Source organism: Alloprevotella sp. Lung230, from assembly GCF_014385435.1.
Taxonomy (GTDB): domain Bacteria; phylum Bacteroidota; class Bacteroidia; order Bacteroidales; family Bacteroidaceae; genus Alloprevotella.
Window position 1 is genome coordinate 115,344 of record NZ_JACSUD010000005.1, and the last position, 42,207, is coordinate 157,550.

At 52.6% G+C, this 42,207-nt stretch carries 35 protein-coding genes (1 of these 35 cut by a window edge); 28 read left to right on the forward strand and 7 right to left on the reverse strand.

From position 1 onward, the window contains the following. The 10 genes from H8527_RS04675 to H8527_RS04720 form a co-directional block, all read left to right on the forward strand. Positions 1-183, forward strand: the end of a protein-coding gene (locus H8527_RS04675; protein WP_187546039.1) for a sugar transferase. It extends 417 nt beyond the left edge of the window; the window shows 183 of its 600 coding nt (coding positions 418-600); its start codon lies beyond the left edge, outside the window; the stop codon is at positions 181-183. Positions 184-295: 112 nt separating this feature from the next. After that, a complete protein-coding gene (locus H8527_RS04680) occupies positions 296-2,761 on the forward strand; it encodes an SLBB domain-containing protein (RefSeq protein ID WP_187546041.1) in 2,466 nt (821 codons plus the stop codon). A 161-nt stretch (positions 2,762-2,922) separates the two neighbouring features. Then, positions 2,923-3,939 carry a hypothetical protein gene (locus tag H8527_RS04685; protein ID WP_187546043.1) on the forward strand — a complete coding sequence of 339 codons (1,017 nt, stop codon included), beginning with the start codon at positions 2,923-2,925 and terminating at the stop codon, positions 3,937-3,939. A gap of 272 nt (positions 3,940-4,211) precedes the next feature. After that, positions 4,212-4,922, forward strand: coding sequence for a glycosyltransferase (locus H8527_RS04690; RefSeq protein ID WP_187546045.1), 711 nt, complete (start codon positions 4,212-4,214; stop codon positions 4,920-4,922). Continuing rightward, positions 4,919-5,755 (forward strand): glycosyltransferase, encoded by an 837-nt coding sequence (locus H8527_RS04695; RefSeq protein WP_187546046.1) that lies wholly within the window; start codon positions 4,919-4,921, stop codon positions 5,753-5,755. The genes H8527_RS04690 and H8527_RS04695 overlap by 4 nt, the downstream gene beginning before the upstream one ends. Before the next feature lie 11 nt (positions 5,756-5,766). Next, entirely contained in the window at positions 5,767-7,050 is a 1,284-nt protein-coding gene (locus H8527_RS04700) for a hypothetical protein (RefSeq protein WP_187546048.1), read from the forward strand. A 15-nt stretch (positions 7,051-7,065) separates the two neighbouring features. Beyond that, the gene (locus H8527_RS04705) at positions 7,066-8,151 is read left to right on the forward strand and encodes a glycosyltransferase family 1 protein (RefSeq protein WP_187546050.1); all 1,086 of its coding nucleotides are present in this window, start codon (positions 7,066-7,068) and stop codon (positions 8,149-8,151) included. Further along, a complete protein-coding gene (locus H8527_RS04710; protein ID WP_187546051.1) occupies positions 8,148-8,942 on the forward strand; it encodes a glycosyltransferase family 2 protein in 795 nt (264 codons plus the stop codon). The genes H8527_RS04705 and H8527_RS04710 overlap by 4 nt, the downstream gene beginning before the upstream one ends. Positions 8,943-8,960: 18 nt before the next feature. Further along, entirely contained in the window at positions 8,961-10,070 is a 1,110-nt protein-coding gene (locus tag H8527_RS04715) for an MraY family glycosyltransferase (protein WP_187546053.1), read from the forward strand. Positions 10,071-10,264: 194 nt separating this feature from the next. Then, positions 10,265-11,272: a class II fructose-bisphosphate aldolase gene (locus H8527_RS04720; RefSeq protein WP_187546055.1), complete on the forward strand. Its 1,008-nt coding sequence runs from the start codon at positions 10,265-10,267 to the stop codon at positions 11,270-11,272. 89 nt (positions 11,273-11,361) lie between these two features. Here H8527_RS04720 and H8527_RS04725 read toward each other — a convergent pair whose 3' ends face one another. From H8527_RS04725 to dapA, 4 genes are all read right to left on the reverse strand, one after another. Beyond that, positions 11,362-12,231, reverse strand: coding sequence for a glycosyltransferase family 2 protein (locus H8527_RS04725; RefSeq protein ID WP_187546057.1), 870 nt, complete (start codon positions 12,229-12,231; stop codon positions 11,362-11,364). A gap of 69 nt (positions 12,232-12,300) precedes the next feature. Next, on the reverse strand, positions 12,301-16,149 hold the full coding sequence (gene dnaE / locus H8527_RS04730) for a DNA polymerase III subunit alpha (RefSeq protein WP_187546060.1): 3,849 nt from the start codon (positions 16,147-16,149) through the stop codon (positions 12,301-12,303). 371 nt (positions 16,150-16,520) lie between these two features. Continuing rightward, positions 16,521-18,674, reverse strand: coding sequence for a putative porin (locus H8527_RS04735; RefSeq protein WP_187546062.1), 2,154 nt, complete (start codon positions 18,672-18,674; stop codon positions 16,521-16,523). Between the two features lie 3 nt (positions 18,675-18,677). Beyond that, on the reverse strand, positions 18,678-19,565 hold the full coding sequence (gene dapA, locus H8527_RS04740) for a 4-hydroxy-tetrahydrodipicolinate synthase (RefSeq protein WP_187546064.1): 888 nt from the start codon (positions 19,563-19,565) through the stop codon (positions 18,678-18,680). A 229-nt stretch (positions 19,566-19,794) separates the two neighbouring features. On the opposite strand from dapA, the gene H8527_RS04745 reads away from it, so the two are divergent. The 9 genes from H8527_RS04745 to H8527_RS04785 all read left to right on the forward strand — a co-directional run bounded on the left by H8527_RS04745 (position 19,795) and on the right by H8527_RS04785 (position 30,808). Then, on the forward strand, positions 19,795-20,796 hold the full coding sequence (locus H8527_RS04745) for a MoxR family ATPase (RefSeq protein WP_187546066.1): 1,002 nt from the start codon (positions 19,795-19,797) through the stop codon (positions 20,794-20,796). Between the two features lie 11 nt (positions 20,797-20,807). Further along, positions 20,808-21,692, forward strand: a complete 885-nt coding sequence (locus tag H8527_RS04750) for a DUF58 domain-containing protein (protein WP_187546067.1) — start codon at positions 20,808-20,810, stop codon at positions 21,690-21,692. A 27-nt stretch (positions 21,693-21,719) separates the two neighbouring features. Beyond that, entirely contained in the window at positions 21,720-22,808 is a 1,089-nt protein-coding gene (locus H8527_RS04755) for a hypothetical protein (RefSeq protein ID WP_187546069.1), read from the forward strand. A gap of 15 nt (positions 22,809-22,823) precedes the next feature. Then, complete coding sequence (locus H8527_RS04760; RefSeq protein ID WP_187546071.1) at positions 22,824-23,828, forward strand: VWA domain-containing protein; 1,005 nt, start codon at positions 22,824-22,826, stop codon at positions 23,826-23,828. Positions 23,829-23,842: 14 nt separating this feature from the next. Continuing rightward, on the forward strand, positions 23,843-24,865 hold the full coding sequence (locus tag H8527_RS04765; RefSeq protein ID WP_187546073.1) for a VWA domain-containing protein: 1,023 nt from the start codon (positions 23,843-23,845) through the stop codon (positions 24,863-24,865). A 13-nt stretch (positions 24,866-24,878) separates the two neighbouring features. After that, entirely contained in the window at positions 24,879-25,550 is a 672-nt protein-coding gene (locus H8527_RS04770) for a tetratricopeptide repeat protein (protein ID WP_187546075.1), read from the forward strand. Between the two features lie 295 nt (positions 25,551-25,845). Further along, a complete protein-coding gene (locus tag H8527_RS04775; RefSeq protein WP_187546076.1) occupies positions 25,846-27,681 on the forward strand; it encodes a BatD family protein in 1,836 nt (611 codons plus the stop codon). Positions 27,682-27,685: 4 nt separating this feature from the next. Then, the gene (locus tag H8527_RS04780) at positions 27,686-28,444 is read left to right on the forward strand and encodes a tetratricopeptide repeat protein (protein ID WP_187546078.1); all 759 of its coding nucleotides are present in this window, start codon (positions 27,686-27,688) and stop codon (positions 28,442-28,444) included. Between the two features lie 117 nt (positions 28,445-28,561). Beyond that, entirely contained in the window at positions 28,562-30,808 is a 2,247-nt protein-coding gene (locus H8527_RS04785; protein ID WP_187546080.1) for an inorganic phosphate transporter, read from the forward strand. 377 nt (positions 30,809-31,185) lie between these two features. On the opposite strand, the gene H8527_RS04790 is transcribed toward H8527_RS04785, so the two are convergent. After that, positions 31,186-32,316: an FMN-binding protein gene (locus H8527_RS04790; RefSeq protein ID WP_187546082.1), complete on the reverse strand. Its 1,131-nt coding sequence runs from the start codon at positions 32,314-32,316 to the stop codon at positions 31,186-31,188. Between the two features lie 279 nt (positions 32,317-32,595). Between H8527_RS04790 and H8527_RS04795 the strand changes: the two genes are divergently transcribed. The 9 genes from H8527_RS04795 (at position 32,596) to thrS (ending at position 40,866) form a co-directional block, all read left to right on the forward strand. Beyond that, on the forward strand, positions 32,596-32,946 hold the full coding sequence (locus H8527_RS04795) for a CidA/LrgA family protein (protein ID WP_187546084.1): 351 nt from the start codon (positions 32,596-32,598) through the stop codon (positions 32,944-32,946). Beyond that, positions 32,927-33,625, forward strand: a complete 699-nt coding sequence (locus H8527_RS04800; RefSeq protein ID WP_187546086.1) for an LrgB family protein — start codon at positions 32,927-32,929, stop codon at positions 33,623-33,625. The genes H8527_RS04795 and H8527_RS04800 overlap by 20 nt, the downstream gene beginning before the upstream one ends. 143 nt (positions 33,626-33,768) lie before the next feature. Next, a complete protein-coding gene (gene infC / locus H8527_RS04805; RefSeq protein ID WP_187546087.1) occupies positions 33,769-34,443 on the forward strand; it encodes a translation initiation factor IF-3 in 675 nt (224 codons plus the stop codon). A 190-nt stretch (positions 34,444-34,633) separates the two neighbouring features. After that, positions 34,634-34,831, forward strand: coding sequence for a 50S ribosomal protein L35 (gene rpmI, locus H8527_RS04810; RefSeq protein WP_187546089.1), 198 nt, complete (start codon positions 34,634-34,636; stop codon positions 34,829-34,831). Positions 34,832-34,926: 95 nt separating this feature from the next. After that, positions 34,927-35,271 carry a 50S ribosomal protein L20 gene (gene rplT / locus H8527_RS04815; protein WP_187546090.1) on the forward strand — a complete coding sequence of 115 codons (345 nt, stop codon included), beginning with the start codon at positions 34,927-34,929 and terminating at the stop codon, positions 35,269-35,271. Positions 35,272-35,363: 92 nt separating this feature from the next. Then, positions 35,364-36,059 carry a tRNA1(Val) (adenine(37)-N6)-methyltransferase gene (locus tag H8527_RS04820; protein WP_187546092.1) on the forward strand — a complete coding sequence of 232 codons (696 nt, stop codon included), beginning with the start codon at positions 35,364-35,366 and terminating at the stop codon, positions 36,057-36,059. 96 nt (positions 36,060-36,155) lie between these two features. Further along, positions 36,156-37,796 (forward strand): diphosphate--fructose-6-phosphate 1-phosphotransferase, encoded by a 1,641-nt coding sequence (locus tag H8527_RS04825; RefSeq protein ID WP_187546093.1) that lies wholly within the window; start codon positions 36,156-36,158, stop codon positions 37,794-37,796. A 180-nt stretch (positions 37,797-37,976) separates the two neighbouring features. Continuing rightward, complete coding sequence (locus H8527_RS04830; RefSeq protein ID WP_255498518.1) at positions 37,977-38,780, forward strand: glycoside hydrolase family 25 protein; 804 nt, start codon at positions 37,977-37,979, stop codon at positions 38,778-38,780. Positions 38,781-38,916: 136 nt separating this feature from the next. After that, positions 38,917-40,866: a threonine--tRNA ligase gene (thrS, locus tag H8527_RS04835; protein WP_187546097.1), complete on the forward strand. Its 1,950-nt coding sequence runs from the start codon at positions 38,917-38,919 to the stop codon at positions 40,864-40,866. 495 nt (positions 40,867-41,361) lie between these two features. On the opposite strand, the gene H8527_RS04840 is transcribed toward thrS, so the two are convergent. Both H8527_RS04840 and H8527_RS04845 read right to left on the reverse strand, forming a co-directional pair. Next, a complete protein-coding gene (locus H8527_RS04840; RefSeq protein WP_187546099.1) occupies positions 41,362-42,027 on the reverse strand; it encodes a B3/4 domain-containing protein in 666 nt (221 codons plus the stop codon). After that, the coding region (locus H8527_RS04845; RefSeq protein WP_187546100.1) for a hypothetical protein at positions 42,015-42,207 on the reverse strand (193 nt) is incomplete at its 5' end. The genes H8527_RS04845 and H8527_RS04840, both read right to left, overlap by 13 nt.

A 42,207-nucleotide genomic window follows, 5' to 3' on the forward strand; every position in this document is an offset into this window, starting at 1 on the left:
CGATATGCTCAACTCTACCAAATGCGTCCGGGGATTACCTCCGAAGCAGCGATCTATAATGGTTATACGGACACAATAGAGAAGATGCTGATAAGGTTGGAGATGGACTTGAAGTACCTAGAGCATCCGACCTTGCTGAAAGACCTTAAGATTTTATTATTAACGCTGAAATCTCTCTTCTAACTTAAAGTTGAACCATAGCTTTTCATTCTTTTCCATCATGAAATTGCAAAGATCCTTTTTTCTTTTCTATATCTTTTTCGCGATGTCCTGTTGGGCCATGGCACAAAGTGCTATGACCGATGAACAAATCATGACGTTTATCGCTAAAGAAAAGGCCAACAACACTTCGCGTTCGCTGATTGTTACCAAACTCATAGAAAAAGGGGTTGATATTCAGCGTATTCGTGCTATTCGCAGCAAATATGAAAAGCAAAAGAATAGTGAGGTGATGGGGGCTAAAAATATTTCTGGTATTGACGACCAGACAGAAGGCCGTTTACGTCATAATAATGTGGACTCCAAGAAGACACAAAGAAAGAATAAGAACTTCAACCAACGTGATGACAATGAAGTTGAAGATAAGGAGAGCACCGAATATCAGAAGTTGCGCAACAAGCGAAAGCAAATTCGCACCATTGATAAGGAGTTGGATTTTATTATGCCCGACTCGCTTGCACAAGAAGATGATGAGGAAGAGGAAATTAAAGTAAAAATTCCAAAGGAAAAAGGCAAAAAAGTGTTTGGGCGTGACATCTTTAGTGACACCCACCTAACCTTTGAGCCGGAACTCAACATTGCCACTCCTATCGACTATCGTTTAGGAGCAGGAGATGCTGTGTTTGTAGACGTTTGGGGGGCTTCTCAGAAACAATATACAGCAACCGTTTCTCCAGAAGGTGATATCAACATCGAAGGTTTCGGCCCGATTTATGTGAGCGGAATGACAGTCGCTCAAGCCAACACTGCCGTTCGCAGCAAATTAGGGCAGCGCTTTGGAGGTTCTAACATTAAACTTACGATTGGACAGACCAAGTCTATCACAGTCAATGTGATGGGAGAAGTGGCCGCACCCGGCACAATCACCCTGCCTGCTTTTTCGACCGTCTTTCATGCCCTCTACACCGTTGGCGGAACTAACGAGATCGGAACTTTGCGTGCGATAAAAGTCTATCGTAACAATCGGCTCATCTCTACAATCGACCTTTATGACTACATACTCAATGGCAACTTGCGCGGGAATGTCCGCTTAGCCTCTAATGATGTCATCATCGTAGAACCCTACAAATGCTTGGTAAATATTTCCGGTAAGGTGAAACGCCCAATGTTCTACGAGATGAGGAGCGACGAAAGTGTGTCCACTTTGATTAAGTTTGCCGGTGGATTCACAGGAGATGCTTATGAAGAGAATGTGCGGCTCATCCGTAAGAAAGGTGGTGAAATGAGCATCTACACCCTCAACGAGTTTGAGCGTGGCACTTTCCAGTTGGCTGATGCAGACTCTGTGACGGTCGACTCTGTGCTTGACCGTTACAAGAACATGGTGGAACTGCGTGGAGCAGTGATGCGCCCCGGCAAATACCAAATGGATGGAAACATTTCCACACTTCGCCAATTGATAGCTGCTGCAGGTGGGCTTTCGGAAGAAGCTATTACGACACGCGGATTGATTCATCGCCGTAAGGCCGATCGTACGTTGAAAGCAGAAAGTTTCAACACGGGAGCCATCCTTGGCCACACGGAGGCCGACATCACTTTGCGTAATGAAGACATCGTCTTTATTCCCTCTCGTAAGGATCTGAACGACATGCTCAGTCTTACCATTGAAGGAGAGGTGCAATATCCGGGCACTTATGAGTATGCAGATAGTCTCACTATTGAAGACTTTATCCTTAAGGCGGGTGGACTGACGGACAAATCGAGCACAGCCAAAGTCGATGTGTCGCGCCGACTGAGAGATCGCAGTGCCTTGAAAAGTGGAGAGCAAATTGCTGAGATTTATAGTTTCTCAATTAAAGATGGGTTTGTTATAGATGGTAAGCCAGGATTTGTCCTGCTGCCTTTTGATGAGGTCTTCGTGCGTATCTCTCCAGGATATGTGGAACAACAACATGCCACAATTGAAGGTGAAGTTAACTTCTCAGGCAAATATGCTTTGACCAAGAAAAATGCTCGACTCTCTGATTTGGTCAAGCAGGCAGGTGGTTGCACCCCGGAAGCCTATCTGTCCGGTGCCCGCCTCCTACGTCAACTGCTCCCGCACGAAATTCAGAAATACCAGCAGATACACAAGATTGTAACGCTTGATGACTCTACCGAACTGCGAAAAATTCTTGTGGATTCAGAAAAGACCATTGCCATCAATCTGGACAAAGCCTTAGCCAATCCCGGAAACGACAAATGGGACATTATCCTCCGCAATGGTGACCAGTTGTTCATTCCCAGACTCAACAACACCGTCAGCATCAGTGGTGAGGTCATGTATCCTAACACCGTTGCCTACAAACCCAATGCTGCACTTTCTTACTATGTCAACCAGAGCGGGGGCTATCGCGAAAGAGCACGAAAGAGCAAAGCCTTTGTGATTAACCCCAACGGAACCGTAACACGCGTTCGTTCGGCTCGTGACATCAAACCCGGATGTAACATCGTCATCCCGACCCGTCCGAAACGAAACTGGACAGCCATGGGGCAAATCATTTCCTTGAGTATGAGTCTTGTTACGCTGGCTGCCGTTTTGGCCAATACTTTCAAGAAGTAAATCCTAAACTACTTAGGGGCGCTCAATCATCTACCTCTTATATAGAAAATTCTACCTCAGAGCTAATTTAATTTATCTCTGAGGTAGAAAAAATTACCTCTGAGATAAATTTACCCCCTACTTCGACCTTATTTTCGTTCACCTTGCGCATTCTCTTCTTTATGGAACAGGAAATCAATGTCTATACCTCTCTCCACACTCTCATTTCTCAACGATGGAAGCGTATGTTGCTTTTTGCCACAGGACTAACTCTTGTGGTCGCAGGAATTCTATTTAGCTTGCCACGCTACTATTCTGCCACTATCCAAGTCATTCCTGAGTCATCGGAAGGAGGGGTCAGTTTGCCAAAGAATATTGCAGAACTCTCCTCTTTGGCCGGATTCTCGATGAATGCTAATAATGGAAAAGATGCCATCAATCCTGATATTTATCCTGACATCTTCAATTCAAACAATTTCATTATTGACGTTCTCAAACTTCAAGTGATTCGACAGACAAAGGATACGATGAGCTATTATAATTATCTCACCTTTCACCAGGAACAGCCTTGGTGGGATAGAGCGCTTGAAGTAATCAAAGGAAATAAGACACCCCCAAGTCGCACGATTGACTTTACAGCTACTCATTTTAATCTTCATCAAGAGCAACTCATCAAGGAGACAAAAAGCAACATACGTTGCGATATTGATAAGAAGACTGGAATGATCAGTCTCACCACTATGGCGCAAGATCCTTATGTGTCATCCTCATTGGCCAATGCTATTATGAAAAGGCTGCAGGCTTACATTATAGATTATCGTACGAGCAAAGCACGCATTGATTTACGTTATGCCGAACGCTTGCAGAAAGAGGCACGGGAGAGGTATGCAAAGGTGCAGAAAGCCTATGTTGCTTACTCCGATAGTCACACTGATCTCGTGCTCAATGAATATAAAACCAAAGAGGCCGATCTTGAAAATGAGATGCAGCAGGCTTTTAATGCGCTTACTCAGTTGGGAGTGCAAGTAGAAACGGCAAAGGCCAAATTGCAAGAACGTACGCCTGCTTTTACTGTGATTCAGGAAGCACCTGTTCCGGTACGTCCGGCAGGGCCTAAGCGGATGATTCCCATCTTCCTCACCTTCATCCTTGGGATTGTGTCCAGTGGATGCTATTATGCATTTAGAGGTATTCGATAGGCTTGGGCTTCCATTCTCTGATTGAATAAAAGAAGACGAAGTTTACGTTAGGTTAAGTAGGTGCTCAGTATCAATCGTAGTGATTTAACTCGTAAGAAGTTCTTTACTTTGATACCCTCTTTGTATCCATTTCCCGCCATCCCGTCTTTGTTCATCAGTTGTGTAGGCCGTTACACTCCTCCTTCGCAAAGGCGAACTGATGAAAAAAAGAAACAAATATAGTTTCAATCAATTCTGATCACCTATTTACCTGATTTCAAAAGAACTCAACCATGAAAGATACTCCTCTGCTTACCATCATCACGGTTGTGCGCAATGCCGTCAATGAGATAGAGGCGACGTTTCAGAGTATAGCGGCTCTCAAGAAACCTTGGGTAGAGTATGTGGTGCTGGATGGAGGGAGCACGGATGGCACACAAAATATAATCCGTAAGTATCAGCACATCATTGACTATTGGCACAGTCAAGCAGACGCCGGAATTTATGACGCGATGAATCAGGCGGCAGCACTGGCACGTGGAAACTATGTGCTCAACATCAATGCCGGAGATGAATTGCTTCACCTTCCCTATGAGGCGCTTTGCCAAGCTCGTGATTGTGGTACTGATTTACTTGCAGGGAGGGTGGTTACTGACACACGAGAGTGTCTATCCCCCAAATGGAAGGCAGCTTTGAAAGTCTACAATACACTCCCTCATCAAGGAGCATTTTATCGCCGATTGCTTCTGCTTACTTATCCCTATGACTTGTCATTTCGTGTGTTTGCAGATTACGATCTTAATCAAAGACTCTACAAAGTACAAATTAAAGTTGCCATCACCTCTGATGTTATTGCTTTTCATAGTATGCAAGGAATCTCCAACTCATCTTCAAATGCTGCTGAACTCTTCCACGTCATTGAGAAGAATTTCGGAACTTGGTATCGTTGGCGTGCATGGCTTCATTTCAAATGGATGGGAATTAAACACAAACTCTCATTATGAATCTTCTTATTCTTGTTGTCCTTTATCATGTTTCTCCCGAAGAGTCGGAAACGCTTTCCTCTTTGCAAAAGTCGATAGAGACACTAGGTAAAGGTCATCATCGCCTTCTGTTAAGGGACAATAGTGAGCATCCTTACTCGATAGATACTTTGGAACGGCTTAAAATGAGTCTTTCTCCCCTGAATGTGCATTATTGGCAGGATGGAGAAAACAAATCCTTATCTGCAATCTACAATATCGTTATTCGACAATATCTATCTGAACAACAACATCTGGTTCTTCTGGATCATGATAGCCACTTTGAGGAAGGATTTTGGAAGGCTTTGTTTGAAAGTCATCAAGCCCATCCTCATTGCTCCTTGTTCCTTCCGATTATTAAGCAAGGAAGCGATATTATCAGTCCGAGCTGGGTACATGGTTTTAAGGGAAGTTACTGGAAAAAAAAGCAATACGGTCTTGTCACGACACGCCATAGCACTGCTATCAATAGCGGTATGGTGATTTCAGGAAGCTACTTGAGAGGAGGTTTTGAAGGGTATGATGAAAACCTCCGTTTCTACAATACTGACAATTACTTTATGTGGAAGTATGGGCAGCAGCACACCCATTTTTGTGTCATCCGCTATACGCTTCAACACACCCTCAACTTCTATGACCCGGCAGAAACTTTTGATAAGAAAGCACGACGTTATCGAGAGATGCGCACTTCGGCAATCTACTTGGCAAGGCTCAAATCTTTTTGGTTAGCTTTGCTGATGTATCTTTACTATGATGTATTTTCAATCAAATGCGCAATACTTAACCGCGAAATACGTTTTATATTTCTCAGATAGCTTCTACTGACATGAACGTTGATACTTTTCTCCTCGTCCTTGCATTACACTGGGAATGGTATATATTGGCATTGTTTTTGTCGATAGCAGCGCTTGTGCCGGTCTATAAGGGCTTTACACTGACATGGTACGACCCACTACGATATAGTGTCGTTTTTGCTATGTTTGCCAATGCTGTTCCTTTGTTTCTTTACTTCACGCAGAATATGACGACAGAGCATTTTTGCTATTTCATATTGTCTGAAGGATTGTTTTGGTTAGGCATAGTGAGTTTGGGGAAGAAGCGTGCCACCTTCTCGCGGCACACGATTAAGTACTCTGACCGAATAGGTTTTTATGTATTTATCGTCATTGCCGCTCTCTATTTCCTGTTTACTCTGGTTACCTACGCCACCATTGGAATACCGATTTTGATGGATAGTAGTCGGTTGTCTGTTTATGCCGGCACGGGAGGTTTGGGAATTTTAGCGCGCTTCAATACAGGGTTTAGCATCTATACGATGTTTTATTCGTTCTATCTCTTGCATAAGCGTAAGTATCGTCCCTTGGCCTACATCGTGTTGGCTTGTTGTATTTTCTTCTTGATAGCAACAGCCTCTAAATTCGCTTTTCTAAATATCTTGTTTGCCTATTGGGGATTTAAGTTCTTCTATCTACAAGAACTGCCGCGTTCTGGGAAAACCTTAATCTACCTTCTCGTGGGCATCATAGCAGCGGTTGTTGTACTGTTAGTGCAAACTGCGGGACTGGGTGGAAATCTTCAGACGGCAGTTATAGGTCTTGCTGTGCGTTTTGCGGCTTTTGGAGATTGCTATTTCTATGCTTATCCTGACAATGTGCTGAGTGTCGTGGAAGTACAAAATTCTTGGGTGCAAATCTTTGCTGGCTTACTCAAGCCTTTGCGATTGATCGCTGATGAAGATGTCGCCTCAATTGGCAACCAGTTGGCTTGGTACGTGACTCCTTCGTCTGTAGGAGAAAATTTGGGGCCTAATGCACGTATTCCCATTTTGAGTTATATTGCCTTTGGATGGTGGGGATTATTGTTTTCTTACCTCTGCGGCTTGTTTTTGGCTTTCATGCTCTTTCGTTTGCCTCTTCTATTGCCTAAGGGCATCATCTCTGCAGCTTTCTTTACCTACCTTTACATCACCCTCAACTCAAGTATTACAGATTTTAGTTTGGGGATAAGTTACTGGTTTGACTTTGTTCTCAATTTTGGCTTTATTCTTGGCTTGATGTTCCTCTTCAGTCGTCAACTTACGCTCAATCACACATCGGCACAACCTTTATAATCTTTATCTCTCTCTATGAAAATAATCCTTGACAACCTCGTTTTTGCTTGGCAGAAGATGGGAGGTATCTCCATATTTTGGGAGAATATAATTCAGATGGTATTGCAACGTTTCGACCCTGAACAGGTGCGGATTTACGAATGGCCACGTGCTCGCACGAACTATGTACGTCGCAATTTGGTGATACCCCCTTCCGTGTTGTGCGTGCTCAATGAGTGTTTCTGGAAAGTGAAGCGTTATCTCAATTTGGATATTGAGACTCCATCTTCAGCTCCTTTTCTCTTTCACTCCTCCTACTATCGTGTTTGCACGCATCCTCGTGCCATCAACATTATTACCATCCACGATTTCACGTATGAGAAATATGTGACCGGTCTTAAGAGATGGGTACACCAGTATACAAAGCGCCGAGCACTTCTTAAGGCCGATGCTCTGGTTTGTGTGTCTGAAAGCACACGAAAAGATTTGTTGCATTATATGCCTGAGATCAATTCAGAAAAAGTCAGTGTAATTCATAATGGCGTTGCCGACACCTATCGTATTCTCAGCGAGGAGGAGATGGGCAGTATGGAACCACTTCCTCCACACTTCCTGCTTTTTGTGGGCAATCGTGCACCCTACAAGCAGTTTTCTTTTGCGGTACAAGTGGCAGAGCGTTTGAAACTTCCTTTGTTGGTGGTGGGAGCGCCTCTCTCAGCAGCAGAACTGTCTTCTGTAACTTCTGTCGAAGTCATACAACGCAAGTTTCCGAGTGATGCCGAGTTATGTTATTATTACAATCGTGCAACAGCCTTGCTGTATCCTTCTGAATATGAAGGATTCGGCATTCCTGTGATAGAAGCGCAACGTTGTGGCTGTCCTGTATTGGCGCAGGCCGTCTCCTCAATTCCTGAGGTGATAGGCACCAACTATCCCTTACTGCTTCGTACACTTCAACTTGACACAGCTTGCCAGCTTATTCAGCGCCTCATCGATGATACAACTTTTAGAGAGGATGTCTCTCGGCAAGGACTTGATAATAGTCTGCGTTTCTCTTGGAGTAAAATGCAAGAGGAGTATTTTCAGTTTTACACAAAAATGTGGGAGAAGCATTGCCTATGACCCTTTCCATCATCACCGCGACTTACAATAGTGCCGACACGCTTACGGATACGCTCGAAAGTGTTTTGGCACAAACTTTCACGGACTATGAACTGATTATAGTTGATGGACAGTCTACCGATGGGACATTAGAGATTATAGAACGTTATGCTCCTCGATTTGAGGGACGACTTCGTGTGGTGAGCGAGCCGGATCAAGGGATTTACGACGCGATGAACAAGGGCATTCGCATGTGCCGTGGAGAAGTGGTGGGACTTCTCAATAGTGACGACTTCTACACCAGTCCCCATGTGCTGGCCACCCTTGCGAAAACCATAGAGGATAGCCGAGTCGATGCTGTTTATGGCGATGTGCACTATGTCGCGCCCAATGATGTCAGCAAGATGGTGCGCTATTATAGTTCACGTCCTTTTCGTCCTTGGATGATGCGCTTAGGATTTATGCCGGCCCACCCCTCCTTCTATTGTCGGCGCGAAGTTTATCAACAATATGGACTCTTCGACATACAATATAAAGTGGCTGCTGATTTCGAACAATTGCTTCGTCTCATCTTCATCCATCGAATCACTACGGCCTACGTGCCGCTGGATTGTGTCACGATGCGTGTCGGGGGAGCTTCCTCCTCCGGCTTACAAAGCCATCGTCGCATTCTGTCCGATCATCTGCGGGCTTTTCGTCAGCACCACGTCTACACCAATGTCTTTCTACTCAGCCTACGCTATCTTTATAAAATGACAGAATGCCTGACTACGCGAAGCAAATCTGTCTTTCGCACGCGCCAACGGCTATAGTCCTCTTCTCTATTTCCTATGAACACCACCGACATTCTCTACCTATTGCTTACCTTTTCTGCAAGCCTGATGATCACCTTTGTGGCTATGCCTTGGCTGCTGCGTCTCTGCAGAGTACGTGGCCTTTATGATATGCCCAACGAGCGCAAGGTGCATCAAAACAAGATACCCCGACTGGGCGGCTTGTTGTTTGCTCCTGCCATGGTCGTTGGGATGGCGGTGAGTTACCTGCTGATGACGATTCTTGAACCCACAACCGAACTGCCAGTGTTCCGTCTTTCCACGATGATACTGATAGCCGGACTCTTTCTCATTTACCTCATTGGTATTCTCGATGACTTGTTGGGGCTGAAAGCTTCTTTCAAGTTTCTGGTGCAGTTTGCCGCTACGCTTTTCATGCCGCTGTGTGGGCTCTACATCGACAACTTCTATGGCTTCTGCGGTTTGTACGAGATCCCCCTTTGGGCGAGCTATCCCCTCACCGTATTTGTCTGTCTGCTCATTGTCAACTCCATCAACCTCATTGATGGCATTGACGGCTTATCTTCGGCGCTGTCTATGATTATGTTGGGCGTATTTGCTTTTGTCTTTGCGCAACTGGAAGTCCTGTCCTACACTCTTCTGGCGGTCGGACTGATAGGGGCAGTACTGGCGTTCTTCTATTTTAATATGTTCGGCAGTGTTGAGCGTGGGACCAAAACCTTTATGGGCGATACCGGCAGCTTGGTCTTGGGCTATGCCATTGCCTATTTGGCCATCAAATATGCGATGAACAATCCGGCCGTTTTGCCCTATCGTCCGCACGCACTGCTTTTCTCCTTCACCTTGGTGCTCGTGCCTTGCTTCGACTTGGTGCGTGTGGCTGTCGGACGCTTGTGGATAGGGAGCGGCATCTTCAGTCCCGACAAAAGCCACCTTCACCACCTCTGTCTGGCCGCAGGCTTCAGTATGCGCCATTCTTTGCTCCTCATCGTAGGACTGCAAGTTGCGCTCAACGTGCTGAATTGGTTCTTCTATACCCACCTCCAACTTTCAGCCCTGTCCATTGTCATCAGCGACATTCTCTGCTTCGCTTTCTTCATCTTTTGGTTAAAATGGAAGGCAAAGTTGTCATCTGCATCTTCATAATCTGTTCTCAACCACAAAAGGTTTAACATTTTGTCCAATTTACCTGCAAAATAATACGTTTCAAATTTTGAAACCCCATAAGATAGTCGTAATTTTGTAGGGCAAAAGGCGAAGAATTTGGCTTTCCGCCACGACCCATTCGCTGTTTGCACATCGACTCCCGAAACAATCTCATCCTTAAACAAAACAAAGTTATGGTTAATTACAAAGACCTCGGCCTTGTGAACACTCGCGAGATGTTCAAGCGTGCCGTAGACGGTGGCTATGCCATCCCCGCTTTCAACTTCAACAATATGGAGCAGCTCCAAGCCATCATCAAGGCCGCCGCTGCTCAGAAGAGTCCCGTCATCCTGCAAGTTTCCAAGGGTGCACGCGACTACGCTAACCAAACTCTCCTCCGCTACATGGCCGAAGGTGCTGTGCAGTATGCCAAGGAGCTCGGTTGTGCACATCCCGAAATCGTGCTTCACCTCGACCACGGCGACAGCTTCGAAACCTGCAAGAGCTGCATCGATATGGGCTTCAGTTCTGTGATGATTGATGCTTCTCACCTTCCCTTCGAAGAAAACATCGCCCTCACCAAGCAAGTGGTAGACTACGCTCACCAATTCGATGTGACCGTAGAAGCCGAACTCGGTGTGCTGGCTGGTGTGGAAGACGAAGTTTCTCACGAAGTTTCCCACTACACCAACCCCGACGAAGTGATTGAGTTTGCCGAAAAGACCGGCTGCGACTCTCTCGCCATCTCTATCGGTACCAGCCATGGTGCTTACAAGTTCACTCCCGAACAGTGCACCCGTGACCCGAAGACCGGCCGTCTCGTTCCTCCTCCCCTCGCTTTCGATGTGCTCGACGAAATCATGAAGCGCCTCCCCGGTTTCCCCATCGTGCTCCACGGTTCTTCGTCCGTACCTCAGGAAGAAGTAGACACCATCAACAAGTATGGTGGTAAGCTTCCCAACGCTGTGGGTATCCCCGAAGAGCAACTCCGCAAGGCTGCCGCCTCTGCCGTTTGCAAAATCAACATCGACTCCGACTCTCGCTTGGCCATGACTGCTGCCGTTCGCAAAGTCTTTGCTGAAAAGCCCGCTGAGTTCGACCCCCGCAAGTACCTCGGTCCCGCTCGCGACAACATGCAGAAGCAATACGAGCACAAGATTGTTGAAGTGCTCGGTTCCAACAACAAGTTGGCTCAACCCTAATTGAAGCCTTCTTTCATTTTGATTTGAAAAAGCCGCGTCAAAACAAATTGTTTTGGCGCGGTCTTTTTGTTTGATACAGAAGAAAATCGTTACGGCAGTTTGCGAAAATCGATGGGCTGAAAATCTAAGGGGATGTCATCGGCCACCCCCTCGTTGAGCGGTGTGGAGAAAATGTAGTGAATACCGTCGAGCATGTCGCGCCAAAACTTCCAGCGCGTGCCCCAAGGCAGAGAGAGAGCAAAGCGGGTGATGCGCAGCAACGCGCCAATGAGGCCGTGCATCATGTAGAGCACAGCTCCTTTGGAGCGCCGCACCCGCACATCGTCCGAAAAGTGAGCTCCTGTGGTTGGCCCGGAAGGAATGGAGCAGACGACCTGCGGCTCGTAGCAGATACGTGCGCCCAACCGATGGGCTTGATGGAGAAACACTTCCTCCTCCCCGCAAGAGAGATAGCCCGCACCGAGGCCGAAGCGAGGGTCGAAGGCGGGCAAAGGCGCATCGGTGCGCAGCGCCATTTCGCAACTGGAGAAGTAGCAGCCGGAGGGGCGATGGGCGTAGTCGAAAGGCGCTGAAGCGTAAGTCTTGATGGGCGTTCCGACACGGTCGACGGCTTGAAAACAAGCGATGTCCACCTCGGGGTGAGTGGAGAAATAATGTACGACCGCCTTCAACTGCCGTGGCGTGTAGCGTGCATCGTCATCGACGATGAGGGCCAACTCCGTGGTGCAGTGGCGCAAGGCGTTATTGCGATTGTAAGAAAGGCCGATGCCCGAAATCGGGAGCACGGTGATGTCCGTACGCTCTTTTAATATAGTGGGGACCATCTCCAAGAACTGCGCTGCGGTGAACTGAAACGACACGACATAGCACACGTCCGCCTGTTGTGGGAGCAAGAGGTCGGGTACGCCTTGTATGCGGTCGTTGATGGTGCAGATGAGGAGTGAAAGTTTGGCCGACATAAGTAGGAGAGGCGATAGGCCACCTGCCCAAGACGTGCTTGAGCAGGTAGAGATAAGAAACGGAGAGGGTTAGTTGACTTTGTAGTTGAGGGCGTCGTTGTTGTCTAAGAAGTGCATCAGTTCGCGGGTGATGTTGATGCGCGAGGTGTCGCTCGTCAAGGTAGCCGTTGCCTTCGTCTCGGGGTCGTGGATGTGGAAGTGGAGCGGCGTTTCACCTTCCGTGCTTTGCACCATTTCAATGATTTCCGTCACCAACATCTCGTCCAGCAGTTTCAAGTCGGCCGTGATGGTGAGGCTCTGTATGCGTGTGTCGACGAGATCGGAGAGCCATTCCACCTTGCTGATCTGTAGTTTCAATTCCTCCGGCCGCCACTTATTGGGGACAACGCGGGCGGTGACGAAGATGGAATTGCCGACCGCAAAGTAGCCCTTAAACTGTGCCCAATCATCGCCGAAGAGTGTGATTTCTCCCGCGCCTTTGAAGTCCTCGATGCTCACTTTACCATAGGCGTTGCCCTTCTGCGAAATGCGCTCGTTGGCCGCAGTGACCATACCGCCGAACGTCACGTCCTGATTGGCATAAGGTTCCAGGTCGTTGACATTGAGCATCGACAGCGTGCAAAGGTTGTTGAGGATGATGGCGTAGTTGTCGAGCGGATGCCCACTCAGGTAGATGCCTATCAAGTCACGCTCCTTGTTGAGGCGCTCGAGGTTGCTCCACGTTTCAAAGATGTGGGGAGGCTTAGGCTTGGAAATCTCTACCGTCTCCATGCCGCCGAAGAGGCTGTTGGTGTTCTCCTCGTGGTCCTGCTGGAAGTGTACACCGTAGGTCATGAGCACATCGAGGAACATCGTCCCACTGCTGTCGACCGCAAAGTACTGCTCGCGGCAGAGCTCCGTAAAACTGTCGAACGCACCGGCAATGATCAGCGCTTCGATGTTCTTGCGGTTGCAGGCGTTGAGGTTGACGCGCTCAAAGAAGTTGTAGACATCGGTGAAGCGTCCTCCTCTCTCGCGCTCGTCGATGATGGCTTGAACGGCGTTTTCGCCCACGCCTTTTATGGCGGCGAGTCCGAAACGGATGTCGCTCACACAGTTGACGGAAAACTTGAAGTAGCTCTCGTTGACATCGGGGCCGTAGCAATCTATCTTCATGTCCCGACACTCGTCGAGAAATTTGGTCAGATCGCCGATGTTGCCCAGCGAACAACTGAGCAGGCCGGCCATATATTGCGCCGGGAAGTTGGCCTTCAAGTAGGCCGTCTGATAGGCCACCCACGAGTAGCACGTGGCGTGACTCTTGTTGAAGGCATATTCGGCAAAGGCAGTCCAGTCGTTCCAAATCTTTTCCAGCACCTTCGGATCGTGGCCGTTGGCCTGCCCGCCGGACACAAACTTGGGATACATGTGGTCGAGCTTGTCGCGGAGCTTTTTACCCATGGCCTTGCGGAGGTTGTCGCTCTCGCCGCGGGTGAAGTTGGCAATCTCGCGCGAGAGAAGCATGACCTGCTCCTGATAGACGGTGATGCCGTAGGTCTCCTTCAAGTACTTCTCCATGCAGTCCAGGTCGTAGGTGATGGGCTCGCGGCCGTGTTTGCGATCGATGAACTGCGGGATGTAGGCCATCGGGCCCGGACGGAACAGGGCGTTCATGGCAATAAGGTCTTCGAAGACTGTGGGTTGGAGCGCCCGCAGGTGTTTCTGCATGCCTAAGGACTCAAACTGAAACGTACCGATGGTGCGCCCGTTGCTGTAGAGGTCGAAAGTGGCCGAGTCTTCGAGGTCGCAATAGTCCACGTTCACTTCGATGCCGAGCGAGGTGCGGATGTTCTCCACCGCCTCACGCAGGATGGTGAGGGTCTTCAGGCCGAGGAAGTCCATCTTGATGAGACCCGTCTCTTCAATCACCTTGCCTTCGTACTGGGTGCAACGGAGCTTTTCGCCCGTCTCCTTGTCGTCGGCCGTGGAGATAGGCACCCAGTCGGAGATGTCGTCGCGGCAGATGATGAAGCCGCAGGCGTGCACACCGGTGTTGCGGACATTGCCTTCGAGCATCTTGGCATAGCGCAGGGTGTCGCGCAGCACGGGATTGGGCGATGCCTCTGCCTCGCGCAGTTCGGGGATGGAGGCAATGGCGTTGGTGAGATTCATCTTCAGCGGCTTGCCGTTGAGTCCTTCGGGGAGCTTGTCGGGGATGAGTTTGCACAGGCGGTGGCTCTCGGCCAGCGGCAGTTGCTGCACCCGCGCCACGTCCTTGATGGCCGACTTGGTGGCCATCGTGCCGTAGGTGATGATGTGGGCCACCTTCTCCACGCCATACTTGTCCGTGACCCATTGCAGCACACGGCCGCGGCCATCGTCGTCGAAGTCTACGTCGATATCGGGCAGAGAGATGCGGTCGGGATTGAGGAAGCGCTCAAACAGGAGATTGTACTTGATGGGGTCGATGTCGGTGATGCGCAGACAGTAGGCCACCACGCTGCCGGCGGCCGAACCGCGTCCCGGACCGACGGACACGTTGAGTTGCTCGCGCGCTGTCTTGATGTAGTCCTGCACGATGAGGAAGTAGCCCGGGAAGCCCATCGTCTTCATGATGTGCAACTCAAAGTTGATGCGTTCGCGCGTCTCGTCGGAGAGCGGGTCGCCGTAGCGCCACTTGGCGCCTTCGTAGGAAATCTTGGCCAGATAGTCGGCTTCGAGCTTGATGCGATAGAGTTTGTCGTAGCCGCCGAGTTTTTTGATTTTGGCTTCGCCCTCTTCGCGGGAGAGCACCACGTTGCCGTTTTCGTCCTGTGTGAACTCGTCGTAGAGCATCTCTTCGGTGAAGCGGGCGCGATAGTCTTCTTCCGTGCCGAATTCCGCCGGGATGTCGAAGTTGGGCATGATGGGGGCGTGGTCGATGCTGTAAGTTTCGACCTTGTCCAAAATCTCCTGCGTGGTGCTGAGAGCTTCGGGCAGGTCGGCAAAGACTTCGTTCATCTCGGCCTGCGACTTGAACCACTCCTGCTTGGTGTAGAGGAGGCGGTTTTGGTCGCTGTAATAGTGGTTGGTGGCGAGGCAGATGAGGCGGTCGTGCGACTCGGCGTTTTCCTCGTTGAGGAAGTGGGAGTCGTTGGTGCAGATGTACTTCACCCCGCACTTTCCGGCCAGGTCGATGAGCACCTTGTTGACCTCCTGTTGCAGTTTGAAGGTCTCGCGGTTGGCGCGCTGGGCCGGGTCTTTCACCTCGTGACGTTGGAGTTCGAGATAGTAGTCTTCGCCAAACACGCGCTTGAACCACAGCACCGCTTCCTCGGCGGCTGCGAGGTCATCGTGCATAATCTTTTGCGGGATTTCGCCGCCCAGACAGGCCGAGCAGACGATGAGCCCTTCGTGAAACAGCTCCAAATCCTCCTTGTCGGTGCGCGGCCGATAGTAGTAGCCGTCCACCCAGGAGCGGCTCACGAGCTTGATGAGGTTGTGATAGCCCACCTCGTTTTTGGCCAACACAATCAAGTGCCAGCCACTCGCGTCCTCTTTGGTGTCTTTGAGTTCCTTCTTGCGTCGCGCACAGTACATCTCACAGCCTATCACGGGCTTGAAGTCGGCCGCGATGCGCTTTTGGGCAATCGTGGCTTCGCATTCGGCCACCAGTTCGTCGACACTCTTTCCGCCGTCCTTGTCGGGGTCGGGCGTGTAGGTGCCGTCGCGGAGAGCGTCGATTTTCTTTTGGGCTTGGGCAATGGCTTTTTTTGCCCCTCCTTTCACCTTGTTGGAGTAGTTGAAGAGGTCTTTGATGCCCATCATGTTGCCATGGTCGGTGAGGGCCACGCCGCGCATGCCGTCGGCAATGGCTTTGTCGATGATGCGGGTGACATCGGCTTGCCCGTCTAAGAGAGAGTAGTGGGAGTGAACGTGGAGGTGGACGTAGGGTATCATTGTGGGAAGATGTTTTTGAGGGGCTGAGGAAGGAGCAGTGGTGAAGGCAAAAAGACAAACTTTCGCTATGTGCCGGAAAAACTTATTTTCTCGGGAGACAAACTTCGCCGGAAGGCGCGCAATCTATAAACCAAACCTTGGTTTATATAATTCAAACCTTGGTTTATGTAATTCAAACTTTGGTTTATATAAACCAAACCTTGGTTTATAGTTTGTCTCTGAGGAAGTGCACTTTTTCTCCTTCTTCTCTCCTTCTCTCCGGGGAGGGAGAGAAGGTGGAGCGGAAGGAAGCACGGCCCGTGAAGAAGGCGCTGCAAAAGAAAAAGGCTGATGGGGAGAAGTGAGTGGGACAGCCGGCTACGGCTTTCCGACTAATTGAAGAAAGTCCAACTGATGCCGACGCGCAGTTCGGAAGGGTTGGTGGGGTAGTGGGGGGCGAGAAAGTAGCGACCGTTGCCCTGATTGAGATGAGTGTAGGCCACGTAGAAGCGCACGCCTTTGAGGGTGAAATTGACGTAGGCGTTGACCCAGGGATAGTTGCCCAGCTGGGTGCGATAGGTGGCGTCTTGGAGAGCAAACATACCCACCATCGGGCTGTAAGTGGGGGCGTAGTAGCGCGTGAAGTAGCGCACATCGGCACCCAGTTCGGTGGCCAAGACGCGGGCCACTTTGAACTTCAAGTAGAGGTTGGACCACGCCGTCAGGAGCGGGAGTGGGAGCGCCCGGTCGTTGGAACTCTTCTGGAGCGTCAGCTCGTTTTCCCAATTCAAAATGCCGAGGCGGAAGTTCTTGCCGAGGGTGGCGCTGATGAGTTGGATGTTGGTGGAGGTCTGCTGCACGTCCACGCCATACTTCATCGTGGCCTGAGTGGCGGGAGTGGCGCCGGCGGTCTGCGTCTCTTGCAGGAAGATGTGGTTTTGCACGGTTTCCAGTCCCACACCGAGGCGTGTGGATCCGTAGGAGAGTCGGCCTTCTGCACGGAAGCGGAACACCTTGTCCAAGTTCTTGTCCCACCAGGCGTTGCGGCTGTGGAAGTGCTCATAGTAGAACGCCGGATTTTCGTTTCGGACAAATCCGCGGGCTTCGAAACTCAGAGTGTCGCTACCCAGGCGGAAGTGGAGGCCGACGTTGCCCTCAAGATTAAATTCGCCCCAGTCGGTGCCCGTGGTGCGCATTTCGCCCAGCACGTTGTAGCGGAGGGTTTTGGCTTTTTCGCGCATGAGTTGTGCGCCGAGAGTGATGTAGTTGAAGGTCGTCGTTTCCTCCTTCTGCGCAGCGTTGGGAAGCGTGAAGCGCGCCAGTTCGTGCTTGGCAAAGAGGCGCATACCGGTCTTCACCCAGCGGCGGAAGCCCTCCTGCATTTCGAGGGCGATGGTGTTTTGCAAGGAGAGGCTGCGCGTCTTGTCGTTGGCCTTGTCGGCGGTGTAGAAGAAGTTTTGGAAGAACGCGTCTTGCTTCGTTTGGGAGGAAAAGATCCGATCGTTGTGCGCCAGGCGGAAGGTGTGGATGAGCGAGGCCACGGGCACAAAACGGCGTGTGAGGGTGGTGTCGGCCATGAAGGGCGCGGGAGCAGCGAGGGATTTTGCGAGTGTGTCGCCAGCAGTCGGCCGTACGGTCAATCCCGTGGGGCGCTGGGTTTGGTGCACCACCCGCCCCAAGGAGTCGACATATTCGTAGAAGCCCACTGAATAGCGGTGGGAGAGAAACCACTGCCACACGTTGAGCGTGTTGCGCACACCTTCCAAGCGGACGGGGATGTCGCTCGACTGGTAGCGGGTGGGGTAGGCTTCGGGATTGACAATGTAGCTGTCGTCTTCCAGTCCACCGTTTTCCACCGTTTTGAGGTGGTTACTGTTGAAGAAAGCGTGCATCTGATATTGGTCGCCGCGATAGCTGCCGTAGAGCGTGCCGCCGAAAGCCGAGTTGGGCTGGTTCTTGTAGTTGCCGCGCCCGTAGGCATAGTCGATGACGAAGCCCACTCCGGCACGTTTGTTGAGGTTGGTGGCAAAGTCGGCCGTGAAGCGGTCGTCGCCCGTTTGCTTGCCGCCGGCAGAGTGGTAGGTCAGATGGGCAATGGGCGATTTGGTGTTGGTGAACACCATTCGGTCTGTGGGGCGGAGATAGTAAGAGTAAGGCTGGGTAAAGATGAACTGCGAGCCCATCATATAATCTTGTGCCCCCGAATAGATGCGCGAGATGCGCGGCGAGCCTTGCGTGCCGAGGAAGTTGTAAGTGCCGTGGACGCCTTCGGTGAAGTTGCTGTTCTGAAAGAGGTGGGAGAGGGTGTCGGGTTCGGCCGGTCGGACACTGCCGAAGCGCTCGTCGATGGTCCAGACGGTCAGCCCCTTGGGGATGGAGTTGGGGTCGATGCTGTCTTTGTCGGTTTTGAAAGCATTGCGCTGCGTGCCACGACTACTGCCGAGCGCGTCGCGTCCCAACAGCCGCGGTGTCTGAGCAGGGGCACTAACAATAAAAAGCATCGCACAGGCGATGCTCATAAGAAGAGGAAGATGGCGCATGTTCATGGGTTATTGGGAAAAGTCGGAAAGAGCTTTGACTATCTTTTGTTCGGTGGCCGCACTGACGGGCACGAGCGGCAGGCGCAGGATGTTGGCCAAGTCTTCGCGGTGAGCCAGCATGCACTTCACACCGGCAGGATTGCCCTCGGCAAAAGCCAAGCGGAAGATGTCATAGAATTGGCGGTGTGTGTAGAGGGCGTCTTCAAGATTTTCTTGCTGCATACTCTTGATTAAAGTCGACATCTCGGTGGGAAAAGCGTTGGCCACCACCGAAATCACGCCTTGCGCGCCCAGACCCATCAGTTCGAAGGTGATGGAGTCATCGCCGCTGAGCACATCGAACCCTAAGGGAGCACCGGCCAGAATTTCTTCTATCTGGGCGATGCGTCCGCTGGCTTCTTTGATGGCCACGATGTTTTCAAAGTCGTCGGCCAAGCGCAGAGTGGTGGCTGCTTCGAGGTTCACCCCCGTGCGTCCCGGCACGTTGTAGAGCATCACGGGCACGGGCGAGGATTTGGCCACCGCGGCATAGTGGCGGTAGAGTCCTTCCTGCGTAGGCTTATTATAATAAGGCGTCACGATGAGCACCCCGTCAATGCCTTCGAAGTCGTTGTTTTCCAAGAAGGCGCACACCGCTCCCGTGTTGTTGCCGCCGCATCCCAATAGGAGCGGCACACGGCCCGCCACGGTCTCGATGAAGAGTTCGGTGATGCGCTCTTTTTCGCTATCGGTCAGCGTAGGCGTTTCGGCCGTCGTGCCGAGGGCGCAAAGGAAGTCCACGCCTCCATCAATAAGGCGGTTGATGTGCTCGCGCAGGCCGTAGAGGTCCACTTCCCCCTCTGGAGTGAAAGGGGTAATGACAGCCACTCCCGTACCGCGAAAAATATTGGTTCTCATGTCGTTCTTGAATTTGTGCTACAAAATTACGGCAGTTTTTTCTAAGCACAAAATTTTCGTTCCACTATTTGCAGAAATGTACTTTGTGGTCTGTTCTGCTGTTCGCAGTAGTTTGGCCGAGAGGGTGTTTGCGTGCTGTATTCAAGCCTTTTTAATAGAAATTTGAGGCACGTTTGCCCGAAAAACGCTACCTTTGCAAGCAAAATCAACGAAAAGAACCCTCTCCGCTATGACACAAAATGTCGACATTCGTGCCCTCACTGCACGCATTGAGGCCCAATCGGGCTTCGTGACTTTGCTCACCGACGGCATGGCACGCACCATCGTCGGACAACAACACCTCACCGAAGCGCTCCTCATCGGGCTGCTTTCCGATGGGCACATCCTGCTGGAAGGTGTGCCGGGATTGGCCAAGACACTGGCCATCCGCACCCTCGCTTCGCTCATTGATGCTTCCTTCGGCCGCATCCAGTTCACCCCCGACCTTCTGCCGGCCGACGTGGTGGGGACGATGGTCTACAGCCGCAAAGACGATGCGTTCAGTGTGCGCCGCGGCCCCATCTTTGCCAACTTTGTGCTGGCCGACGAAATCAACCGTGCTCCGGCCAAGGTGCAGAGTGCGTTGCTCCAAGCTATGCAGGAGCGCGAGGTGACTATCGGAGACGAAACGATGGCGCTGCCCAACCCTTTCCTCGTCTTGGCCACGCAAAACCCCATTGAGCAGGAAGGCACCTACACCCTGCCCGAAGCTCAGACCGACCGCTTCATGCTGAAAGTGGTGGTCGAGTATCCCACGATCGACGAAGAAAAGCGCATCGTCCGTGCCTCGATGGGCGGCAACATTTCCGACCGTCCCGTGCAGCCGGTGGTCGATGTCGCCACCATTGTCCAGGCTCGTGAATTGGTGAAGGAGGTCTACGTGGATGAACGTATCGAACAATATGTGGCGGACCTCGTTTTTGCCACGCGCTACCCCGAACGCTACAAGCTCGACCACCTGCGTCCCTACATCGCCTTTGGAGGTTCGCCCCGTGCCACCATCAGTTTGGCGCTGGCCGCACGTAGTTTGGCCTTTATTCGCCGCCGCGGCTATGTAGTGCCCGATGATGTGCGGAGCGTGGCCTACGATGTCCTGCGCCACCGCATCGGCCTCACCTACGAAGCCGAAGCTGCCGAGATGACAGCTGAAAAACTGATTGGCGAAATCCTTTCTAAAATCGAAGTTCCCTAAGGCCATCCACCATGGACGAGCAAATCCGACAACTCATGCAGCGCGTGCGGCGCATAGAAATCAAAACGCACGCCCTCTCCAACAACGTTTTTGCAGGCGAGTACCACTCCGCCTTCAAAGGGCGCGGCATGTCCTTTTCGGAGGTGCGTGAGTATCAGGAGGGCGACGATGTACGCGACATCGATTGGAACGTGTCGGCTCGTTTCGACCGCACCTATGTGAAGGTGTTTGAGGAAGAACGCGAACTGACGGCTATGCTGCTCATCGATGTGTCCGGCTCGCTCGACTTCGGGACGCAGGGGCAGACACAGCGCCAACTCCTCACCGAAATTGCTGCCACCTTGGCTTTCTCCGCCATTCGCAACAACGACAAAATCGGGGTGCTCTTCTTCTCCGACCGTGTGGAGAAGTTCATCCCACCGGCCAAAGGAAAGGCACACATCCTGCGCATCATCCGAGAACTCCTCACCTTGCGCCCCATGGGGAAGCGCACCAACATCGGTGTGGGCTTGGAATACTTCATGCGCGTCGTTCGCAAACGCTGCGTGGCCTTTTTGCTTTCCGACTTCCTTGATGCCCACGACTACCACCGCCAACTGGCCATGGCCCGCCGTCGTCATGACGTGGTGGCGGTGCAGGTGTACGACCAGCGCATGGCTGAGTTGCCCAACGTGGGACTGATGAAGCTCGAAGATGCCGAGACCGGACATCTGCAATATGTCGACACCGCGTCGCGCCGAGTGCGGCAGGCGCATGCCGATTGGTGGCAACAGCACTGCACCCGGCTGGACGACCGCTTTAATCGCACTCGGGTGGACCACACGCGCATCGCCACCGGCAGCGACTATGTGAAAGGACTGAAAGGGCTCTTCGCCCGCCGCACCGCTGCCCGATAACTCCCTCTCTTATTTTTCCTTATTCTTATGCCTCAGCGCTCCCTTCTTTCTTTTCTCTTCCTGTTTCTTGTGCTGTACCTCTCGCCGGAGGTGCGGGCGCAGTCTGTTGTGGTCGAAACCCAGTTGGACAGCACCGCTATCCTTGTGGGAGAGCAGGTTCGATTGCGAGCCCGGGTCTCGTGCGATGCTCATGCCAAAGTTGCATTTCCGCAGTTTGCTGAAGGACAACTCACGCCGGGAGTGGAAGTGCTCAGCGTCTCGCCCATCGACACCACGTGGCTCAACGACAAGAAGCGCTGCGAACTAACGTGCTCCTACCTACTCACCTCCTTCGACAGCGCGCTCTACCAACTAAACCTCACGGTTGAGGTGAACGGCAAGCCCTATCAAAGTCGAAACACTCTCGGACTGAAAGTGAGCAATGTGGCGGTCGATGAGCAACATCCCGACCAATTGCGTCCGGCCCATCCGCCCACGGAAGCCATCTTCGTTTGGCGCCCGGCCTTGTTACTGTGGTGCGCCCTGCTCTGGATGCTGATGGCAGCCGCCGCGCTGTTGGCGTTGCGCCTCTCGCGCAAGCAACCCATCACGCGACGCATCAAGGTGAAGCCGCCCACACCGCCTCACGTCGTGGCCATCGAAGCTATCCGCTCCTTGCGGCAGGAGCAAGAGAGTGGGGGAGAGGAGGAAACTCAGAAGCTGCACATCATGCGCCTGACCGATGTTCTGCGCACCTACATCAACGACCGCTTCGGTTTCAACGCGCGTGAAATGACCACGGCCGAAATCCTCGACGCCCTTCGTTCGCACGGCGATGCGCAAGCCCTCGATGAATTGCGCGAAGTGCTTTCCACGGCCGACTTGATAAAATTTGCCCGCCATCGTGCCACGCTTATAGAGAGCGACCGCATGCTTCTGCAAGCCACCGACTATGTGCAAACCACCCGGCACATCGACCCGGAAGCCGAGAAACCCAAAGAACAAATCGTTGTCTTGGGCGATGTGGCACAACAGCGTGTGCGTCGTTTCTTCAAAGTGACAGCCATCGTTTGCCTGGTCAGTGGCGAAGCTCTCTTCTTCTACATCGCCTATCTGCTTTGGCTCAATTTCTTTTAGACCTTGCTCTCTCCCATGACTTTTGCTCATCCTGCTTATTTCCTCCTTTTATTGCTCATCGTTCCGCTCGTTGTGGCCTACGTCCTTTGGCGTGGTCGTCACGAACCGGCGTTGCGCGTGGCCTCGACCGAGTCGTTGCGCCGTCTTCCGCTCACACCGCGCACCGCTTTGGTGCACCTGCCCTTCGTGTTGCGGCTGTTGGTGCTGGTGTTGGTGGTCGTGATTTTGGCACGTCCGCAGACCACCACGCCGCAAAGCCAGCGTGAGGTGGAAGGCATCGACATCATGATTGCGATGGACATCTCGGTGAGTATGCTCACGCAGGACCTCGAACCGAACCGCATTGAGGCCGCCAAGCAAGTGGCCTACGAATTCATCTCCGGTCGTGAGAACGACAATATCGGCCTCACCCTCTTCGGCGGTGAAGCCTTCACGCAATGTCCCATGACCACCGACCACGCTGCCCTGCTCTCCATGTTCCGCAATGTCAGTTGCGACCTGCAAAGTTCGGGCGTGATTGCCGAGGGCACGGCCATCGGTATGGGCTTGACCAACGCTGTGAGCCGCCTCGCCACGAGCAAAGCCCCCTCCAAAGTGGTCATCCTCATCACCGACGGCGCCAACAACACCGGCGACGTCTCGCCCCTCACCGCTGCCGAGATTGCCAAACAAAAAGGCGTGCGGGTCTATACCATCGCTGTGGGACGTCAAGGCATCGTGCGCCAACCCGTGGGCATCCTCCCCAACGGCGAATACTACTACGCCAACGTCAAGAGCGACATGGACCCCAATACCCTCCGCACCATCGCACGCACCACCGGCGGCCTCTACTATTCGGCAGAATCGAAAAGCAAGCTCCGTGAAATCTACAACGACATCGACCAACTCGAGCGCACCAAACTCAAAGTGCATCACTACAAGCGCCACTACGAAGCCTACCTGCCTTTCGCCTGGGCGGCCGTGGTGCTTCTGCTGCTTGAAATCCTCCTTCGTCTCACCTGGCTGCGCCGCATCCCCTGACCCTGTTTCAAGTCATGTTCCAATTTGCCTCCCCTCAATATCTTTACGGCCTCCTGCTGCTCCCGTTCTTGGTGCTCCTCTTTTTGCGTTCGCAATGGACAGCCCGCCGCCGAGAGTCGCGTTTCGGCCGCCGGCAAGTGCTCAAATCGCTTGTGCCCGGGCGCTCCACCATCCGCCCTGTGGTGAAGTTCGTGTTGCTCTGTCTGTCGGTTGTGTTGGGCATTTTGCTGCTGGCACGCCCACAATACGGCACAAGCACCGGCAGCGAAAAGCGCAAAGGTATCGAAGCCATCATCGCTTTCGACGTCTCTCAGTCGATGTTGGCGCGCGATGTGCAACCCTCCCGCATCGAGCGCAGCAAACTCCTCGTCTCCACCCTCATCGACCGTATGGAGAACGACAAGGTCGGCCTCGTGGTCTTTGCCGGTGAAGCCTTTCCGCAACTGCCCATCACCAACGATTTTGTCAGCGCCCAACTCTTCCTCGACAACATCAGCACCGATGCCGTCTCTCTGCAAGGCACCAACCTCGCGGCCGCCATCACGCTGGCCGACAAGAGTTTCACACAGGACAAAAAGGTGGGCAAAGCCATCATCGTCATCACCGACGGCGAAGATCACGAACCCGGGGCCAAGGAAGCTGCAATGGCGGCGGCCAAAGCCGGGCGGCACATCTACGTCTTGGGCGTCGGCAGTCGTGCAGGGGCAGAAATCCCCACCGCCAATGGTCTGCTTCGTGACCGATCGGGAGCTGTGGTCAAGACCGCTCTCAACGAGGCCGCCTGCCGCGAATTGGCCGCAGCGGGCAATGGTGCTTACATCCACATCGATGGCAGCAACGTGGCGCAGGACCAACTCCAAGCCCAGCTCCGCAAACTCCAACAGACGGACTCGGGCATGGTCTCCGATGGCAGTCTCAACGAGCAATTCCAAGCCGTTGCCCTCCTCCTTTTTCTCGTGTTGCTGATCGAGCTTCTCCTTTTTGAAAAGCAAAATGCCTTCTTCTCCCGCTTCCGCCTCTTTCAGCGGCAGGCGTAATTCCCTCGCTCTTATGAAACGCTTCCTCGCAATTTTTCTCTTCCTGGGCTGCATCGTGGCGGCCACGGCACAATCGCGTGAATGGACATTGATGCACCAAGGCAACAAAGCCTTTCGTGCCGGCGACTACAAAACGGCCGAAGACAACTATCGGCGTGCCCTTGCCGCCAATCCGCACAGCACGCGTGCTGCCTTCAATCTCGGCGATGCCTATCTCGCACAGAAGAATGGCAAAGATGCTTTGCAGCAGTTTGTCGCGGCCGCTAAGGGCGAGCAAAACAAACTGGTGAAGGCTATGGCCTACCACAACGTGGGCTATATCCATCACCTCAACAAAGACTACGACAAGGCTATCGACGCCTACAAGGAAGCCTTGCGTAACAATCCAGCCGACGAAGACACCCGCTACAATCTGGTGCTGGCGCAAAAGCAAAAGAAGGGCCAAAACCAGAACAAAAATCAAAACCAACAGGACAAAAAGCAGCAGGAGAAGCCACAGAACAAACCGCAACAACAGCAGTCGCAAAATCAGCCGCCGCAAAGTCAGCAACAACAGCAACAGCAGATGAGCCGCGACAATGCTGAGCAGCTCCTCAACCTCTCACGGCAGGCCGAACAGCAGACGCGCCGCAAACTCCAAGACGCCCAACCGCGGCGAGCACATCGACTGGACAAGAACTGGTAAAGTCCTGCGGTGGTGATGAAGCCGTTCTTTTCTATCTTTTGAAGGGAGGCTCTCCTGACCGTTTGGGACGCATTTCTTCCCGACGTATCAAACGTCCCTTCCCGATGGGACGAATGTCTCTTCCCGAAGAAACGAATGTCCCCTCCCGAAGGGACGAACGTCTCTTCCCGAAGGGACGATTTCTACTCGGGAGAGAAATGCGACGCCGATATTTAGAATTATGACTCAACGTCTACCTGCCACATCAGTGCATGACAATCTTTTTCTCCCTCCTCGAACCAGACCATAATTATATATGACGCTACGCTTTCCCTCCCTCTCCTTTTTTCTCCCCCTCCTCTTCCTGCTTGTGTCCCTGAGTGGACGGGCGCAAGTGCGATTTGTGGCGCAAGCCCCACAAATTGTAGGCGGCAACGAACAAGTACGCCTGCAATTTGTACTGAACAATGCCGATGGCAGCGACTTCACGCCGCCTGCCATCACCGACTTTGAGGTGCTGGCCGGGCCTTCTACCTCAACCTTCTCCAGCACGCAAATCATCAACGGGCGCACCACCTCCTCGTCGTCCGTGACCTATACCTTCATCCTCGCCCCTAAGCGAAAGGGGACGTTCCGCATCGGGGCGGCCTCCGTCAAAGCCAATGGCCGCGTGCTGCGCTCTCAGCCCCTCACCATCAAGGTGGGGAGTGCACCCGGCGCTACCGCACAGCAAGGGCAACCCCATAATGCTGCCGCCGACCCCGCGGCGCAGATGCAGCGCGCCGGCAGCCGCATCGGTGAACGTGACCTCTTCTTCACCGCCACAATCTCGAAACGGAAGGTCTATGAGCAAGAGCCCATCATGCTCACCTACGACTTCCACGCCCGCGTCGGGGTGGGACTGGCCAACGTGATGCTTCGCCAAAAGCCCGACCTCAAAGGATTTTGGACGCAGGAGATTGCCCTGCCGCGCAACTTGTCGCCCCGGCTGGCCACCCTCGGCGGCAAGACCTACCGAGTGGGCACCAACTTGCAATACCTCGTCTTTCCCCAGCAGACGGGGCGTCTCACCATTCCGGCCGTCACCTTCGACTGCGACATCCGCCAGCAGAACTATGCCATAGACGAGGTCGACGCCTTCTTCAACGGGATGGGCAGCCTGAACGTCAAGGTGCAGCGCGCCACCACGCCGCTGACCGTCGAAGTGCTGCCGCTGCCCCGGCCGCGACCGTCCGACTTCTCAGGAGGAGTCGGGCGGATGGCGCTCAAAGAACACCTCGTTTCACCCACGCCCAAGACCAACGACATTGCGACCGTCCGCCTCGTGGTGAGCGGAATGGGCAACCTGAAACTCATCAAAGCTCCGCAACTCACGCTACCGAAAGGTTTCGATACCTACCCGGCGAAGACCACCGACCACACCCGAATCACAGCCGAGGGCATCACGGGCGAAATGTGGTTTGACTATAACTTTGTGCCGCGCAACATCGGCACTTATACACTCCCGGCCGCCACGCTGACTTATTTCGACACCACGACCGAGCGCTACGTCACGCTTCGCACGCAGCCCCTCACCCTCCATGTGGCCAAAGGCAATCGGTCGGCCGAGGCAGCCGACAGCGAGTTGGCCTTGCGCAATGCCGACATCCGCGACCTCCACACGCAGGCCGATGTGCCTTTTGCCGAGGGTGGATGGAGCTGGATAGGTTCTTGGCGCTATATGCTTGTGCTGAGTCTCTTTGTGCTCCTCGGCCTGGTCCTTGAGAGAGTGTTGCTTCGCTGGGTGGCTCGCCGCAACGACACTGAAGGCCGTCGCCGCCACAAAGCCTCAACGCGGGCCCACCGCCGCCTGCAAGCGGCCGAACGTGAGCAAAGACGTGACGGGGCTGCCTTCTACGATGCTTTGTCGACAGCACTGATGGGTTATTTCGCCGACAAGTTTTCTCTGGATGTTTCCGCACTGACCCGGCAGCAGATTGCTGAAGAGCTTCGCCGCCGTGGTGTGGATGCCGCTGAGGTCGAAGCCATTCACCATTTGCTCGAAGACATCGACTATGGTCGCTTTGCTCCCCACACCGAAACTGCCGAGCACGAACATCTCTTCCGGCGTGCCAACGACCTCATTCATCGTCTTGACCTTCAACTCCGATAATCCCATGCGCACCTTTCTTCTCCTCCTTTCTTTCCTGCTGTGGATTCCTCTTGGCGCGGCTGTTCGCACTAAGACGGCAGGCGATAGTGCCTATCTTCGCAAAGACTATCCCGAGGCTGTGCGTCTCTACTCCGCCTTGGTGAAAGCGCAACCTTCGGCCGATCTCTATTACAACCTGGGTAACGCCCACTTTCGCTTGCAGGAATATCCGAAAGCCGTGTTGGCCTATGAGCGCTGTCTGCACCTCGACCCCTCGCACGAGGATGCCCGCTTCAACCTGACGGTGGTGCGCACACGGCTCACCGACCACTTTGCTCCTCCGCAGCAGATGTTTTTCGTGAGCTGGTGGCAGGAGTGGAGAGCCTCACGCAGTTTGGAGAGTTGGACTCGCTGGTCCTACCTCTGCCTGCTGTTGGCCATGCTGGCAGGCATGCTTTATCGTCTGGCGCATCGCGTGCTGATTCGCAAAGCCGCTTTCTTCTTGAGCGCAGCCGGTATCTTCGGTTTTCTGCTGACCACCCTCTTGGCCTGGCAGCAAAAGGCGGCTTTCCGCGACAATGCCCGTGCAGTGGTGATGGCGGCCGAACTGCCCACTTATACCAGTGCAACGGCCAACAGCAAGCGCGGACCCACCCTCCACGAGGGCACGACAGTCGAAATCCAAGAGTGTGCTGTCGGAGGTTGGCAGCAGGTTTTGCTACCCAACGGTGAACAATTTTGGGTCAGACCTTATAAAATGGAACGTGTCGTCCCACGGCCTTGAAAAAAAGAGTAAAAATAGTTGGCGTATTCCTCTTGTAATTTCTCGATAAAGAGTATCTTTGCACACAAATTATGGTATTACAATCTTCCACGCAATACTTCACCCAACACTTTTTTTATGGACTTCTTTTATTTAGGAATTCTTGGTTTCCTGCTTATCTTGGCCATCTTCGACCTCAGTGTCGGCGTGGCCAATGATGCGGTCAATTTCCTCTCGCCCGCAGTGGGAGCAAAGGCCGCGCGGTTCAAGGTCATCCTTCTCGTTGCGGCGGTCGGCATCTTCATCGGTGCTTCCACGTCAAGCGGCATGATGGACATCGCGCGCCACGGCATTCTGCAACCGGAGTTCTACTCCTTTGCCGATGTGATGTGCATCTTCCTATCCGTGAGCGCCACCGATGTCATCCTGCTGGACATCTTCAACACCTTGGGCATGCCCACATCGACCACCGTGTCAATGGTGTTTGGACTGCTGGGCGGCTCTTCGGCCTTGGCGCTGATGAACATCTTCCAAACAGGACAAAGCTACTCCGACCTCATCAACACCGACAAGGCCCTCACCGTCATCATCGGTATCTTTCTTTCGGTGGCCATCGCCTTTGTCGTTGGTTTGGTGGTGATGTGGATTACGCGCCTCATCTTCACTTTCCAATACAAGAAGCACCTGCGCTGGACCATCGCCCTCTACGGTGGTGCTTCCATCTCCATCATCTTCTACTTCCTCGTCACCAAGGGGTTGGGCAATTCACCGATGGTGCAAGGTAGCGGCTTCGGGCATTTTGTCAACGAGCACCCGATGCAAATCCTCATTTACTCGTTCATCGGGTTCACCATCCTCGTTGAACTTTTGCATCTGCTGCACATCAACATCTTCAAAATCATTGTGCTCTTCGGCACCTTCTCCCTCGCCATGGCCTTTGCCGGCAACGACTTGGTCAACTTCATCGGTGTACCCTTGGCCGGCTTGGAGAGTTTCCTCGACTTCACGGCCAACGGTGGTGGCGCCACAGCTGCAACCTACAAGATGACCGCCCTCGACGGCCCATCGACCCTACCCGGCGTGAGCTGGTTTCTCATCGGTGCGGGCATGATTATGACCATCGCTATTTGGACATCGAAAAAGGCACAGCAGGTGGTGCAAAACACCATCAACCTCGCCAGCCAAAGCGAGACGGAAGAAGTGTTCTCCTCCTCGAAGGTGGCCCGCCGCACCGTGCGCGGTGTGCTCAACTTCAACAAGAGCATCACGAAGCATATTCCTCTCTCGGTGAAGCGCTGGCTGAACTTCCGCTTTGACACCGAGAAGTCCGATGCCGAACCCGGCGTGGCTTTCGACCAAGTTCGCGCCAGCGTCAACCTTGTCCTCTCGGGCTTCCTCATCACGGTGGGCACGGCTTGGCAGCTCCCTCTCTCCACGACCTACGTGGCCTTTATGGTGGCCATGGGTTCTTCGCTCGCCGACCGTGCTTGGGGACGTGAGACCGCTGTCTATCGCATCACGGGTGTCATCACCGTCATTGGTGGCTGGTTCATCACCGCCGGAGCTGCTTTCATCATGGCCTTCATCATCGCCTCGCTCAATCATCTCGGAGGTTTTGTGGCCATGCTCGGCATCATCGCCCTCATCGCTTTTACGCTCATCAACAACAACCGCCGCTTCAAGAAGAAGCAGGCACAGAGCGAAAATGTCGACACCCTCTTCCGCGAAATGGTGGCCTGCCGTGACAAAAAGGAAGTGTGGAACATGCTTTGCCTGCACATCTCCCAAACCCAGGTGCGCATTCTCAATGCTGCACGTACCGCACTCACCGGGATTGCCGAAGGCTTGATGACCGACAACATCCGCATCCTCCGAACCACCGCTTCCGAACTCTCCGACGAGAAGGACTACTGGAAGCGCTATCGCCGTAAGGAAATCCTCGGTATGCGGAAGATTGACGCCCTCTTGGCGGTGGAGAAGAACACGTGGTTCCACCTCGGCGCCAACAGTATGACGCAAATTCTCTATGGCCTCAAGCGTATGTTCGAACCCGTTGTGGAGCACGTCGACAACAACTTCAATCCGCTCCCTGCCGTATTTGTGCGCGAGTTCCGCCCCATCATTCAGCAAGCCGACGCTTTCCTCCTCTCAATCCAGACGGCCATCGAAAGTGGAAACTATGCCAACAGCGACGAAATCCTCGTGCAGGGCAACGCTCTCAAGAGCGAAATCTCCAAGCTTCGTCACAACCTGCAAGACCGCATCCAGAAGGAAGACAGCAACCTCAAAGTGGCGCTCCTCTACTTGAGCACCTTGCAGGAAACGCAGGAAATCATCTCTCACGCACGCCACCTCCTGCGTGCTGACAAGCGTTTTATGGACTAATCCCGCGCATCTTTTACTTCTCATCAGAAAAGAGGTCGTGCCAAAAAAACTTGAGTTTTGGCACGGCCTCTTGCTTTTCATCCCCTTGCGGTCGCCTGTTGTAATGCTGTGGATGGCTTTGTGTTGCAGCATGTTATGTTTGTTTGGGGAGCGCCAGACTATGGCCGACCCGGCGGATGTGGCTGTGCTCTTGCTGGCCAATGCCATCAACGAAAAGCTCTTAAGCCTTCTTTGAAAAGCCCTAAGCCCAAGATTGATGTGCAACACTCTGTCCCGAATAAAGCAGCTCCCGAAAGGCACCGGAGAGTGGTGGCCTTTCAGAGGGGAGTAAAAGATGGAGAGCGGGGGCACGCCGGACGATGGTGATCGGTGTCGGCTTATCCCTTTTGTGCGATTTTGAAGAGTGTGCCCGTGGGGCAGACGAAGCGGCAGTAGGGGCGCGGGATGGCGAGGCTGAGCAACACGAAGACAAAGGCAATCCCGATGACGATGGGAGAGGCCGACTCGAAGATGAAGGCTGAGAAGGCTTCGTATTCCACCCAGGTGAACCATAGGCTGGTCCACATGCAAAGCATCAGCGCTACCCACAGCAGTTGGCGGAAGAGGTTGAGCGCCTTTATAGCGCGGCGGGGGATGACTTTTTTCCGCTGGGTGAGTATCCCCATCAGGTCTTGGGCCGCGCCAAAGGGGCAGACGTTGGAGCAATAGTAGGACTTTTTGCCGAAGAGTGGATAGACAAAGGCTGTGACGAGCATGATGGTCGGCACGAGCAGTACGATGGGATTGATGCCGTTAGCGGTGTAGTTGAGCAAGGCGGCGTAGTTGAGGAATGTGCCCGTCCACAACCCCAGCACGCACACGTTGAGCAGTTGTTGAATCCGACGATAGATGCGGTTACGCACCCACAAGGGGAGGGTCGCGGCCAGCAAAACAACGAGAAGCGAAGCCCAAAACTTGGGCGACAAGTCCACTTGCGTCCACCAACTGTGGGTGTTCTGATAGTCGCGCAGGAAGTGCACACCGGTGCGCACATTATCGATAAGGGCGCGTGAGGAGTAGGTGGCACCGCTCACGACATCGACTTTCAGAGTGTCGGCTTCGGAGAGCGAGCGGTTTTCCCAAAGTTTCAGCAGCGGTTTGACTTCGGCAAAGAAATCGGGCGTTTCGCTGTTGTCGAGTGCCGTGATGCTGCGCACGGTGTCGTCCTTGATGGTGATGGCGAGCGGAACGGGGCCGCCGTAGCCGATGATGTCCTTACCCAGTTCGGACGTATTCACTACCAGGCTGCCATCGGACAGAGTGGTGAGCGTGTCGGCTTGGGCTGTGGAGGGCACAGGGTGCAGCTCCTTGCCCCACACTTTTCCATCGCGCTGCAGGACCACCACTATCAGCATCAAAGCAGCGGTTAAGAGGGAGAAGCCGACATTGAGGAAGTGCCGCCAAGGCTTTTGGGGTTGGGGACGGTGAGTGAAGTACCGGTGCAACTTTGTTCTTTGTCTGTAAAACATGCTATTCTCTTTTTTGTTAAGGGGGCAAAGAAAGAGGCAGACCCTGTTCTTTATCAACCGCGAGATGAAAGTGAGATTTGCCCATCGGCATTGAGCAAAAATACGAAGGTTTTTTTAGTGGACAAAGCAAAAGGAGGTTGTTGTTGTTTTTATTTGCTCTTTTTTAAGCCGACTTCCGATTGTTCCTTACTTTTTCTGTAATTTTGCTCACGATTTTAGAAACTCCGCCCTTGGCAGTGCAAGGGCGGGGCGTAAAACACCAATACACACAACTATAAAATGGTAAAACAATGTACCTTCCTTTTTGGCTGTATGGCCTTGGGGGAATTGATTGTCTGGTTCACCGGATTGAGTCTGCCGGGCAGTATTGTGGGCATGTTGTTGCTCACGGCCTTCTTGCAGATGGGTTGGATTAAACTGGAGTGGGTGAAAGGCATTTCCGATTTCTTGTTGAGCAACCTCGGTTTCTTCTTTGTGCCGCCCGGTGTGGCGCTTATGCTCTATTTCGACGTTATTGCCAAAGAGTTTTGGCCGATTGTCATTGCCACCTTGGTGAGCACGATAGCCGTGCTTTTGATCACGGGGTGGACACATCAAATTGTCAGAAAGTATGTCCGTTTTAGAAAATAATTTCATCCTCATCGCCTTGACGTTTGCCACCTTTATGGCGGCAAAGTGGGTGCAACGTCGCACGGGCTGGGTCTTGTTCAACCCTATCCTCATCACGATTGCCGTCCTCATCCTCTTTTTGAAGATGACGGGCATATCTTACGACACTTATGCTCATGCAGGAGCGCAAATTGACTTCTGGCTCAAACCCGCGATTGTGGCGTTGGGTGTTCCGCTCTATTTGCAACTGAAAGTCATTCGCAAGCAACTCATTCCCATTCTTCTCTCGCAGATGGTGGGTTGTGTGGTCGGTATTGTCGTGGTCGTTGTGGTTGCAAAGTTGATGGGGGCGAGCGATGCCGTGGTGGTTTCGTTGGCACCCAAGAGTGTGACCACCCCCATTGCGATGGAAGTGTGTCGTGCGCAGGGCGGCATCCCCTCGCTCACCGCAGCGATTGTCGTTGTGGTGGGATTGTTTGGCGCAGTGGCCGGCTTCAAAGTGTTGCAAATCGGCCGTGTGAAAAGCCCCATTGCTCAAGGACTGAGCATGGGGACGGCTTCCCACGCTGTGGGCACCTCGCGCGCCATGGAGAATGGTGCAAAATACGGTGCATTCGCCAGTCTCGGCCTCATCGCCAACGGTGTGCTCACCGCCATTCTGACCCCTATCGTACTGAAGATGATGGGATGGATTTGGTAAACATATCGCATACTCAAGCGCAAAAGCGAGCGACAAAGCGAAAGTTTTTTAACTAAACGCTTTGCCGATAGGAACAAAATGTGTACTTTTGCACGCAAAATAAATGTAGTCCTTCGATTTACAAACTTAAAACTTATCGACATTTGAGACCTAATAAGAACGATAAAATCAAACAGCAATACCGCGTCAATGAGCAAATCCGTGCTCGTGAGGTGCGTATTGTGGGTGACGACACCGAGAGCAGCGTGATGTCCACGCGTGATGCTCTTCGCTTGGCACAGCAACAAGGGGTGGACCTCGTTGAGATTAGCCCGAATGCCGAACCGCCTGTTTGTCGATTGATAGACTACTCCAAATTCCTCTATCAGCAGAAGAAGCGCCAGAAGGAACTGAAAGCCAAGCAAGTCAAGGTGGAGGTGAAGGAGATTCGTTTCGGACCTCAAACCGATGATCACGACTACAACTTCAAGTTGAAGCACGCCAAAGGCTTTTTGACCGAAGGCGATAAGGTGAAGGCTTATGTTTTCTTTCGTGGTCGCAGCATCTTGTTCAAAGAGCAAGGAGAAGTGTTGCTGCTTCGTTTTGCCAATGACCTTGAAGAATACGGCAAGGTAGAGTCTATGCCGGTGCTTGAAGGCAAGCGTATGATTATGTTCATTGCTCCCAAGAAAGTTCCTGTCAGAAAGGATGAAGCCATGGTTGAGGAATTCATCGCTGAAGAAGCAACGGAGATTTCAACTCCTCCTATCAAAAAGGCGCCTAAGATTAAAGAGCGTCGCGAGTATGCCGGCCCGAAGGTAGAAGGTGAAGATTTCTAACGAAAAGCTCCTCCTTATCTTAATTGAAACCTAAGCAAACAACGAGTGATTCTTGGCGGAACTACCCCAGTTTCCATACATCACTAAAAAGCATCCGTCAAGGCGCTTACCTCGAAGTTTGACAAACGTCGCGCGCTGTGCCAGGTATGCGCAGCCGCACATATTCTTTAATTCTTTAATTTACAAACAAATGCCTAAAGTAAAGACTAATTCCGGCGCAAAGAAGCGTTTCACGCTCACCGGAACCGGTAAGATCAAGAGAAAGCACGCTTTCCACAGTCACATTCTCACGAAGAAGACCAAGAAGCAAAAGCGTAACCTTTGCCACACGGGCCTGATTGCTACTGTCGACCAGAACCAAGTGCGTGAACTCCTCTGCTTGCGTTAATTCTCCATTTTACCAACAGTCATTTATTCATCGAATGTCCGGCACATCAAGAGTAAGCTATCCGCAAACCGCCGGCAGTCAAAAACAAAACTACTATGCCAAGATCAGTAAATCATGTAGCATCTCGCGCTAAGCGCAAGAGAATTCTCAAGTTGACCCGCGGTTACTATGGTGCCCGCAAGAACGTGTGGACCGTTGCCAAGAACACTTGGGAAAAAGGTCTTACCTACGCTTTTCGCGACCGTCGTAACAAGAAGCGCAACTTCCGTGCTCTCTGGATTCAGCGTATCAATGCTGCAGCTCGCCTCGAAGGCATGAGCTACTCTCAACTTATGGGTTCTCTCCACAAGGCAGGTATCGAAATCAACCGAAAGGTGCTCGCAGACCTCGCTGTGAACAACCCTCAGGCTTTCAAAGCCATTGTTGAGAAGGCTAAGTAATCTATCGGCTTAGTCGAACAACTAACAACTATTCCCAATCCAATCGAAAGGCGTTCTTCTTTATTGAAGACGCCTTTTTAGTTTTTCTATCTATGTTTCGTTTCAAACAATTCTCCATTCACGATGAGGCTTGTGCCATGAAGGTGGGCACAGACGGTGTGCTCTTAGGAGCATGGGCCGACCTGCCCAACCGAGGTGTCTGCTGGGATGTCGGAGCCGGCTGTGGGCTGATTTCCCTGATGTTGGCACAACGTTTTGAAAAGATGCACTTCACAGCCATTGAAATTGATGCACCGGCTGCAGTTCAAGCCAAAGAGAATGTAGAGAACACTCCTTTTTCAGATAGAATCACGGTGCTAAATGCCGATTTTCTCGACCTGACATTTGCAGCTTCGATAACAGCAATTGTGAGCAATCCGCCATTCTTTCAAGAGACCTTGCACTCTCCGCATCGTCAAAGGGCACAGGCACGGCACCATGCGGCAGCGCTGCCTTTTCCGCATTTTGTAGAACGCGCTGCTGAGTTGCTTGAAGAAAAAGGGACGCTGCAAGTGATTCTTCCCAAGAGTGAACAAACGCTTTTTCATGATTTGTGTAATCAAGTCGGACTCACCTTGGTGCGACAAACCGATGTGCGAACGGTAGCTTACAAGCCGCCCAAGCGTGTGCTCTTGCAGTTCTTGAAGGGGAAAGTGGAGGAAACACCGAAAAGGGATGAACTTATCTTGATGCAAGATGGAGGACGTAGCCCTGCTTATCAACAACTTTGTGAGGCGTATTATCTCTAAGTGGAGGCTCAAAAATTCATTTGTTTACTTTGTGGTTCTCTGATTATTCCGTAATTTTGTAGGCAGAAAATCAATCTTACTACAACAATAAAACTTATGGAAAAAAGCGCATTGCAAATCGCTCGTGCAGCCTACCAGCCCAAACTCCCCGCAGGTCTTCGTGGCAACGTGAAAATCGTAGAAGGTGCTCCCACGCAAAGTGTGGATAATCAGGAAGAAATCAAAGCTCTCTTCCCCAACACCTACGGCATGCCCCTCGTCAATTTCGAACCTACGGACGAGAAGAAGGAATATGCTCCCATCAACATCGGTATCATCCTTTCTGGTGGTCAAGCTCCCGGCGGTCACAACGTGATTTGCGGTCTCTATGATGGCTTGAAGAAGCAAAACCCCAATTCTAAACTCTACGGCTTCCTTATGGGTCCTGGAGGTTTGGTTGATCACAACTACATCGAGATGACCGACGCCCTCATCGATGAATACCGCAACACGGGTGGTTTCGACATGATTGGTTCTGGTCGCACAAAGCTCGAAGAAGTGGCTCAGTTTGAGAAGGGTATGGAAGTAATCCGCAAACTCGGTCTCAACGCTATCGTAATCATCGGTGGCGACGACTCCAATACCAACGCTTGCGTCCTCGCTGAATACTATGCCGCTCAAAAGTATGGCGTGCAAGTAATCGGTTGCCCCAAGACCATCGACGGCGACTTGAAGAACGACCAAATCGAAACTTCTTTCGGTTTCGACACTGCTTGTAAGACTTATGCCGAAGTAATCGGTAACATCCAACGCGATGCTAACTCTGCTCGCAAATATTGGCACTTCATCAAGCTCATGGGTCGCTCTGCCTCTCACATCGCTCTTGAGTGCGCACTCCAAGTGCAACCCAACGTGTGCTTGATTTCTGAAGAAGTAGAAGCTAAGGAACAAAGCCTCGACGACGTAGTGACCTACATCGCTGAAGTAGTGGCTAAGCGCGCTGCTGCTGGCAACAACTTCGGTACGGTGCTCATCCCCGAAGGCCTCATCGAGTTCATTCCTTCTTTGAAGAAGCTCATCGCTGAACTCAACGACCTCCTCTCTACTCCCGAAGCTGCTCAAGTGGAAGCTGCTGACCAACGCGCATGGGTGCTCAGCCGTCTTTCTGCTGAAAACGCTGCCATCTACGCTTCTCTCCCCGAAGGCGTGGCCAAGCAACTCACCGCTGAGCGCGACCCCCACGGCAACGTGCAAGTATCGCTCATCGAGACAGAAAAGCTTCTCTCTGAAATGGTCGCTGAAAAGCTCGCTGCATGGAAGAAGGAAGGCAAATATACGGGCAAGTTCGCTGCCCTCCACCACTTCTTCGGCTACGAAGGACGTTGCGCAGCTCCCTCCAACTTCGATGCCGACTACTGCTATGCTCTCGGTGCTTCCGCTGCACAACTCGTGGCCAACGACAAGACAGGTTACATGGCTATCGTGAAGAACACCACTGCTCCTGCAGCAGAATGGGTGGCTGGCGGTGTGCCCATCACGATGATGATGAATATGGAGCGTCGTCACGGCGAAATGAAGCCCGTGATTCGCAAGGCACTCGTGGAACTCGATGGTGCGCCCTTCAAGGCTTTCGCAGCACAACGCGAAGCATGGGCAGAGCAAACTGCTTTCGTTTACCCTGGTCCTATTCAATACTGGGGACTCACGGAGGTTTGCGATCAGTGCACGCGTACCCTTGCCCTCGAACAAGCTAAATAACCCCATAGCATAGACATATCCAAGGAGCACGAACAATTGGAATTGAGTTCCGATGGTTCGTGCTCCTTTTCTTTTTTCTGTTAGATAATGCCCACCTCAAAACGAACAACTACGCGAAAGACTCATGCTTCGTCCCGAAAAAGAACCCGGAGAACAACGAAGTCTCGTAAAAAGGGGAGTTTGTCTTGGGCAGAGCGCTCTTTCGGACATGGCTATAAGCGTGTGGTTTGGATAGGAGCGATTATAGCTGCTGTGGTTTATGGCTTTGTTTTTTACAAATATACCGTAGCCCCTTACGCCCTCCGTTGGCGTGCGCTCTATGGCGAAGTGGATTATCCCGTCGGATATAGCATTCACGGCTTAGATGTGAGCCATCACCAAGGTACTATCGATTGGGAAAGCGTGGCACGTGCCAAGGTGGCCGGCGAGTCCATAGAGTTTGTCATCATCAAGGCGACAGAGGGCAAAAGCCTTTTTGACCAAAACTTCAATGAAAACTTTTATCAAGCCGGCCAATACGGCCTGATTCGTGGGGCCTACCACTTCTTTTCCCCCTCTGTTTCCGGCGATGTACAGGCCCGCTACTATATGCAGCAGGTGCATCTTGAGGATGGCGACCTACCTCCCGTGCTGGACATTGAGCAACAGGGGGGGCTGACCAGTGCTCAACTGCGCAAAGAAGCTTTGGAATGGTTGCAACTCTTGGAAAAGAAATATGGAACTCCCCCCATCATTTACACAGGGCTGAACTTCAAAATCGCCCATCTCAACACGAAGGAATTTGACCGCTATCCCTTTTGGATTGCCCACTACTACGCCAAGGAAGTGGGCTACAAAGGCAAATGGAAGTTCTGGCAGCATACCGACCTCGGACGTGTCGAAGGCATATCGACAGCAGTAGACCTAAACATCTACAATGGGTCGATGTACGATTTGCGTAAACTCACCATTGGGCATGACGAAGCTCCTCAAGAGACAGAATAGGAAAGCCGGAGAAAGGTTCAGACTGTAAAACTATGCGTTAGATTTGGCTATTCGCCCCAAAACAGCTAACTTTGCGGAGATAAAACGATTGCGTTTCTCGTGAAAATAGACAAGAACTAAAAACTTCATATCCATTATGATTAAAATTACGTTTCCTGATGGTAGCGTACGCGAATACGAAAGCGGCGTTACGGGGCTACAGATTGCCGAGAGCATCTCAAGCCGATTGGCACAAGATGTGTTGTCTTGTGGTGTGAACGGAAAGACCGTAGAACTCAACCGCCCCATCACTGAAGATGCCACCATCGCACTCTACAAGTGGGACGATGCAGAAGGCAAGCACACCTTCTGGCACACGTCGGCCCACCTTATGGCCGAAGCGATGCAAGAACTTTGGCCCGGCACCCAGTTTGGCATCGGTCCGGCCATTGAAAATGGTTTCTACTACGATGTGATGCCTCCCGAAGGAGTGACCATCCGCGAAGACGACTTTGCCAAGATTGAAAAGAAGATGATGGAGCTTCAGCAAAAGAAGGAGAATGTGGTGCGCGCTTCCATCTCGAAGAACGATGCTCTCAAGTTCTTTGGCGACAAGGGGCAACACTACAAAAACGAACTCATTGCCGACCTCGAAGATGGCAATATCTCCACCTACACGCAAGGTGCATTCACCGACCTCTGCCGCGGTCCTCACCTCCTCAACACCGGCCTCATCAAGGCTGTAAAGGTGATGGCCGTCAGCTCTGCCTATTGGCGTGGCGATGAGAAGCGTCCCATGATGACGCGCGTCTATGGCATCACCTTCCCCAAGAAGAAGATGCTCGACGAATACCTCACGCTGCTCGAAGAAGCCAAGCGCCGCGACCATCGCAAGATTGGCAAAGAGATGGAGCTCTTCATGTTTTCCGACCTCGTCGGCAAGGGATTGCCCATGTGGCTGCCCAAAGGCACAGCCCTCCGCCTACGCTTGGAGGACATCTTGAAGAAAATCCAGAAGCGCTTCGGCTATCAGCAAGTGATGACCCCCCACATCGGCTCAAAGAACCTTTACGTCACCTCCGGCCACTATGCCAAATACGGCAAAGACTCTTTCCAGCCCATCACCACTCCCGAAGAAGGTGAAGAGTATTTCCTCAAACCGATGAACTGCCCTCACCACTGCGCCATCTATGCCTGGAAGCCTCGCTCCTACAAAGACCTGCCCTTGCGCCTGGCCGAGTTCGGCACCGTCTATCGCTACGAGCAGAGCGGTGAGTTGCACGGTCTGACCCGCGTGCGCGGCTTCACGCAGGACGATGCCCACATCTTCTGCCGCCCCGACCAGGTGAAGCAGGAGTTCCTCAACGTGATGGACATCATCCTCATCATCTTCAAAGCCCTCAAGTTCGACAATTTTGAAGCCCAAATCTCCCTCCGCCACAAGACCGACCGTGCCAAGTACATCGGTTCGGAGGAAAACTGGGAGAAGGCCGAGCAAGCCATCATCGAAGCTTGCAAAGAGAAAGGACTCAATGCCAAAATCGAGTATGGCGAAGCCGCTTTCTATGGCCCTAAGCTCGACTTTATGGTCAAGGACGCCCTCGGTCGCCGTTGGCAGTTGGGCACGATTCAGGTGGACTATAACCTCCCCGAACGCTTCCAACTCGAATACACCGGTGAGGACAACAAGAAGCATCGTCCTGTGATGATTCACCGCGCGCCTTTCGGTTCGATGGAGCGCTTCGTGGCCGTGCTCATCGAGCACACCGCCGGTCGCTTCCCCCTGTGGCTTATGCCCGACCAAGCCGTTGTGCTCCCCATCTCCGACAAATTCAACGACTATGCGCGTGAGGTGCGCGACCGTTTGGAAGCCGCCGACGTACGTACCCTCGTGGACGAGCGCAGCGAGAAGATTGGCCGCAAGATTCGCGACAATGAGATGAAGCACATCCCCTTCCTCCTCGTTGTGGGCGAAAAGGAAGCCGCCGAAGGCACAGTGGCTGTGCGCGTGCAAGGCCAGCAAGGTGGTGCTCCCGAAGTGATGAGCATTGCCGACTTCGTAGCCCGCGTACGCACCGAAGTGGTTGAGCAGATGGGCGAGTTCTAACGCTCCGCTTCTCTTTCTACCGTATTATTTAGGCCGCATCAGCGCTCTGTCGGAGCACTGATGCGGCCTCTCTTGTATCTCTCCGCCCTCATCTCGCGAAATCCGATTCGCGAGATTTTTTTATGACGCGCAAGGCGATAAAGTTGAACAGCTAACGGGCAAACTATAAACCAAGGTTTGGTTTATATAATTCAAACTTTGGTTTATGTAATTCAAACCTTGGTTTATATAAACCAAACCTTGAATTATAGAATATCCTTGTCGCAGTTGACTATATCTCCCATCCCTTGAACTTTCAATGAGGAGTAGAGATAATCATCCTCCACTTTTTCACTTTACAACTCAAAACGACACAAGGTGGGTATGCTCAAACTTGTCCCTCTCTGCATCAATCATCATTTGGAAAGAACCATCGCTATCAAAGAACTAAAAGCTCAATGATAGCGATGGTTTAGGAGGCTTGCGCTGGTCAATCGCTGCGAAAGGGTGGGGCGGTCAGAACCAGACGATGTGCTCCTCGCGGCAGTCGGCATAGCGGCGCAGGAGGTCGAGGGCATGAGCGAGGGCGTGCTCCATGCGAGGGCGGTGACCGTCGTAGCCGTTGATGATGAAGAGCAGATGGGTGGTGGAGGCCGAAAGCATGGTGCGCGTGCTGTCGCTGGTGGGAGAGGCCACGCCGCCGCAGGCATCGCGATAGAGAGGCAGACCCTCGACGTTGAGAGGGCCGCGGCCGATGCCTTCGTAGGGTTCTTCGGCACGCCCGATGCCGAGCGTGAGTTGTTCGCCTTCAATGCGGTCGGCATCGAGCAGGCCAGTGGGGTAGCCGGCGGCGATGGAGACGAGGTTGCCGAGGTCGACCAGCGTATCTACCGAATAGAGCGACTTGCCTTGGAGGATGCGGCGCGCCAGTTGCTCGCTGGCGGGGCGATAGCGAGAGGGGTCTTTGCCGCAGGCTTTGTAGGCAGAGCGGGTGGCAGCGATGCCGGGATGATCTTTGATTGTGTCGGGGGTGTAGCAGGCGACAATCGTTTTTCCCGCTTGCACCATTTCCTCCCAAAGAGCAGGTGAAGTGGGACTGTTGAGTACATGAGCTTCGATGGCAACACCGAGGAAGTGAGGGACGCGGGTAGAAAATTCGGGCGATTGGATTATTGAAAGCATAGGGCGTAGTAGGGACAGGAGGTGCAGGTTCTGGGGTCGTCGGTGGGACGGAAGGGGCGTGAGGGGTCGAGCACTTCAACGATGAGCAGGGTGAGGTGCTCGCGAAAATCATCGGCAATTCGAGCAAAGTCGGTGAGAGGCTCACCACCCAATTTGAGGTAGGGGGTGAAGGATGGGTTG

Excerpts from the sequence above, each read along its gene's own strand:
- H8527_RS04680 (WP_187546041.1), top strand. The coding sequence starts at position 296 with ATGACCGATGAACAAATCATGACGTTTATCGCTAAAGAAAAGGCCAAC.
- H8527_RS04685 (WP_187546043.1), top strand. The coding sequence starts at position 2,923 with ATGGAACAGGAAATCAATGTCTATACCTCTCTCCACACTCTCATTTCT.
- H8527_RS04690 (WP_187546045.1), top strand. The coding sequence starts at position 4,212 with ATGAAAGATACTCCTCTGCTTACCATCATCACGGTTGTGCGCAATGCC.
- H8527_RS04695 (WP_187546046.1), top strand. The coding sequence starts at position 4,919 with ATGAATCTTCTTATTCTTGTTGTCCTTTATCATGTTTCTCCCGAAGAG.
- H8527_RS04700 (WP_187546048.1), top strand. The coding sequence starts at position 5,767 with ATGAACGTTGATACTTTTCTCCTCGTCCTTGCATTACACTGGGAATGG.
- H8527_RS04705 (WP_187546050.1), top strand. The coding sequence starts at position 7,066 with ATGAAAATAATCCTTGACAACCTCGTTTTTGCTTGGCAGAAGATGGGA.
- H8527_RS04710 (WP_187546051.1), top strand. The coding sequence starts at position 8,148 with ATGACCCTTTCCATCATCACCGCGACTTACAATAGTGCCGACACGCTT.
- H8527_RS04715 (WP_187546053.1), top strand. The coding sequence starts at position 8,961 with ATGAACACCACCGACATTCTCTACCTATTGCTTACCTTTTCTGCAAGC.
- H8527_RS04720 (WP_187546055.1), top strand. The coding sequence starts at position 10,265 with ATGGTTAATTACAAAGACCTCGGCCTTGTGAACACTCGCGAGATGTTC.
- H8527_RS04725 (WP_187546057.1), bottom strand. The coding sequence starts at position 12,231 with ATGTCGGCCAAACTTTCACTCCTCATCTGCACCATCAACGACCGCATA.
- dnaE (WP_187546060.1), bottom strand. The coding sequence starts at position 16,149 with ATGATACCCTACGTCCACCTCCACGTTCACTCCCACTACTCTCTCTTA.
- H8527_RS04735 (WP_187546062.1), bottom strand. The coding sequence starts at position 18,674 with ATGAACATGCGCCATCTTCCTCTTCTTATGAGCATCGCCTGTGCGATG.
- dapA (WP_187546064.1), bottom strand. The coding sequence starts at position 19,565 with ATGAGAACCAATATTTTTCGCGGTACGGGAGTGGCTGTCATTACCCCT.
- H8527_RS04745 (WP_187546066.1), top strand. The coding sequence starts at position 19,795 with ATGACACAAAATGTCGACATTCGTGCCCTCACTGCACGCATTGAGGCC.
- H8527_RS04750 (WP_187546067.1), top strand. The coding sequence starts at position 20,808 with ATGGACGAGCAAATCCGACAACTCATGCAGCGCGTGCGGCGCATAGAA.
- H8527_RS04755 (WP_187546069.1), top strand. The coding sequence starts at position 21,720 with ATGCCTCAGCGCTCCCTTCTTTCTTTTCTCTTCCTGTTTCTTGTGCTG.
- H8527_RS04760 (WP_187546071.1), top strand. The coding sequence starts at position 22,824 with ATGACTTTTGCTCATCCTGCTTATTTCCTCCTTTTATTGCTCATCGTT.
- H8527_RS04765 (WP_187546073.1), top strand. The coding sequence starts at position 23,843 with ATGTTCCAATTTGCCTCCCCTCAATATCTTTACGGCCTCCTGCTGCTC.
- H8527_RS04770 (WP_187546075.1), top strand. The coding sequence starts at position 24,879 with ATGAAACGCTTCCTCGCAATTTTTCTCTTCCTGGGCTGCATCGTGGCG.
- H8527_RS04775 (WP_187546076.1), top strand. The coding sequence starts at position 25,846 with ATGACGCTACGCTTTCCCTCCCTCTCCTTTTTTCTCCCCCTCCTCTTC.
- H8527_RS04780 (WP_187546078.1), top strand. The coding sequence starts at position 27,686 with ATGCGCACCTTTCTTCTCCTCCTTTCTTTCCTGCTGTGGATTCCTCTT.
- H8527_RS04785 (WP_187546080.1), top strand. The coding sequence starts at position 28,562 with ATGGACTTCTTTTATTTAGGAATTCTTGGTTTCCTGCTTATCTTGGCC.
- H8527_RS04790 (WP_187546082.1), bottom strand. The coding sequence starts at position 32,316 with ATGTTTTACAGACAAAGAACAAAGTTGCACCGGTACTTCACTCACCGT.
- H8527_RS04795 (WP_187546084.1), top strand. The coding sequence starts at position 32,596 with ATGGTAAAACAATGTACCTTCCTTTTTGGCTGTATGGCCTTGGGGGAA.
- H8527_RS04800 (WP_187546086.1), top strand. The coding sequence starts at position 32,927 with ATGTCCGTTTTAGAAAATAATTTCATCCTCATCGCCTTGACGTTTGCC.
- rpmI (WP_187546089.1), top strand. The coding sequence starts at position 34,634 with ATGCCTAAAGTAAAGACTAATTCCGGCGCAAAGAAGCGTTTCACGCTC.
- rplT (WP_187546090.1), top strand. The coding sequence starts at position 34,927 with ATGCCAAGATCAGTAAATCATGTAGCATCTCGCGCTAAGCGCAAGAGA.
- H8527_RS04820 (WP_187546092.1), top strand. The coding sequence starts at position 35,364 with ATGTTTCGTTTCAAACAATTCTCCATTCACGATGAGGCTTGTGCCATG.
- H8527_RS04825 (WP_187546093.1), top strand. The coding sequence starts at position 36,156 with ATGGAAAAAAGCGCATTGCAAATCGCTCGTGCAGCCTACCAGCCCAAA.
- thrS (WP_187546097.1), top strand. The coding sequence starts at position 38,917 with ATGATTAAAATTACGTTTCCTGATGGTAGCGTACGCGAATACGAAAGC.
- H8527_RS04840 (WP_187546099.1), bottom strand. The coding sequence starts at position 42,027 with ATGCTTTCAATAATCCAATCGCCCGAATTTTCTACCCGCGTCCCTCAC.